The organism is Polaribacter sp. IC073 (genome assembly GCF_007997075.1).
In the GTDB taxonomy this organism is placed as follows: Bacteria; Bacteroidota; Bacteroidia; order Flavobacteriales; family Flavobacteriaceae; genus Polaribacter.
Map to the genome: position 1 here is coordinate 57,672 of NZ_VORS01000007.1, position 57,671 is coordinate 115,342.

At 31.1% G+C, this 57,671-nt stretch carries 49 protein-coding genes (2 of these 49 cut by a window edge); 35 read left to right on the top strand and 14 right to left on the bottom strand.

All coding sequences use genetic code 11. The features are described 5' to 3' along the window. A protein-coding gene (locus ES045_RS11220) for a helix-turn-helix domain-containing protein (protein ID WP_223267237.1) crosses the window boundary here: on the bottom strand, positions 1-577 show its 5' portion. The gene continues 221 nt to the left of window position 1, outside the view; the window shows 577 of its 798 coding nt (coding positions 1-577); its start codon is at positions 575-577; its stop codon lies beyond the left edge, outside the window. Between the two features lie 225 nt (positions 578-802). Here ES045_RS11220 and ES045_RS11225 point away from each other — a divergent pair, with 225 nt between their 5' ends. The 8 genes from ES045_RS11225 (at position 803) to ES045_RS16670 (ending at position 6,734) form a co-directional block, all read left to right on the top strand. Beyond that, positions 803-1,384 (top strand): non-canonical purine NTP diphosphatase, encoded by a 582-nt coding sequence (locus ES045_RS11225; RefSeq protein WP_147116571.1) that lies wholly within the window; start codon positions 803-805, stop codon positions 1,382-1,384. Positions 1,385-1,433: 49 nt separating this feature from the next. Beyond that, positions 1,434-2,462, top strand: a complete 1,029-nt coding sequence (locus tag ES045_RS11230; RefSeq protein ID WP_147116381.1) for a FecCD family ABC transporter permease — start codon at positions 1,434-1,436, stop codon at positions 2,460-2,462. Positions 2,463-2,622: 160 nt separating this feature from the next. Then, complete coding sequence (locus ES045_RS11235; RefSeq protein ID WP_317131312.1) at positions 2,623-3,327, top strand: ABC transporter ATP-binding protein; 705 nt, start codon at positions 2,623-2,625, stop codon at positions 3,325-3,327. 82 nt (positions 3,328-3,409) lie between these two features. Next, a complete protein-coding gene (locus ES045_RS11240) occupies positions 3,410-4,462 on the top strand; it encodes a M28 family metallopeptidase (protein WP_147116383.1) in 1,053 nt (350 codons plus the stop codon). A 255-nt stretch (positions 4,463-4,717) separates the two neighbouring features. Continuing rightward, positions 4,718-5,056, top strand: coding sequence for a DoxX family protein (locus ES045_RS11245; RefSeq protein ID WP_147116384.1), 339 nt, complete (start codon positions 4,718-4,720; stop codon positions 5,054-5,056). Positions 5,057-5,143: 87 nt separating this feature from the next. Beyond that, on the top strand, positions 5,144-5,401 hold the full coding sequence (locus tag ES045_RS11250) for a hypothetical protein (RefSeq protein ID WP_223267238.1): 258 nt from the start codon (positions 5,144-5,146) through the stop codon (positions 5,399-5,401). 487 nt (positions 5,402-5,888) lie between these two features. Then, a complete protein-coding gene (locus ES045_RS16665) occupies positions 5,889-6,266 on the top strand; it encodes a hypothetical protein (RefSeq protein WP_223267239.1) in 378 nt (125 codons plus the stop codon). A 21-nt stretch (positions 6,267-6,287) separates the two neighbouring features. Continuing rightward, positions 6,288-6,734: a hypothetical protein gene (locus tag ES045_RS16670; protein WP_223267240.1), complete on the top strand. Its 447-nt coding sequence runs from the start codon at positions 6,288-6,290 to the stop codon at positions 6,732-6,734. Between the two features lie 191 nt (positions 6,735-6,925). Here ES045_RS16670 and msrA read toward each other — a convergent pair whose 3' ends face one another. Continuing rightward, positions 6,926-7,591 carry a peptide-methionine (S)-S-oxide reductase MsrA gene (msrA, locus tag ES045_RS11260; RefSeq protein ID WP_147116386.1) on the bottom strand — a complete coding sequence of 222 codons (666 nt, stop codon included), beginning with the start codon at positions 7,589-7,591 and terminating at the stop codon, positions 6,926-6,928. 312 nt (positions 7,592-7,903) lie between these two features. Here msrA and dnaX point away from each other — a divergent pair, with 312 nt between their 5' ends. Further along, complete coding sequence (gene dnaX / locus ES045_RS11265) at positions 7,904-9,610, top strand: DNA polymerase III subunit gamma/tau (protein ID WP_147116387.1); 1,707 nt, start codon at positions 7,904-7,906, stop codon at positions 9,608-9,610. 77 nt (positions 9,611-9,687) lie between these two features. Next, positions 9,688-11,337: a MutS-related protein gene (locus tag ES045_RS11270; protein WP_147116388.1), complete on the top strand. Its 1,650-nt coding sequence runs from the start codon at positions 9,688-9,690 to the stop codon at positions 11,335-11,337. A gap of 248 nt (positions 11,338-11,585) precedes the next feature. On the opposite strand, the gene ES045_RS11275 is transcribed toward ES045_RS11270, so the two are convergent. After that, entirely contained in the window at positions 11,586-13,436 is a 1,851-nt protein-coding gene (locus tag ES045_RS11275) for a cation:proton antiporter (protein ID WP_147116389.1), read from the bottom strand. Positions 13,437-13,579: 143 nt separating this feature from the next. Here ES045_RS11275 and ES045_RS11280 point away from each other — a divergent pair, with 143 nt between their 5' ends. From ES045_RS11280 to ES045_RS11295, 4 genes are all read left to right on the top strand, one after another. Then, on the top strand, positions 13,580-14,413 hold the full coding sequence (locus ES045_RS11280) for a universal stress protein (RefSeq protein WP_147116390.1): 834 nt from the start codon (positions 13,580-13,582) through the stop codon (positions 14,411-14,413). Continuing rightward, positions 14,414-16,612 (top strand): SulP family inorganic anion transporter, encoded by a 2,199-nt coding sequence (locus tag ES045_RS11285; RefSeq protein WP_147116391.1) that lies wholly within the window; start codon positions 14,414-14,416, stop codon positions 16,610-16,612. After that, positions 16,606-17,187: a tRNA-(ms[2]io[6]A)-hydroxylase gene (locus tag ES045_RS11290; RefSeq protein WP_147116392.1), complete on the top strand. Its 582-nt coding sequence runs from the start codon at positions 16,606-16,608 to the stop codon at positions 17,185-17,187. The genes ES045_RS11285 and ES045_RS11290 overlap by 7 nt, the downstream gene beginning before the upstream one ends. Before the next feature lie 80 nt (positions 17,188-17,267). After that, positions 17,268-17,699: a DUF4268 domain-containing protein gene (locus ES045_RS11295; RefSeq protein ID WP_147116393.1), complete on the top strand. Its 432-nt coding sequence runs from the start codon at positions 17,268-17,270 to the stop codon at positions 17,697-17,699. 343 nt (positions 17,700-18,042) lie between these two features. Here ES045_RS11295 and ES045_RS11300 read toward each other — a convergent pair whose 3' ends face one another. Beyond that, complete coding sequence (locus ES045_RS11300) at positions 18,043-18,381, bottom strand: DUF4870 domain-containing protein (protein WP_147116394.1); 339 nt, start codon at positions 18,379-18,381, stop codon at positions 18,043-18,045. A 176-nt stretch (positions 18,382-18,557) separates the two neighbouring features. Between ES045_RS11300 and ES045_RS11305 the strand changes: the two genes are divergently transcribed. From ES045_RS11305 to ES045_RS11325, 5 genes are all read left to right on the top strand, one after another. After that, the gene (locus tag ES045_RS11305; protein ID WP_147116395.1) at positions 18,558-19,058 is read left to right on the top strand and encodes a Dps family protein; all 501 of its coding nucleotides are present in this window, start codon (positions 18,558-18,560) and stop codon (positions 19,056-19,058) included. 52 nt (positions 19,059-19,110) lie between these two features. Beyond that, positions 19,111-19,992 carry a mechanosensitive ion channel family protein gene (locus tag ES045_RS11310; protein WP_147116396.1) on the top strand — a complete coding sequence of 294 codons (882 nt, stop codon included), beginning with the start codon at positions 19,111-19,113 and terminating at the stop codon, positions 19,990-19,992. 92 nt (positions 19,993-20,084) lie between these two features. Beyond that, the gene (mnmE, locus tag ES045_RS11315) at positions 20,085-21,479 is read left to right on the top strand and encodes a tRNA uridine-5-carboxymethylaminomethyl(34) synthesis GTPase MnmE (protein WP_147116397.1); all 1,395 of its coding nucleotides are present in this window, start codon (positions 20,085-20,087) and stop codon (positions 21,477-21,479) included. After that, positions 21,469-21,762 carry a hypothetical protein gene (locus ES045_RS11320; RefSeq protein ID WP_223267241.1) on the top strand — a complete coding sequence of 98 codons (294 nt, stop codon included), beginning with the start codon at positions 21,469-21,471 and terminating at the stop codon, positions 21,760-21,762. Before mnmE ends, ES045_RS11320 begins: the two co-directional genes overlap by 11 nt. A 198-nt stretch (positions 21,763-21,960) precedes the next feature. Beyond that, positions 21,961-23,079, top strand: a complete 1,119-nt coding sequence (locus ES045_RS11325; RefSeq protein ID WP_147116399.1) for a Fic family protein — start codon at positions 21,961-21,963, stop codon at positions 23,077-23,079. 469 nt (positions 23,080-23,548) lie between these two features. Here the strand turns inward: ES045_RS11325 and ES045_RS11330 are convergent, their stop codons facing one another. From ES045_RS11330 to ES045_RS11370, 9 genes are all read right to left on the bottom strand, one after another. Then, positions 23,549-25,198 (bottom strand): alpha-amylase family glycosyl hydrolase, encoded by a 1,650-nt coding sequence (locus ES045_RS11330; RefSeq protein WP_147116400.1) that lies wholly within the window; start codon positions 25,196-25,198, stop codon positions 23,549-23,551. 11 nt (positions 25,199-25,209) lie between these two features. Continuing rightward, positions 25,210-27,087 carry an alpha-amylase family glycosyl hydrolase gene (locus tag ES045_RS11335; protein ID WP_147116401.1) on the bottom strand — a complete coding sequence of 626 codons (1,878 nt, stop codon included), beginning with the start codon at positions 27,085-27,087 and terminating at the stop codon, positions 25,210-25,212. Between the two features lie 9 nt (positions 27,088-27,096). Beyond that, entirely contained in the window at positions 27,097-29,520 is a 2,424-nt protein-coding gene (locus ES045_RS11340; RefSeq protein WP_147116402.1) for a TIM-barrel domain-containing protein, read from the bottom strand. 91 nt (positions 29,521-29,611) lie between these two features. Further along, on the bottom strand, positions 29,612-30,580 hold the full coding sequence (locus tag ES045_RS11345) for an alpha/beta hydrolase (RefSeq protein ID WP_147116403.1): 969 nt from the start codon (positions 30,578-30,580) through the stop codon (positions 29,612-29,614). Between the two features lie 61 nt (positions 30,581-30,641). Beyond that, positions 30,642-32,597 (bottom strand): glycoside hydrolase family 13 protein, encoded by a 1,956-nt coding sequence (locus ES045_RS11350; RefSeq protein ID WP_147116404.1) that lies wholly within the window; start codon positions 32,595-32,597, stop codon positions 30,642-30,644. 10 nt (positions 32,598-32,607) lie between these two features. Next, positions 32,608-34,914 (bottom strand): glycoside hydrolase family 65 protein, encoded by a 2,307-nt coding sequence (locus ES045_RS11355; RefSeq protein WP_147116405.1) that lies wholly within the window; start codon positions 34,912-34,914, stop codon positions 32,608-32,610. Positions 34,915-35,005: 91 nt separating this feature from the next. Next, complete coding sequence (gene pgmB, locus ES045_RS11360) at positions 35,006-35,659, bottom strand: beta-phosphoglucomutase (RefSeq protein ID WP_147116406.1); 654 nt, start codon at positions 35,657-35,659, stop codon at positions 35,006-35,008. Between the two features lie 14 nt (positions 35,660-35,673). Beyond that, complete coding sequence (locus tag ES045_RS11365) at positions 35,674-37,038, bottom strand: MFS transporter (protein ID WP_147116407.1); 1,365 nt, start codon at positions 37,036-37,038, stop codon at positions 35,674-35,676. A 144-nt stretch (positions 37,039-37,182) separates the two neighbouring features. After that, positions 37,183-38,205: a LacI family DNA-binding transcriptional regulator gene (locus ES045_RS11370; RefSeq protein ID WP_147116408.1), complete on the bottom strand. Its 1,023-nt coding sequence runs from the start codon at positions 38,203-38,205 to the stop codon at positions 37,183-37,185. Positions 38,206-38,404: 199 nt separating this feature from the next. Here ES045_RS11370 and ES045_RS11375 point away from each other — a divergent pair, with 199 nt between their 5' ends. The 7 genes from ES045_RS11375 (at position 38,405) to ES045_RS11405 (ending at position 50,909) form a co-directional block, all read left to right on the top strand. After that, positions 38,405-41,323 carry a SusC/RagA family TonB-linked outer membrane protein gene (locus ES045_RS11375; RefSeq protein WP_147116409.1) on the top strand — a complete coding sequence of 973 codons (2,919 nt, stop codon included), beginning with the start codon at positions 38,405-38,407 and terminating at the stop codon, positions 41,321-41,323. 11 nt (positions 41,324-41,334) lie between these two features. Then, positions 41,335-42,948: a RagB/SusD family nutrient uptake outer membrane protein gene (locus ES045_RS11380; protein ID WP_147116410.1), complete on the top strand. Its 1,614-nt coding sequence runs from the start codon at positions 41,335-41,337 to the stop codon at positions 42,946-42,948. A gap of 19 nt (positions 42,949-42,967) precedes the next feature. Further along, complete coding sequence (locus ES045_RS11385) at positions 42,968-44,107, top strand: SusE domain-containing protein (RefSeq protein ID WP_147116411.1); 1,140 nt, start codon at positions 42,968-42,970, stop codon at positions 44,105-44,107. Between the two features lie 28 nt (positions 44,108-44,135). Next, the gene (locus ES045_RS11390; RefSeq protein WP_147116412.1) at positions 44,136-45,812 is read left to right on the top strand and encodes a SusE domain-containing protein; all 1,677 of its coding nucleotides are present in this window, start codon (positions 44,136-44,138) and stop codon (positions 45,810-45,812) included. Positions 45,813-45,875: 63 nt separating this feature from the next. Continuing rightward, positions 45,876-48,650 carry an alpha-amylase family glycosyl hydrolase gene (locus ES045_RS11395; RefSeq protein WP_147116413.1) on the top strand — a complete coding sequence of 925 codons (2,775 nt, stop codon included), beginning with the start codon at positions 45,876-45,878 and terminating at the stop codon, positions 48,648-48,650. A 222-nt stretch (positions 48,651-48,872) separates the two neighbouring features. Next, positions 48,873-50,030 carry an MFS transporter gene (locus ES045_RS11400; RefSeq protein ID WP_147116414.1) on the top strand — a complete coding sequence of 386 codons (1,158 nt, stop codon included), beginning with the start codon at positions 48,873-48,875 and terminating at the stop codon, positions 50,028-50,030. Positions 50,031-50,051: 21 nt separating this feature from the next. After that, positions 50,052-50,909, top strand: coding sequence for an MBL fold metallo-hydrolase (locus tag ES045_RS11405; RefSeq protein WP_147116415.1), 858 nt, complete (start codon positions 50,052-50,054; stop codon positions 50,907-50,909). A 3-nt stretch (positions 50,910-50,912) separates the two neighbouring features. Here ES045_RS11405 and ES045_RS11410 read toward each other — a convergent pair whose 3' ends face one another. After that, positions 50,913-51,893 carry a DUF481 domain-containing protein gene (locus tag ES045_RS11410; protein ID WP_147116416.1) on the bottom strand — a complete coding sequence of 327 codons (981 nt, stop codon included), beginning with the start codon at positions 51,891-51,893 and terminating at the stop codon, positions 50,913-50,915. Positions 51,894-52,098: 205 nt separating this feature from the next. On the opposite strand from ES045_RS11410, the gene ES045_RS11415 reads away from it, so the two are divergent. The 9 genes from ES045_RS11415 to ES045_RS11455 all read left to right on the top strand — a co-directional run. Beyond that, entirely contained in the window at positions 52,099-52,590 is a 492-nt protein-coding gene (locus tag ES045_RS11415; RefSeq protein WP_147116417.1) for a GbsR/MarR family transcriptional regulator, read from the top strand. A 119-nt stretch (positions 52,591-52,709) separates the two neighbouring features. Continuing rightward, positions 52,710-53,522: an META domain-containing protein gene (locus tag ES045_RS11420; RefSeq protein WP_147116418.1), complete on the top strand. Its 813-nt coding sequence runs from the start codon at positions 52,710-52,712 to the stop codon at positions 53,520-53,522. A 171-nt stretch (positions 53,523-53,693) separates the two neighbouring features. Continuing rightward, the gene (locus ES045_RS11425; protein ID WP_147116419.1) at positions 53,694-54,701 is read left to right on the top strand and encodes an NAD-dependent epimerase/dehydratase family protein; all 1,008 of its coding nucleotides are present in this window, start codon (positions 53,694-53,696) and stop codon (positions 54,699-54,701) included. Positions 54,702-54,713: 12 nt separating this feature from the next. After that, positions 54,714-55,130, top strand: a complete 417-nt coding sequence (locus ES045_RS11430; RefSeq protein ID WP_147116420.1) for a DUF2141 domain-containing protein — start codon at positions 54,714-54,716, stop codon at positions 55,128-55,130. Positions 55,131-55,153: 23 nt separating this feature from the next. Next, a complete protein-coding gene (locus ES045_RS11435; protein ID WP_147116421.1) occupies positions 55,154-55,792 on the top strand; it encodes an HdeD family acid-resistance protein in 639 nt (212 codons plus the stop codon). Positions 55,793-55,801: 9 nt separating this feature from the next. Continuing rightward, entirely contained in the window at positions 55,802-56,254 is a 453-nt protein-coding gene (locus ES045_RS11440) for a hypothetical protein (protein WP_147116422.1), read from the top strand. Continuing rightward, positions 56,241-56,687, top strand: coding sequence for a GNAT family N-acetyltransferase (locus ES045_RS11445; RefSeq protein WP_147116423.1), 447 nt, complete (start codon positions 56,241-56,243; stop codon positions 56,685-56,687). Before ES045_RS11440 ends, ES045_RS11445 begins: the two co-directional genes overlap by 14 nt. A gap of 2 nt (positions 56,688-56,689) precedes the next feature. Then, complete coding sequence (locus ES045_RS11450; RefSeq protein ID WP_147116424.1) at positions 56,690-57,256, top strand: hypothetical protein; 567 nt, start codon at positions 56,690-56,692, stop codon at positions 57,254-57,256. Positions 57,257-57,269: 13 nt separating this feature from the next. After that, on the top strand, positions 57,270-57,671 hold the beginning of the coding sequence (locus tag ES045_RS11455; RefSeq protein WP_147116425.1) for an amidohydrolase. 1,314 nt of this gene lie beyond the right edge of the window; only the first 402 of its 1,716 coding nucleotides appear in the window; its start codon is at positions 57,270-57,272; its stop codon lies beyond the right edge, outside the window.

A 57,671-nucleotide genomic window follows, 5' to 3' on the forward strand; every position in this document is an offset into this window, starting at 1 on the left:
TTAGTTTTGAAAGACCAAAAACACCTAAAAAGTCTTCCCAAATATATAATGAAGTTATATCTAAAACAGCAAAAAACAATGTGAAAAGTATAATTAAAAAAGCACTAATTTGTAATAAGTAATTTTGAAACAGACCACCAATAATTACAAAGCCTCTAAAAAATAAAAACAAAGAAACAACTGCTAACAGTTTAATTACAATATAAATACTTTTAAAGGCATTACTTTCTTTCTCAAAACTTAATAAATCTGCACCAACTTCAAAAAAGCCAACTATAAAATAAACAATTCCAAAAATCATAGCAATAGTTAGTTGCTTATAAATATTGTCTTTATTAATTCCTAAAATAGAATCGAATTTTCCTGGAGTATATTTTTTCTCAAACACTTCTTCATAATCAAAACCCAGAACCTCTAAAATTGCTTTTATCGTATGGCTTCTTGGTGAAACATTACCTGCTTCTATTCGTTGAATTGTGCGCACATTTATATTACATTGATCTACCAATTCTTCTTGTGTAAATCCTTTTTGTTTACGAAGTTCTAAAATCTTCTTTCCTAATGCTGGTTGTTTCATTACAAGTATATTTTTAAATTCCATACAATGTTAATGCAGTAAATTAAGTTAACAAATTATTTGAGTTCTTTTTAACCCGACATTTCCACGACAAACCAATGATAACGGTACTTTTGGAGTTTTATAGTTTTTGCAATCTACATACTTTTATTCATTTTTTAGCTGTCCAAATCTTAAAAATTAATGTTTAAAATGATTACATTTGTTCAAAATCAATATGTTTTAATGAAATTAGTCTTCGCCACCAACAATCTCAACAAATTAAAAGAAGTACAAGAAATGTTATCAAGCTCAATAGAAATAGTAAGTTTAAAAGACATTAATTGTTTTGATGAAGTTGATGAAACGGAACCTACTTTAGAAGGAAATGCAAAATTAAAAGCAGACTATATTACCGAAAATTTCGGGTACAATTGTTTTGCAGATGATACTGGTTTAGAGGTAGAAAGTTTAGATGGCAAACCAGGTGTATATTCTGCTCGTTTTGCTGGTGAACCAGCAAATTCTGAACATAATATGCAAAAATTATTAACGGACTTAGAAGATAATAAAAATAGAAAAGCACAATTTAGAACAGCCGTTTGTTTAAATTTAGACAACAAACAATACCTCTTTGAAGGGGTTTGCAAAGGTGACATTTTAAAAGAAAAACAAGGCGAAAAAGGTTTTGGATATGATCCTATATTTAAACCAGCAGGATTTTCTGAATCTTTTGCTGAAATGAAATCCGAAGAAAAAAATAAAATTTCTCATAGAGGAATTGCAATTCAGCAATTGGTTGCATTTTTAAAAGAGAATTATTCATAAAAACTTCAAATCCCACAGGTTTTGAAAACCTCTAAGGTTATTTTACCAAATGGAACAAAATTCATACAAAAAACACTTTATTATTTTAGCAGTATTACTGCTTGTTTTGTTTGTGCTAAACATTAGTTTAGGCTCTGTTTCTATACCTTTTAAAGACATTTTTAATACGTTAATTGGAAATTCTGCATCCAAAGAAAGTTGGCAAACCATTATTTTAAATTTTCGATTGCCAAAAGCAATCACAGCAATTTTAGTAGGCTCTGGTTTATCGGTTGCTGGTTTGTTAATGCAAACTTTATTTAGAAATCCGTTAGCAGGCCCTTTTGTTTTGGGTATTTCTTCTGGCGCAAGTTTGGGCGTTGCCTTGTTAATTTTAGGTTCGTCTCTTTTTGGTGGCTTTTTCTTAGCAAATTCAATTTCTAGTTGGTCTTTGCCAATTGCTTCTAGTTTGGGTGCGTTTTTAGTATTGTCTGCGGTAATAATTGCTGCAAATAGAGTGAAAAATACCATGTCTATTTTAATTATTGGTTTGATGTTTGGTAGTTTAACATCGGCAATAATTAGTGTTTTATCCTATTTTAGTGAAGCTGCACAGATTCAGCAATTTATATTTTGGAGTTTTGGTAGCTTAGGAAACCTTTCTTGGAATGAACTCTCTATATTCATCTTTATTTATTTAATAGGAATGTTGGCAACATTATCTATCATAAAACCTTTAAACAGCTTTCTTTTAGGTGAAAATTATGCCAAAAGTCTAGGAATAAATGTGAAGAAAAGTAGAAACATTATTTTATTAATTACAAGTGTATTAACAGGAGTTATTACTGCTTTTGCAGGTCCTATTGCTTTTGTTGGGTTGGCAGTTCCTCATATTGCTAGAATGCTTTTTTCAACTTCGAATCACAAAACATTAATTCCGGCAGTTGTTGTATTGGGGGCTATTATTATGTTAATTTGTGACGGAATTGCACAGCTACCAACCAGCGAGTTTACACTGCCAATAAACGCAATTACCTCTTTATTTGGTGCGCCAATTGTTATTTGGTTGCTCGTTAGAAAAAAGAAGTTGTTTATTTAAGTTAGTGGTGCATTAAATGATCGTATTGAAGTAAAATAGAAAGCTTTGAATCTAAAATTGAAATAAAATCGAACAGAAAAACAAACATATCGTCTTAAAAACCGAACATCTAACGATTGGTTATCAGCAGAAAAAAAAGGATAAAATTGTTTTATCTGATATTAATTTATCTATAGAAAAAGGAAAGTTAATTAGTGTTTTAGGTAAAAACGGTATCGGGAAATCGACGCTTTTAAGAACGCTTTCTAGGGTACAAAAATCAATTTCTGGTACTATTTATTTTGAAAGTAAAAACCTAAGTGAGTATTCTGAAAATGAACTTTCTAAAAAACTGAGTTTGGTGCTAACAGAACGCTTACCAGAAAGTCAGTTAACGGTTTTCGAATTGATTGCATTAGGAAGACAACCTTACACAAATTGGATAGATACCTTGTCTGAAACCGATTTAGAAAAAGTAAATTGGGCAATTGCCCAAACAGAAATCACCCATTTAAAAGACAACCGGTTTTATGAATTGAGTGACGGCCAATTGCAACGTGTTTTAATTGCTAGAGCTTTAGCGCAAGATACTGCGGTTATTATTTTAGATGAACCAACGGCACATTTAGACATGCATCAAACTATTAATATTTTCTCTTTGCTTCAGAAATTAGTACAACAAACCCAAAAGACCATTATTATTTCTTCCCATGAAATAAATTTGGCACTGCAACTTTCCGATGAAATTATTTTACTCACAGAAAACAACATTCAGTTTGGTACAACAACACAATTAATATCAAAAGACGCATTTGAAAACTTATTTCCCAATAACTTGTTAAAATTTAACAAATCCTTACAACAGTTTGTAATTAACAAGGCTTAATTTTGATGATATGGTAACTTTCGTTACTTTTGAATACTATTTACAACAAATATTTACAACAAACAAAACACTTTTTACATCGATGAAAAAAATTCTTTATGTTGCTAGTGCAGTCGCTTTTATGGCCTGTGGTTCTAGCAAAACGGCGTCTAATGAAGATGCTAACGTAGATCAGGCTGCTAAATACGCAGCATCAATTACTGCTAAAGATTTAGGAAAACACTTATTTATTTATGCTTCAGATGAGTTTGAGGGTAGAAATACTGGTGAGCCAGGACAGAAAAAAGCGGTTGAATATTTAAAAAACTTTTATGTGACCGAAGGAATTGTTTCTCCTTTGGGTGGTGATGATTATTTTCAGGAAGTTCCTGCAGAATGGATTAATAAAAATGTACGTAGCGGAAAATTTAAAGATTCTGAAAATGTAGTTGCTTTTATTAAAGGAAGTGAGAAACCAGATGAAATTGTAGTAATTTCTGCACATTTAGATCATGAAGGGATTAAAGATGGTGAAATTTACAACGGTGCAGATGATGATGGTTCTGGTACAGTTGCAATTTTAGAAATTGCACAAGCTTTTCAAATGGCAGCAAAAGCAGGAAAAGGACCAAAACGTTCTATTTTGTTTTTACACGTAACTGGTGAAGAAAAAGGTTTATTAGGTTCTAAATATTACACAGATGTAGATCCAATATTCCCTTTGGCAAACACTGTTTGTGATTTAAATATCGACATGGTAGGTAGAGTTGATGACAGACATAAGGCAGACCCTAATTATGTTTATTTAATTGGTTCAGACAAATTAAGTACAGAATTACATAATGTATCTGAAGCTGTTAATAAAAAATATACAAACATTAATTTAGACTATAAATATAATGACGAGAATGATCCTAATAGATTCTATTACAGATCTGACCATTATAACTTTGCAAAAAACAATGTGCCAATTATTTTTTACTTTAATGGTACGCATGCAGATTACCACAGACCTTCTGATACACCAGACAAAATTAATTATGAGTTGTTAGAAAACAGAACTCGTTTGGTTTTTCATACCGCTTGGGAAGTTGCAAACATGGATAAAAGAATTGTTGCTGATAAAGCTGAAATTAAAAAAGAAGAAACTAAATAGATGTTTTCTTACACAGTATACCAAAAACCGAGCCTTTGCTCGGTTTTTTTTTGTTTAAAATGGTTGTTTATACTTGATGCCTTTCTCCTTAAAAAAATATATCTTAGCTAACACTTATATAACTCATTCTAATGACAACATATTAGTGTTTAAATTAGCTGTAATTACATAAAAAAAAACCACATAAAAGAAGACCGAAACCCTGTTTAAAATGGGAGAATATTAAAACACGATCAAGTAAAAAAACCTAATAGTATGGAAAATATAGTAAAATTAGCACAGTTGGCTGTAGCAATATCGGTTGCTTATGTATGGATTTTTAGATTTCATAATGTCCTTAAAGAATTTAAACAATTCGGATTAAGTGATTTAACTCGAAATTTAATAGGAGCAACAAAAATATCTTTAGCTACTTTGCTTGTCGTGGGCATTTGGCATTCAGCATTCGTATTTATTCCATCGGTTCTTATGGGGCTGTTAATGATAGGCGCTCAATATTTTCATTTTAAAATAAGCAATTCGTTTATAAAACGTTTACCCTCTCTAATTCTTTTAATTTTATGCGCTTTTATAGCATTCTTATCAATTCAATAATCAAACATGGATATAGATACAATATGCATTTTAATATCAAGTTTATCCTTTTTTGCTTATGTCCTCTCCTACTTCATCTCACCGTCTATGAAAAAAGAATTTAAACGGTTTGGATTAGAAAAAATTGGTTTATTAACAATAATATTACAATTGATTGGAGCTACAGGTTTGATTGTAGGACTTAAATTTAATTCAATTTTAACAATTTCATCTTTAGGCCTTGCACTGCTTATGCTATCTGGTCTTATTGTAAGAATAAAATTGAAAGATAGCCTTTGGATATCTTTGCCAGCTTTATTTTATATGGGATTAAATACTTACATCTTTTGGGAATCAATAAATTAACAGGTCATCTAGAGTTGTAGTTCCGTTAAATTAGGATTATTTGAAAAGTAAACTGATGAAACTAAATTATTAGATTCTAAGCGTTGTGCTCATTTTTTTAACTACCAACTAGCTATTCGTATATATCTAACGGAAAATAATGTGCCAATTATTTTCTGTTTTAACGGTGCACTTGCAGCTTACCACATACCTCTAAATACTCCAAACAAAATTAATTATGGGCTATTAAAAAACAGAATACATTCGGTTTTTTACACAATTCGGGAAGTTGTAAAACCTAGACAAAATAATTGTTGCTGATAAAACTGAAGTTAAAAAGGAGGAAACTAAATAGTTATTTTCTAATATAGTATATAAAAAACCGAGTCTTTGCTCGGTTTTTTTTGGTTCAAAATGGTTGTTTTGCTTTTTGAATCTGTTATTGAAATAATGTAAATTGGCTTCATCCATTCTCTTTTAAAATAAAAATAGTATCACTAATTTCTTTATGAAAAAACTATTAATTATTGGGATCTTATTCCTCTATTCAACAAATATTTCATCACAAATAAACCCAAAATATTCAACCGTTCAGGTAGTTGCATATTGGTCAAAATTAGAAAAGCAATCTTATAATATCTCTTATGAAAAACTGAAAATTAAAAATAACGATACAATTTCTAGAGAAATAATGAAATATGAAGTAGATATAAAAGTTATTGATTCTACGAACAATAGCTACACAAGTGAATGGTTCTATAAGAACTTTACAATTGACACAGATTACGAATTAGTAAAAAAACTAACGGCAATTTCTAAAGACATTTCCGTAACGATCAAAACAGATGAACTTGACACTTTTATTGAAGTTGTTAATTGGGAATAAGTTAGAGACTATTTTAGGAAGGTGGCTAAGAAACTTAGTACAGAACTTAAAGACATTCCTAATTCTAAAAAAATAATTGAAGATATTATGGAAATTTATTCCACTAAAGAATCTGTAGAAGCAAATGCAATTAAAGATGCTCTTCAGTTCTACTCTTTTCATGGTGTAAAATATAAACTTGGAGAAGAATTAGAAGGGAAATTAAAAGTAGCTAATAATTTCGGAGGAAAACCATTTGAAACTGATGTAAGTTTCAGTCTAGATGAAATAAATTTAGAAGATGGTAATTCGGTAATTAGAATGAAACAAAATGTAAACTCTGAACAATTGACCAATGAAACTTATAATTACTTGAAAAAAATAGGAACTTTTGGATCAAATATTCCTAAACGAAAAGATTTTCCTTCATTAACTAATGAAACTTGGACAGCATCTAGGGTTCATGGAGAAACTGGTTGGATTATTTAAAGTATTGAAACAAAGGAGGTAAAGGCTAAAGAATTAACAAAAATTGAAGAAAGAATAATAGAAATAAAGTAGCTTTAAATCACTTAAATTTTAGAACACAAATCTGTGATAATTAGTTATTACAAAAAACTTTAAGACAAAAAAAAAGCAACTTCTTCAAGTTGCTTTTTTAATAACTAAATATGTAGTATTTAATGATTTCCTTTCTTCAATAATTCTGGAAACTTCTTTTTAAATTTATTTAATCTTGGTACAGAGACCGCTTTTACATAACTTTGGTTCGGATTTCTTCTTTCAAAATCTTGGTGGTACTCTTCTGCTTTGTAAAACTTCGTGAACTCGGTAACTTCTGTAGCAATTTTACGTTTGTACTCTTCTGCACTTAATTTCTTAATTGCATTTTCTATAATATTTTTTTCATTTGCTGTTTTGTAAAAAGCAATAGACCTGTATTGCGACCCGTAATCTGGATGTTGTCCGTTTTTAGTTGTTGGGTTATGAGAACCGAAAAACACGGTCACTAAAGTCTCAAAACTTATCTTTTTAGGATTGTAATACACAGCAACTGCTTCTGCATGTCCTGTTTTTCCTGTTCCTATTTTTTCATAAGTAGGATTTAATGTTTTTCCGCCAGCGTAACCAGAAACAGCTTCCTCTACTCCTTCTACACTCTCAAAAACAGCTTCTACACACCAAAAACATCCGCTTGCGAAATACGCTACCTGAGTATCTTTTTGCGGAATAAATGCTGCTTTTACAACCGCTTCTTTTTTGCTTTCTTCGGTATTGGAAAAACCAAAACAGGAAACCAATAAGATTGAAAAACTAACTATTAAAATCGATTTTATAATTTTCATACTGCTCTTTTTAATATTTATAATAAAAAATTGTACCAAAAATAAATTTATAACTTTTGATACAATTTTCCGAACTTTTAATTCAAAATAAATAAAATTCTGAATTACTTGATTGGTCGTAAAATTATGCTTCTTTTTACAGATGTTTACAACTTTAGCATTTTGTTAAGAAACCTGTTTGTATAAAACGCAATAGATGGTTATTTTTGTTAAATAATTTAACAAGAAAATTCTTGTCTACTTGAACTTGCAGAAAGGTTTATTTTTCGATTGCGCTCAAACAGACATTTAATCTTATTTAATCTATTATAAATGGAGCATTTTATAGTATCGGCACGTAAATACCGTCCAAAAAACTTTGAGGATGTTGTTGGGCAACAAGCCATAACAAATACGTTAGAAAATGCTATAAAAAACAATCATCTAGCGCAAGCTTTATTGTTTACGGGTCCTCGTGGAGTTGGTAAAACTTCTTGTGCTAGAATTCTGGCCAAGAGAATTAATCAGCAAGATGCAGAAAATGCAGAAGAAGAAGATTTTGCTTTCAATATTTTTGAACTAGATGCTGCTTCTAACAATTCTGTAGATGACATTCGAAGTTTAACAGACCAAGTTCGCATTCCGCCACAAACTGGTAAATACAAAGTATATATTATAGATGAGGTGCACATGTTGTCTCAAGCAGCATTTAATGCGTTTTTAAAAACGTTAGAAGAACCGCCTGCACATGCTATTTTTATTTTAGCAACTACAGAGAAACATAAGATTATTCCTACTATTTTATCTCGTTGTCAGATATTCGATTTTAAGAGAATTGGTGTTTTAGATGCAAAAAACTATCTAAAAATAATTAGCGAGAAAGAAGGAATTACAGCAGATGATGACGCTTTGCACATTATTGCTCAAAAAGCAGATGGCGCAATGCGAGACGCTTTGTCTATTTTTGATAGAGTTGTGAGTTTTTCCGGTAAAAACTTAACCAGAGAAGCCGTTACAGAAAACTTAAACGTGTTAGATTATGATACGTATTTCGGAATGACAGATTTGTTGTTAGACAATAAAATACCAGACGTTTTAAATGCTTTTAATGTTGTTTTAGGAAAAGGGTTTGAAGGGCATCATTTTATTAATGGTTTGGCAAGTCATTTTAGAGATTTATTGGTTGCCAAAGACAAAGCTACTTTAGAGCTGTTAGAAGTTGGCGACAATGCAAAAAAGAAGTATTTAGTGCAAGCTACCAAAGCAAGCATTCCTTTTTTAATGCAATCGATACAAAAAGCAAATGAATGCGATTTGAATTATAGAGCTTCAAAAAATCAGCGATTGCTGGTGGAATTAAGTTTAATGCAGATTGCCTCTATCACTTTTGATGGAGAAAAAAAAAAACCAGCTAACTACATAATTCCAGCCACTTTTTTTCAAGCACTTTCACCTGCAAAAAAGAAAACTACAGAAGTAATAGCTCCGAAGACCGAAACTGCAAAAGCACCCGTTGCTCCTGTTGTTACAGCACCAAAACCTGAAACGCCAAAACCTGTTTTAAAAAATATGGGGCGTTTGAATAAACAACCCAGTAAATATTCTTTAAAAGGTTTTAATCAGCAGAAAGATGTAAAAAAGACAGTTGTTCAAGAAAATTTTGACCAGCACCCGAAAGACATTTTTAAAGAGGAAAGATTGCAAGAACTTTGGAAAGAATATGTAGGTATTTTAATCTCGAAAGGAGAAAGAAGTATGGCTTCTATTATTGGTACAGACATTCCTAAACTAAACCAAGGCTTTCAAATTTCATTTACAGTTCCTAATAAATTAATGCAAGATCAATTTCACAAAGGGCGCCCTAAATTATTGGTTTTTTTAAGAGAAAAATTAAATAATTATGGTATTGTTATAACGGTAACCTTAAATGAAGCTGTAGAAAAGAAGTTTGCCTACACACCAGACGAGAAATATAATAAACTGAAAGAGAAGAATCCGTTTTTAGAAAAATTGCGTCAGACTTTTGAATTAGATTTGTAACAAAATATTGTTTTTCGCTACTTATGAGTATCTTAAATAATAGTACACATGTTATTATGTAGATTTTAATTTCAATTATGAACTATTTCTTAGGAATCTCATTTATTTTAATTCTATGGTTTTTAATCAGTAATTACCTGTACAAAAAACGGTTGCTAAAATTAAACGCAAAACTATACAGTAATTGGGGACAACCAAAAAAGAAAGAATACTATAATTTCTTTGTGATTGGTAAATATTTTGAAAATAACGCACACAAGGAAAATGCCTATCATATTTTATCAGAAAAAAGTAAAATTGATCTTGATATCGATGAAATCTTCAAATTTATAGACAGAACCTCCTCTAAAATTGGTCAGCAATATTTATATTTTAAGTTAAGAACAATCGGTTCTATTAATGATTTATTAAAGTTTGATGAACTGACTTTATTGTTTCAAAAAAACAAAGAATTAAGTATTTCTTACCAGTTAGAATTATCGAAACTAAACACTTCTAACTCCTATTACCTAGAAGAGCTTATCAATGGTAAACAAGTTCACAAACCAAAGAATTTATGGGTTGTGCAATTGTTAACTATTTGTTCCATTTTATCTATAGCGCTATCCTTCCTTTCTCCGATTTTCATTCTTCTTATAGTACCCATTTTTGCAGTAAATTCTGTTTTTCACTATAAAAATAAAGGAAATGTACATTATTATCTTCAGGGCGTTAATCAATTATCTAAAAGTCTTAAAGTAGCAAAAAAATTATCTAAACATTTAGCAATAAAAAAACATTTTAACGATTTTTCATTTATAGAAAAAATAAGTACAATCTTGTTAAAATCTAAATTTATTGGTTTTGAAAAAAGGATTAATAATGATGCACTTTTTTTTATTTGGCTTTTTGTAGAGCTTATTAAAATACTTTTTAATGTAGAATATTTAGTTTTTTATAGCTTTTTAGAAACCATTACTAAAGAGAAAAAAAGTATCGAAAATATGTTTATTTTTATAGGTAAAATTGATGCTGCAATCTCAACGGCTTCTTTAAAATCTGGAAACTTAAAAAATTGCACACCTAAGTTTAATAAAGAAAATGAGTTGAAATTTAGCGAAATATTTCACCCCTTAATAGAAAAATGCGTTACTAATACTGTAAATCTATCAGACAAAAGTATGCTTTTAACGGGGTCTAATATGTCTGGAAAAAGTACTTTTATAAGAACCGTTGCTGTAAACAGTATTTTAGCGCAAACCTTACATATTTGTTTCGCAGATGCATATACTGCTCCTTTTTACAAAATATATTCTTCCATAAGAATTACAGACGATTTGATAGAGAACAAAAGCTACTATCTGCAAGAAGTATTAACTATAAAAGAGTTAATTGATGCCTCTATAGATGAAAACCCTTGTTTATTTGTTTTAGATGAAATTTTTAAGGGAACAAATACAATAGAGAGAATTTCTGGCGGAAAAGCCATCTTATCCTATTTAAATCAGAAAAAAAATACTGTTTTAGTTTCTACACATGATATAGAGCTGACAGAATTATTAGAAAAAGAGGCGTATAAATTGTATCATTTTAGCGAAGATATAGAAAATAACAACCTCTTTTTTGATCATAAAATTAAAACGGGCAAATTAAAAACTAGAAACGCCATTAAAATTCTAGATTTATATGAGTATCCAAAAGAAATTATTAAAGAAGCCAAAGAAATAGAAGAATCTTACTTTTCTTAAATTACCGATTTCTCTTATAATTGATATAAATCTAAATCCTCTTTAGCCTCATCCATCTTTTAAAATACTATTATTAAGTAAACTCCGCATCACCTTTTTAATAGACAAAGTAATCGATTTTTATTCCTTGAAAATGCCTCTAAAACGTAACTTTATACGGTTCCTGTATCAATTTTAACTCTGTAATTGATGAAATAATGTATGGCTTCACTTGAATATATAGCATCCACATGAAATGAACAAGTACCTTATTCTTCTATAGTTTTATTACTTTCTTTGTTCTCCTCTAAAGGTTTTCCTAAATAAACCAGCGTGCAATTTTCTTGCGGTTCATCTAACTTTTCAAACTCAGGTATTAGATAAATATTTTCATCTTTTTTAATAAATAATGGAACAGATCTTGATTCTTTAAAAAGTTTAGAAATTAAGGTATTGTACGCATCATTGGTTTCAATTTCTACCTCGTAAATTTTAGGATTGTCTCTAAAAGCTTCACTTAAATTAATATAGTCATCTTTTGGTGTCAAATACTTTCTTTTATTATCGTCTGACTTGTTCTTTATCTCTTTAGAAGTTGCCAACCTATAAGCACCATGCTCGCCAAAAGTTTTCTCAAAATTATTAATAGCATATTGATTTACAGCTTCACTTCCTGTCATCGCTAAAAGATATCCAACATCATTCAATTCTATATTATCCGTTAAATCCTCATCGTAAATATTAATTGTATAGGCTTCTAGCCCCATATTATTGGCTTCTAAAATAAAGTTTTTATTCGAGTCGATTAAAACCACTCTTTTATTATTTTCCTTTAAATAGTGTGCAATTAACCTAGCCGGACTTGATGCTCCAATAATTAAAATTGAATTTGACCTTTTTAAGAAAACACCCACCATTTTAGCAAACATTCTTGCTGTTGTTGCATTTAACAAAACGGTTCCTAAAACAATCATAAAAACCAATGGTGTAATGTACTCTGCACCTTCCACGCCTTGTTTTAACAACTTGCTACCAAATAAAGAAGCAATACCCGCAGCTACAATTCCTCTTGGACCAACCCAACTTATAAACAGTTTTTCGTTTAATTTTAATTTGGAATTGTATGTACTTGCAAATACCGCCAAAGGTCTAATTACAAAAACTACAATTGCAAATAAAATAGCAGTTTTCCATGTATACAATAGCATTAGATCTTCAATATTGATGTTTGCAGCTAATAAAATAAATAGAATTGAAATTAATAATACACTTAAAGATTCTTTAAAATATAGTAATTCTTTCAGGTTTTTTAATTTTCCGTTACCTAAAACCATTCCCATTACCACTACTGCTAAAAGACCAGATTCATGTGCAAACATTTCCGACAATACAAATACTAATAATACAAAAGATAAAGAAACTACGTTTAATAAGTAATGTGGAATCAATTTTTTGTTAACAGCATATGCTAAACCATGTGCAAATGTGAATCCGAAAGTAGTTCCGAATAAAATAATTTTTCCAAATTCCATTAAAGCCGTTTTTGTAAAACCACTTCCACCACCAACACTAATAAATTCAAAAACCAATACAGCAACCAGTGCTCCTATAGGATCTATTAAAATCCCTTCCCATTTTAAAACGGTAGAAATGTCTTTTTTAAGCGGAATATTTCTTAAAATTGGTGTGATTACCGTTGGACCTGTTACAATAATTAAACCGGCAAAAAGAAACGAAAGATCCCAACCTAAATCAAATATATAGTGCGCTAAAATTCCAGATCCAAAGAAAGTTATCGCAGAACCTAAAGTTATCAACTTTGTAATTACAGGACCTACGTTTTTAATTTCGCTTCTTTTAAGTGTTAAACCTCCTTCAAAAAGAATAATACTAATTGCTAAAGAAACAAAATAATACAAACTTTCTCCTGGAAACAAGCCCTTTGTACCATTCCAAATTGGTTCTATCCATTTAGAACCGTCTTCACTTAAGTATGCTGCAGCTATAGGACCAACCAGTAAACCAATTAAAATTAAAGGTAAAATTGCTGGAATTTTAAATTTCCAAGCAACCCATTGTGCCAATATCCCTAAAATGATAATTCCTGCTAATTCAACCATTGCTTGTCTTTTAATTAAAAAAAAGTAAATCTAAGAATGTTTCATCAACTGGAAAATAAATTTTATAGTTTTTTTCAATAGTATAAAATTTGTTGTATTGTTTTATTATATTGTGCAGATAACTCAAATTTTAAACCGACTTCTTGCAAAAAATTCATAAAATATTAATTGGTATTGCATTTTCCCCCAACTTAAAACCTAATTTATTTGAAGCCTTTAGAATTGCCAACTTATTTAATGCAGAATTAATTGGGGTTCATGTTGGTGAAAAAACCACAAAAAAAGAAACTGATTTAAATAAAATTATTTCCGAAGCAGACACCTTAAATAAACCGCTAAAAACAATCTGGCAACAAGGAGAGCCTGTTGCTGTAATTTTAGAAACTGCGGCCCTTCAAAACATAGATTTATTAATTCTAGGTGCCTTACAAAAAGAGAATTTATTAAAATATTATGTAGGTTCTATTGCTAGAAAAATTACAAGAAAAGCTCCTTGCTCTATTTTATTAATGATTAAACCATCTGTTGAGAAAAAACAATGCAATCACATAGTTGTTAACGGACTAAAAGACGATAGAACAGAAGAAACTATTAGAACTTCTATCCATTTCTCTAAACATTTACTATGCAAAAAAATGACAATTGTTGAAGAAATTAATCAGAGTGAATTGCAAGTAAGAATTAACGATGATAAGAGTTTAAGAAAAGCTACTATTGCAAAAGAAAGATTAAAAAACAGAGAAGACCAACGTGTAAATACTATTTTAAAAGATATTAGTTGCGCAGATATTTCTATAAAAACACAAAGTATTTTTGGTACAAGAGGATATTCTATTGGTCATTATGCAAAAATAAAAAGAGCCGATTTATTAGTAATGAATGCCCCAACCAAGGTCAATATTTTAGATCGAATTTTTCCGCATGATATTGAATACATTCTTTCTGAATTGCCAACAGATGTTTTAATCGTAAAATAAATGAACAAAAAAAATACTTTTAAAACATTTTTAAGTGAAATTCCGCAAAACCTTTTTTCTGGGTTTGTAGTTTCTTTAATTGCACTTCCTTTAGGCTTAGGATTGGCTTTAGCATCTGGTGCACCACCCATTTCTGGAATTATTGCTGCAATTGTTGGTGGTCTTGTGGTTTCTTTAATTGGTGGTTCTAATGTAACAATTACAGGCCCTGGAAACGGTTTGGTAGTTGTAATCCTTTCTGCCATTACCATTTTAGGAAACGGAGACATGTATCAAGGCTATTTATTTACACTTGCGGCTATTGTTATTTCTGGTATTTTATTGATAATTTTAGGATTTTTAAGAATGGGAGCTTTGGGAGACTTCTTTCCTTCTTCTGCTATTCAAGGAATGTTGGCCGCCATCGGAATTGGAATTTTCGCCAAACAAATTCACGTAATGTTTGGCAACTTAGACGCCAAGGGAAGCATTATAGAACTACTTATGCAAGTTCCTAAAGGAATATTCAATTTTATAAATTCTGCAGGTACAAGCTCATTTTACGCAGGTTTAATAGGTATTATCAGCTTATTGATTATGATTTTTTACAGTAAAATTAGAAATAGATATTTTCAATTAATTCCTGCTCCTATGTGGATTGTGGTGTTAAGCGTTGGTTTGTATTATTATTTCGACCTATTTACCACTGCTAAATATCCTATAGACAATAGTTTATTAATTAATTTGCCCAATGATGTTTTAGCTAATTTTGCATTTCCAGATTTTGGAAAAGTCTACCAATCTGAGTTTATAAGCGCAGTAATCTCAATTACATTAATTGCTAGTATCGAGAGTTTACTAAGCATAAAGGCAGTAGATAAATTAGATCCCTTAAAGAGACGTTCTAACGTAAATAAAGACATTAGAGCTTTGGGTTTGGCAACTGTAATTAGTGGTTTTTTAGGAGGCTTAAATGTAGTTACCGTAATTGCAAGAAGCTCTGTAAATGTAAATAATAAGGGAAGTAATAAGTCTTCAAATTTCTTTCACGCATTGTTTTTGGTCGCTTTTATTTTACTTTTCGCTACTGAACTGCGTAAGATTCCGCTTGCTGCTTTGGCTGCTATTTTAGTGTTTACTGGCTACAAATTAGCGTCTCCAGAGAACATAAAGAAGGTGTTTAGTATTGGCTCTGAACAGTTAATAATATTCACAGTAACACTTTTAATAACAATAGCTACAAGTCTGATTACAGGAATATTATCTGGTATCATTATCACATTCGCAATTCATATAATCATCAATAAAAGTGTCCTTTTATTTATGAAAAATATTTTAAAACCAAATGTCTTAATGTTTACCGAAGATGGTAAATATTACGTAAGTGTAAAAAACTTTTCTAGCTTTTTAAATTTCACAAAACTAAAATCTAAGTTAGATCAAATTCCAGAAACAGAAGAGGCCATTGTAGATTTTTCTTTGTGTGATTTTGTAGATCATTCTGTGATGGAAAACATGAACAACTACTCTGAAACTTTCGAAAGAAAAGGTGGCCATTTTGAGGTGATTGGTTTAGACGATTCTAAATCTGGTAGCGAGCATCCTTTTGCGCTTCGTAAAATATTACCAAAACAAAAAGTTCCTAAAGAAGGCGTTTTAACTAAAAGGCAAAAATCTATTCAGAAAATTAGCGAAGAAATGCAGTATTCTTATGATGCTTTTCCTGATGTAGTAATTGAAGAACTAGCCGGTTTTGGATATTTTAAAACACGAAAAATTGATAAAGTATCAAATGTTTTATCGAAAAACAATTGTACTATTTTTGATGTTCAGTTTTCTGAAGGAGAAATGATTGCGAAACAAGTGATAAAAGCGACCATGTATCACATTCTTACCACAAAAAAGCTTCCGAAGTTTACCTTAGACCAAGAAGGTGTTTTTGAGTATATTTTACATTTTGCTGGTTATAAAGACATTGACATTTCTGCGCATCCAGATTTTAGCAAACGTTTTTATTTATCAGGAAAAAATGAAGAAAAAATTAGAGCCTTTTTTACAGATGAACTAATTTTGTTTTTAGAAAGCAATAAACAGTATCACATAGAAGCTACAAATACTGGTCTTTTAATTCTTAGTAATGAAAGATTGGCAAGCGTAAAAGAAATTAAAGCACTCGCCTATTTTGGCGCTAGTTTGCAAAAAATTATAGAAAAATGTTAGGATTACAATTTGAAACAGCAACTTCTTGGGCAGATATTGCCAAAGTAAATTTAGAGCAAATATTAACAGATCACGCTTTTTTAGAGCAAAAAGCAGCATCTAATGCCGTGTCTATTATTATTAATTATTCTGAAGAAACAGAACTCGTAAAAGAAATGAGCAACATTGCTATTGAAGAAATGCAACACTTTAAGATGGTGCATTTATTAATGGTAAAACGAGGAATGGTTTTAGGACGCGAACAGAAAAATGATTATGCAATTAGACTTCAGAAGTTTTTTAACAAAACAAAAGACAGAACGAATGCTTTGGTACAGCGTTTGTTAATTGCTGCCTTAATTGAAGCCAGAAGTTGCGAGCGTTTTAAAGTTTTCTCTGAAAATATGGAAGATGAAGAATTGTCTAAATTTTATCAGAATTTGATGGTTTCTGAAGCAAACCACTACACAACTTTCTTAAGTTTTGCTCGAAAATACCAAGATAGAGCCATTGTTGATGAAAAGTGGAACGCTTTATTAGCTTTTGAAGCTGAAATGATGCGTGAACGCGGTAATGTTGCTAAGATACATGGCTAGAATTAGTGCTTAATTATCATTAAGAAACACCATAAACAATAATGATAATTGACAAAAAAAGTAATTGATAATTGATTTAGATGTTTAGCAAAGAAGAAGCTGCTGTATTAAGAAAAGAATTTTGGACAAGCTTTGGAAAGTCTTTTCCGAGGAAATGGTTGTTGTACAACACAGAGGTAAAAGGGTTCTCTTTTAAATTTGTTGCTGGTAGAAAAAATGCTGCCGTGTGTTTAGATATCGAAAATCCGGATGAGTTGGTAAACCTACTTTACTTCGACCAAATGTTGTCTTTAAAAGTTTTGTTAGAAACAGAAATTCCTGAAGTAATTTTTGATGCAGTATATGAACTAGAAAGCGGAAAAAAAATTCATAGAATTTACGTTCCGTTTGATGGTAAATTTAGTATTCACAATAAAAATACTTGGCGGGATTGTTTTGAGTTCTTTATGGAAACAATGCCAAAATTTGAAGATTTTTACCATGAATATGAAGATGTAATTAAGAACATATAGTTTTTATTGTACGGAGTTCACAGATGATTGTAACCTTGAAATACTGTTGCGCAGAGATGCAAAGAGAAACTCAGAGATTCACAGAGTTTCACAGAGTTTCACAGAGTTTTATGTATTAACGACTTACGAGTAAACATGTTGAAGTTATCTGTTTCTGAAATAAAACACTACCTTCTTGAAAATTATATTTGATAATAACTATATTTAATTTTAGAACTCTAAAAACGCATTAACAAGCCTGCGTTAAGGATTGAAGCATTTGTTTGAGCTCTTTTGCGAAGTATGAGCCAAAAGCGAGTGCGGAAAGCCTGACCTGAAAGGGAACGCCCAAATGAACAGCCTCTTACTGTAAGAATTTTATACTTAAAGGATATTTAGGTTCTTGATTATTACTTACTCTGATAGCATTAATAATTGGAAAAATAAGGTAGAATATACCAATTATAATAAAACCTACAATGCCTAAACCAAACAGAAAAATTAGCGGAATACACAACAAAAGATAAATAAACATAGAAATTCTAAAGTTTAGAATCGCTTTTCCGTGTGCGTCCATTCCATAAATTTCATCTTTTTTTGTGAGCCATAAAACTAATGGCACGATGAAGCCACCAATACCGGTTATGAAATCTAATAACTGACTTAAATGGGTAATTACCAGTAATTGTTTATCTTCTTTCATTTTTATATAAGGTTTTAGTTGCGTGCTTATTGGACGCTATTTTACTCGTTTTGTTACAAAAACCAAAATACTAACAATATTTTAAATCTTCATTTGAGTTAAGAAGGAAACTGTTTGAGCAAAGGAAAAACTAAGTTTGATTGTAACTTTGTAATGAATTTAAAACACATAACAGCATGAATTACTTAAATATAGACAAAGACAAAGTACTACCAGTTGTAACAGAATTAAATGTTTTGTTGGCAGATTACCATGTGTATTATCAGAAATTAAGAAATTTTCATTGGAATGTTTTAGGTAAGAATTTCTTTGATTTACATAACAGGTTTGAAGAAATGTATGATGATACAAAGGTTAAAATTGATGAGATTGCAGAACGAATTATAACACTAAAATACCATCCTATTAGTAAACTATCTGATTATATTGAAGTTTCTAGAATTAAAGAATCTAGCCCATTATTAACAGATGTACAAATGGTTGCTACTATTATAGAAGATCACAAAACGCTAATTGAACAATTAAGTAAAGTAACTGACAGAGCAGAGAAAGCTAAAGATGAAGGTACAATAGATTTGATTGGCGCTTATATTAGAGCGTTAGAAAAATCTACTTGGATGTTGTGTGCATGGTCTAAAGATACTAAAGATGAATTAAATACTAGTTTTGTTGAATAATTTATGCTTTCTTTAATCGTTTTTAGAATATTAAATTAACACAAAATAAAACATGAATAAAGTAGTTAGTAAATTACAAGACTGGAAAGATATCTTCATACAAAACATTCCCAACATTGCCATTGCATTAGTGGTGTTATTTATTGCCTATTTTGCTTCTAGAGCAATGAATTCTATTGTGAATAAAACGATAGGGAGAAAAATAAGTCAGAAATCTGTTAGAGATTTAGTATCTAGAGTTGCATCTGCTATTACTATTTTAGTAGGTTTGTATTTAGCAATGACCGTATTAAAATTTGACGACACGTTAAAAACAATTGTATCTGCCGCTGGTGTATCTGGTATTGTTGTTGGTTTAGCGTTACAAGGAACATTATCGAACACAATTTCTGGTGTTGTTTTATCTTTTAGAAAAAACTTAAATATTGGTAATTGGATAGAAACAAATGGTTTTTCTGGTGAAGTAATAGACATTAATTTAAATTACTTTGTTATTAAAGAATTTGACAATAATATGGTGGTAATTCCTAACAAAACTATTTTAGAAAGTCCGTTTAAGAATTATTCTTTAACTACAAAAATGAGAATTGCTATAGAGTGTGGTGTAGAATATGGTGCGGATTTAGAAATGGTTGAAAAACTAACTATAGAAACAATTCGAAACAATTTTAACCAAGACGATATTGGTAAAAAAGTGGAGTTTTATTACACCGAATTTGCAGATAGTTCTATTAATTTTCTTTGTAGATTTTGGGTTGATTCTGAAAATGCCTTAGAAAAACTAAAAGCAAAAAGTAAAGCTATTATAGAAATTAAGAAAGCATTTGACAAAGAGAATATTAATATTCCATTCCCGATGAGAACTTTAGAGTTTTCAGACAACCAACGATTGAATATTAAAGAAGTTACCAATAGTGAGGGTTCTGTAAATTAACCTTTATAATTCCCCCGACTATTGCTCGGAAAGCTCAACACTTTTGTGTTGGGCTTTCTGTTTTTGTATAAAATCTTATGTATTTTTGCAACATGATTCAAAACGATACTATTATTGCTTTAGCGACTCCTTCTGGTGTTGGCGCAATTTCTGTAATTAGACTTTCTGGTGAAAATGCTATTTCTTTGGTGGATGCCAATTTTAAATCTATCAAAAAAAATAAAACCTTAAAAAACCAGAAAACCCATACCATTCATTTAGGTCATATTATAGAGCACAACATTCTTTTAGATGAAGTTCTGGTGTCTGTTTTTAAGAATCCGAATTCTTATACAGGAGAAAATGTTATTGAAATTTCTTGTCATGGTTCTAGTTTTATTCAGCAAGAAATTATTCAGTTATTTCTACAAAAAGGATGCAGAATGGCAGATAATGGTGAATTTACTATGCGTGCTTTTTTAAACGGAAAGATGGATTTGAGTCAGGCGGAAGCGGTTGCAGACGTAATTGCCTCTAATTCTGCTGCGAGTCATCAAATGGCCATTCAGCAAATGCGTGGAGGAATTGCAAATGAATTGAAAGAATTACGTGCGCAATTATTAGATTTTGCTGCTTTAATTGAATTAGAGTTAGATTTTTCTGGTGAAGACGTAGAGTTTGCCGATAGAACAAAATTTAAAGAATTAGTGGCGAAAATCACTTTTGTTTTAAAACGATTAATAGATTCTTTTTCTTTTGGAAATGCCATGAAAAATGGAATTCCGGTTGCTATTATTGGGGAACCAAATGTTGGGAAATCAACCTTATTAAACACTCTTTTAAATGAAGAAAAAGCCATTGTTTCTGATATTGCAGGAACCACAAGAGATGCCATTGAAGATGAAATTATTATTGATGGTGTTGCTTTTCGATTTATAGATACTGCAGGAATTAGAGAAACGGAAGATGTTATAGAAAGTATTGGTATTAAAAAAGCCTACGAAAAAGCAGACAACGCACAGTTGATTATTTTCTTAATTGATTCTAATAAATTTTCTCATTCTAGTGCAGATTTTTTGCAAGAGATTCAAACGATAAAAACTCGTTTTCCTACGAAACGATTATTAGTAGTCGCTAATAAAGTTGATACTTTATCTTGTCATGATACTTCTATCTTAGAGTCTGAAATTGATGATTTGATACTATTATCAGCAAAAAGCAAAGCAGGAATTGATGCTTTAAAAACGGAATTAACTTCGCTTGTTAATATTGGTGCTTTGAGTAATAATGAAACGATTGTGACCAATTCACGTCATTTTGAAGCTTTAAATAATGCGTTAATGGCAATTACCTCTGTTCAACAAGGAATCGATTTAGAAATTACTACCGATTTATTTTCTATAGATATTCGTGAATGTTTGCGTCATTTAGGTAATATTACCGGAGAGTATGATGTTGACAAAGATATTTTGGGTCATATTTTCGGGAACTTTTGTATTGGGAAATAATAAAGGACGCCAAAGGAAGCTATTGAAAATACTATTTGGCATAAACAACAAGAAGAAAAATGCAAAAGAATTACAAAGGTTGAAAGATGAAGAACTATCTAAATTTGAATCTCTTTTCCTTACAGCAACTAGATGGCATAAATCTCAATATATTAGGAATTATATTCAAGAATTTGAAGCTTTTATCATCAAATCAAACAATTTAAATACTAAGGAAAAAGAATGGATAGATTGGGCTAAAGAAAAAGCTGATTGGTATGACCCATTTATTGAAAAAAAATAGGCCTTTTAGAAGATATTAATAGAGATACTTTAAAAGAAAAAAGTCGCTATAGATATTAAACCACAGCTAAAAAATATACTAATTTTTCTGACTTATATATTAAAACCTAATAACTCAAAATAAAATTTGGGCGATAAAAACAAAATTATAGCTCAAATTATCATTATATTTGAGCTATAAAAACCCTATTTATAGCTCATGGTATATAAAAATTGGAATTGGCTACACAAAGAATGGCCTAATTTTACTTATAAAAAAGAGACTCTTGAACAATTAGAAATGCAATTTTCTAAAAACTCAGGGCTCGTATTGGGTGCCATAAAACATATAGAAGGGGTCTCTAAAGATGATTTATTAGTAGAAATACTTAGTGAAGAAGCTATAAAAACTTCAGAAATTGAAGGAGAAATTTTGAACAGAGAAAGTGTGCAATCTTCCATTAAAAAAAATCTTGGTTTTGCTACGGACAAAAGAAAAATAGCACCTGCAGAACTTGGCATTTCTAAAATGATGGTCGATTTGTATCATAACTTCAATAAACCATTAAGTCATGATCTACTATTTGATTGGCATAAAATGTTAACCAATGGTAGAAGAGATTTAGCAAATATTGGTAGCTATAGAACACACACAGATCCAATGCAAGTTATTTCTGGAAGATTGGATAGACCTATTATCCATTTTGAAGCCCCTCCATCGGACAAGGTACCTATTGAAATGGAACAATTTATTCTATGGTTCAATAAAGTTCATCATCCAAATAATACAAATATATTACCACTTGCAAAAGCTAGCATTACGCATTTATATTTTGTCTGTATCCACCCTTTTGAAGATGGAAATGGAAGAATTGCTAGAGCATTAGCTGAAAAATCTATTGCCATCAGTTCTAAACAGCCTACATTAAGTTCATTATCGCATACCATAGAAGGTAATAGAAAAATGTATTACACATCACTTGAAATCAACAATACAACATTAGAAATTACAAACTGGTTACAATACTTTAGTGAAACTATTTTAAATGCTCAAGAAAATACTTTAAAACGTGTAGATTTTATTGTAGAAAAAGCTAAGTTTTTTGAACGATATAAAAATCAATTAAACGAACGACAACATAAAGTGCTGTTAAGAATCTTTGAAGCTGGGCATACTGGTTTTATAGGCGGATTAAGTGCCGAAAAATACACCAAAATTGCTAAAATATCTGCTTCTACGGCTACAAGAGATTTAAAAGATATGGTGGATAAAGGAGTTTTAACAAAAACAGGAACTTTAAAAAGCAGTCGTTATGAATTGAATATAAAAACCATTTAATTTCATATTTGCTTTCCTTTAGTTGATTTCTCATTATCTGACAATTCTCAACAAATACGACAGCGGCATTATTTATTCAAATAAGATATCTTATTATGAATCTTTAAATTCAGTTATGTAATATGACTGTCAAAGGGTTGCATTCTAAATATAAAAAAATCCTATATCCATAATTCGGAAATAATTTAGAAAAGAAACAGACAGAATATTACACTCAAATGAAAAACATTCTTCTAGTTTGAGATCAGGTGTGGTTTTTAATCCAAGAGATTTTAATGAGAGTTGATTTAAAACAAGTTTCGGATACGTTATTTGTTACATGAACTCCTGCACCAACCGTATTAAAACATCAAAACCAATAAAAAATACTTTTAAAATGGAGAAATATACACCATTAATAAAAAATTGAAGAACCAAAGTGTTAAGAAAGCAGATAATCCTGTTTTAATGCTGATAAAAATATAACAAATTATACTTTCTCTAATAAGACAATCTTAAATTCTGAATTTACACTTACTTTTCCGTCTTTCACTGCTACAACTTGAGAAGAATAAAAATCACTCAACTTGTCACCATTATTAAAAATTGAAGAAACATCAAGCGTCTTCTCTCCTGCTGGTAATTTAATTCCAATAACTACTTTATCTTCATTTCTAACTCTTGAAAAAATCAATCCGTTTTCATCTGAGATTAAAGCATGTCTTCCTGCGCCTACTGCCATGTGATTTGCTCTAAACTGACCTAATTTCTGCCAGTGAGCTAAAATCTTCTGAGTTTCTTCTTTAGTCTGAATTTCATCCCAATTCATAAAAGAACGCAACGTTGCATCACCAACAGTTCCTTCGATTGTTAAGTTTCTTGCAGATTCGTCTCCATAATAAACCTGAGCAGTTCCGGGTGTTAAAAACAACATGGTCGCTGTTTTGTATGACATTTTTCTTTCTTTATCAAAAGGTTGTCCGTCATCATGAGACGTCATATAATTTAAAATTCCGTAATTTTTTAATTCAGTATTTAAAATTGAATCATATTTGTAAAAAACAGCTTTTTCTTCCATTTGCTTCACATTCCATTTTAGTTCAAAATTGATCAAACTATTGAATGCTTTGTCAAAATAATTGACTTTTTTATCCCCAAAACTATAAGCTTTTCCGTTAGAGATCGCATAATTATACACCTCTCCAACCAAATAGAAACTATTATTATCTAACACTTTATCCACGTTATTTTTCTTGTAGGTTGCAAAAGCAACATCACATTCAGCTTTAAATTCTTGCCAAACAAATTCTTCTGTATGTTTTACAGTATCCACTCTATAACCATCAATTCCGAATTCTGTAATATAATCTGTAAGCCATTTCATAATATAAAAACGAGGCGCTCTAGGGTGTCCTGTTCGTTCAAAAAAGGCCTCTAATTCTTTCAATTCTTGCGCATAACGTCCTTCTGCTTTCCACTTTGCAACCAATTGAGGAGGCAATGCGACCGCTTCGTTACTTTCCGTTTTAATATCTGGTAAATTTTTTACCAACGTACACGTAATCGTATTTTCGTAATTGTCATGAGAACACTCCGGACCAGTTCTTACCCAATCACTTGGCCAAACAGGGTCTTTATCTGTTACAGGACCTGTATGATTGATGACTGCATCTAATAAAATACGAATTCCGTTTTTATGAGCAATTGTAACCAATTCTTTCAAATCTTCTTTTGTTCCAAAGTTAGGGTCAATACTAGTCCAATCTTTTGTCCAATAGCCATGATATCCATAAGAAACACCTGTTCCTTCATCTGTTTCTCCATGAACTTGCTCTACAACAGGCGTCATCCAAATGGCATTAATTCCCAATTTTGTAAAATATCCTTCTTTAATTTTTTGAGTAACCCCTTTGATATCTCCTCCTTCAAAACCACGTAATTCTCCCGTTTCTTTGGTTCTCTCAAAATTGATATCATTCGAAGTATCGCCATTATTAAAACGATCTGTTAACAAGAAATAGATATTTGCTCCTTCCCAAACAAACTCTTTTGCTTCCATTTTTGCTTCTTTTTTGGTTGATGTCTTTTCTTGACAACAAATTAAGCTTATTAAACTGATGATAAATATGATATTTTTCATAATAGTACTTTTTACTTCTTAACTTTTAAAATGAACGACTCTAAAGGTTGTAACTCAACTCTAAGTTTTGCTTGACCATTTTTAACATTTAACACGGTTGTATATTCTTTGTATAATTGATCTTCTAAATGATATTCACCATCTTTAAAATTCCATTTTTTTATAATTTCTGAAGGTATTTTTAATTGAAAATCATATATTTCTTTATCATCAAAATTAGATATAATTATTAATTTTTCATTTTCTGAATAGCGAACAAAAGATAAAACTTTAGCATTATAATGCTCTGTATTTTTTCTATTATATCGATGAATATCTTCATATCCCCCCATTAAAGCATCACTTTTAATCGTAAAATTTAACAAGCGTTTGTAAAAATCTCTTAATTCTAATTCTTCTTTGGTCGATTTTCCGCCATCAAAATTTTTATTGTTTACCCAACGTTGCAAAGCAGGAACTCCCACATAATCGAAAATTGAAGTTCTAGACGGCGTTCCAAAACCTGCGTTTTCAGAACCATCCTCACCAAACTCTTGTCCGAAATAAACCATCGTTGGCGCTGTAGAGATTGTGGTAGAAACAACCATTGCAGGTTTTCCTTTTAAAGCATTTCCGGCAAATTCCGGACTTGCAATTCTTTGCTCATCATGATTCTCTAAAAAATGCAACATATGGTGCTCAATATCTTTTAAATCTTTTTGAATTGGCGGAATGTTATCTGTCAAACCCTTTCCTTGCATTACATTTTTAATCGTATCATACAACTGAACTTTATCATACAAATAATCCATTTTTCCTTTTTTGATATACGCTCTATACATTTTAGGATTGTACACCTCAGCCAATAAAAAAGCAGCTGGATTTTCCATTTTTATGGACGAATTCATAAAACTCCAAAATTCCACAGGCACCATTTCTGCCATGTCATATCTAAAACCATCTACTCCTTTTTCGATCCAATACAACGCAATATCTCTAAATTTAATCCAAGAATTTGGCACTATTTTATCTTGCCAAAAAGCAAAATGTTTTTTATAATCTTCATTTTCAAAACCTACAGGTAATTCATCAAAGTCCTTTTTTCCTTCAGGAGAAACCCCATAATTCACTTTTACAGTTTCATACCAATCATAAAAACCTGGCTTTGGAGAACGTGAACCATTTCCAGTCCATTTAGACGGATTCTCATTAAATTTACCATCAGATAAAGGATTCTTTTCTCCTCCTAAAGGCAAATAATCATTTAAAAAATCTGGAACTTGAAAAGCTTTATTAGGTGTATAATAAAAATTATTATTTACAGCATACACAACAGAAGTATTATCATCTGTACCAAAATCTTTAGTTCCTTCCGGATTTGTTAAACTTTGGTAATTTCTTGCAACGTGATTTGGCACAATATCAATAAGTACTTTCAAATGGTTTTTATGAGAACGTTCTATTAAAGCCTCAAACTCTTCTAATCTCTTTTCAACATTTACTGCCAAATCCGGATTCACATTGTAATAATCTTTAACCGCATACGGCGATCCTGCTCTCCCCTTTACAACATCAGGATCATCATTTGAAATACCAAATTCGGTATAATCACGAATTACATCATGATGCGGAACACCTGTGTACCAAATATGAGTAACTCCTAAACCTTTAATTTCAGTTAATGCTTTGTCTGTAAAATCGTTAAATTTACCAACACCATTTTCTTCAATAGTTCCCCAAGGCTTATTTGTGGTATTTGTATTCCCAAACAAACGTGTAAACACCTGATAAACAACTATTTTTTTCTTTGACGTTGAAATCTCCATTTTATTTTTTGATGTTTTTTCTGCTGAACAACCAATTAATATTGATAAAATTAAAACAGGTAAAATGCGGTATACTTTTCTCATAATTGGTCTTTATTTTAATGATACTTTCACTGTTATTTTATCTTTTACATTCCATTTAAAGGGAATTCTAAGTATCTTTTTCTCTGATAAAATGCGTTTTCTTTTCCCATCAACCTTTACCTTTTCAGGATTCCAATTCATGTTGTGAATTACCAGAGTAATCTCTTTATTTTCTGCCTTCCAATGCTTTCCAAATTTAGCTTCAAAATCAATTTTTAAGAAACGTTTTGTAATTTCAGCTTCAAATGCTAGTATTTCAGACTTCCCTTTTTCGAAAGCTTGCGAAAGTAACCCGTTATCATTATACATTTTTCGTCTACTTTCCTTTGTAGAAGCATCAAAATAATAATGAATTTCTAAATGATTACCATCATAATTATCTGTTGTTTGCACCAATTTTGTCATCGGAATAAAAGAACCACCTCTTACATAAGTAGGTATTGAATTTTCTTTAACTTGTATTATTTTCGTTTGTCCCCCTTCAACTTTTTCGTCCGTATAAAAATTAAACCAATTCCCCGTTTTGGGAAAATAAATTGCTTTCGTTTTTACTGAATCTTTTAAAATTGGCGTGATCAAAAAATCTTTCCCCCAAAAATAGGTCGTTGAATTACTCATTAATTTATCGTTATCTTCTTCAAAGAAAATAGGACGCATTAATGGCGTTCCTTTTTGATTGTTTTCGAATGCTAAATTGTAATTATAAGGCAATAATTTATAGCGTAATTCTATCGATTTTTTTGCTTGTTTTTTTGCTTTTTCACTTCTATAAACAGGCTCGCTTGGTACATCTTCTTGTGCATGAGGTCTAAATATTGGTTGAAAAACACCATACTGCAACCAACGTGTGTATAAATTATCATCTAAATTAGCGCCTGCAAATCCGCCTAAATCAGAGTGCATATACCCCAAACCTTGCATGCCCATTTGTAAGGCAATTTCTGGTTGTGATTGCAAACCGCCCCAAGTTCTATTAACGTCTCCAGACCAAGGTATCATACCGAATCTTTGCGAACCCGCTGCACCAGCACGCATTAAGATAAAAGGCCTTTCATTTGAAAATTCTTTTGTATATCCTTCAAAAATTAAGCGCGCCCAATCGTGCCCATATATATTATGGATTTCATCTGCTTTTTTATTCTTAAAATTCACCCAAGAAGGCAACACTTCTGGCTCTCCTAAATCTCCCCAAAGTCCTTTTGCCCCAAGATTAATTAGTCCTTTATAAATATTCCAAAACCACTCCTTTCCTGTTGTTTTGTAAATATCTACAATACCTGTATTTCCGAAATAGAAATCATATTTTGCAGCGTTTCCAATAGAATCTGTCGCTAAAACTTCTTTCTCTACTGCTTCGTTCCATTTTTTAGAATTCGAGACTATAAAAGGCTCAGTAATTAAAACGGTTTTAACTCCTTTGTCTTTTAAACGCCCAATCATTCCTTTCATATCAGGAAAAGAATCTTTGTCAACTTCTAAATTCCCCATCGTTCCTTTCACCGTTTTACCAAACCAATACAAATCTAAAATAATAGCATCTACAGGAATTTCTTCCTCCTGAAACTTTGCAATTGTAGCTTCCGTTTCTTTCTGAGAATGATACCCAAATCTGCTGGAAAAATTACCGAAAGTCCATCTAGGTGGCAAAGGTTGCTTTCCTGTTAAGTCTGTATAATTATTTACCAAATCTAACCAAGAATCACCAACAATAACTTGATACGTTTTACGACCAGAAATAGTTTCATAGGTTAAAGAGTTATCCTTTTTACTATCTAAATCTAGATATCCTATTGGGGCATTGTCAAAATGAAGCATGTATTTTTTGGAAGAAATTACAATTGGTAAAGTAAAATTCATCAATTCTGCATGTGCTTCGTAACCATATTGTGCTCTGTTATATAAAGCTAAACGATTTCCTCTTCTATTCATTCCTAAAGCCCTTGCTCCTGCCCCGTACAAAACCTCATCTGATGTTAAATTGAATGCTATTTTCTCTGTTTCTTCAGTTACAATATTTCCTTTAACGAGTTCTAAAGGAATATGCTTAGACTTAAAATACCCTTGTTTTTCTGAAGTAATTTCTGCTCCTTTATAGAAGTAAGAGATTTTAAAAGGTTTTTTTTGAATTTTTACTACTATTCCTTTTGAAGTATAATCTACAGAATTCAATGTTTCATTAAATTTAATATCTATTGCATTTGGTTCTAAAACTACCGCGTGAGAATTCACGTTAAACGTTTCTCCATTCGGAATGAAAGACGTTTCTATAATTTTAGAATTGTAGAATTTAATTTGATAAGCGCCATCATTTACTTCAATATTTAAGACCTCATTACTTTGTAAAGAAGCATTTTTAAAAATTCTATTTGAATTTTGTGCAAAGGATAACGTTGAAATGAAAAGGAATAAAAATAATATTTTGGTATTCTTCATATTAAGTATTAAAGTGTTCTCGATACAATTCTAATAAAAAACCAGTGTCATTCGAACTGATAGACGGTTATAAAAAGGATTCGGTTTTAACTTATTTTTTCAATAAAAAAGTTAATGGAAAGTCTAATCTTTTTTGCCAAGACAATTCTGAATGATCTGTTCCTTCAAAAAATAAATTTTGAAAATTTGAAGCATTATATCCTCCTTTTTTAAAGATTGAATCTACTTTTGGCGCATACTTTGGATAAAAAGCATCCAAGGTTTTATTCCCATAATCAAAATACATTTTGTGTGATTCCGCAGCTGGTAAATTCGCCTCTAAATAGCTAAAAATTGCTGCTGGTAAAGGGTTTTCTTCTTTTGGTGTTCCGCCAACCCAGTGGGTAGAAAAGCAAGCTGCTCCTGCAAAAATTGTTGGGTATTCTGCTACTGCATACATAGACATTAAACCGCCCATTGAGGAACCTGCAACAAAAGTATTTTCTTTATTTGAATGCACAGAATAGGTATTATCTATGTATGGTTTTAACTCTTCAACCATGAATTTCAAATACTCATCTCCTTTTAAATCAGTACTAAAACTGTTCTTTTTTGCTTCTGAATAAATTGCATCTTTATCTTCTTTTGACAGGAAATCCATGGCTTTTTCTGGAAATAAATCTTGCCAACGAATTTTAGGTATATTATGAATTGCAACTACAATAAAGTCTCTTGTAATGCCTTCTTTCATTAATTTTGAAGCTACTTCGTCAATCATCCATTCTTGTTTATTCCACGTTGTAGTTGCATCAAATAAATTCTGACCATCATGCATGTATAAAACTGCATATTTTTTTTCTGACGAATAATTTTCTGGCAACCATACATCTACTGGTCTTGGCACAATGTTTTTAGATGGAAAAGAGGCTACCCTTATTAATTTTCCGCTCGCTAAAACTGCTTTTTCTAAGACGGTTGCTGTTATATTAGCATAACTGTTCTCTTTTGGTTTTACTTCTTGTTTTTGTGTTTTACAAGAAATTATTAGAAGTATTAGAAATAAAAATAGTAGCTTTTTCATGTTTGGTGTTTTTATTCCTCACAGGTTTTAAAAATATGTGAGATTTTTTCTTTTATCTAAATTACTTTTTTGTGGTTAATAGAATACTTCCTTTTTCCGATAAATGCATTTGATTTCCCCAAACAAACTCTTCTCTAGTAATTATATTTTTCAACGTTTTTCCCTGCAATTCCATTTCCGAATAGTGCTTTAAATCGATGGTTATTGGTTTATCATTTTTATTAATGATATTTACAACAATTTCATCTTCTAAAACTCTAAATAGAAAGTAGGTTCCTTTAAATGGTGCAAAATGAACTGTTTTACCTTCATGAATTGCTTTCGAGTTTTTACGATAATTTAAAACCTTTTTCAGATAAGATTGCATGTTTCTTTGCTTTGCACTTAAACCTTCACCTATAAAAGCATTCGTTTTATCATCTTTAAATCCTCCGGGGAAATCTGTACGAATTAAACCATGATCTCCAGGGTTCTTAAAATCTTCCATCAAAACCTCTGTTCCGTAATAAATTTGCGGAATTCTAGGCAATGTTAAATATAAAGACAACGCCATTTTTGTTTTCTCGATATCTCCTTTTAGTTGCGTATAAATTCGGCTCATATCATGATTGTCTGCAAAAATCAACATATCTTTTGGTGTTGCATAATGAAAATCATTTGCCAAACCTTCGTATATTTTTACCAAACCTGTATCCCAAGTTTCTTCCTCATTTAAAGCGTTTACAACATTTTGTTGCATTGCAAAATCCATCGTAGACTTTAAATTAGACTCATAACCGTCTTTATTATTTGCTCCTTTTTGCCAGTAACCAATTAATAACGGATTGTAACTCCATTCTTCTCCTACTATAGAAAAATTAGGATATTCATTCATAATGGAACCTGCCCAATTACTCATAAAGTCTTTATCAGGATATGGATAGGTATCTTGCCGAATTCCGCTTAACCCAATGGTTTCAATCCACCAAATACTATTCTGAATAATGTATTTTGCCATAAAAGGGTTTTTCTGATTCAAGTCTGGCATTGTAGACACAAACCAACCATCTGACATTCCTTTTTTATCTGCTTTAGAAGCATAGATATCTTGATTCGAAGTTCTTCTATGATTTGAAGTGATTAAATCGCCTTTATTCTCGAAATTCTCTTGATGATTTACCCAGTCTTTAAAAGGCAAATCTTTCATCCACCAATGTTCGCTACCACAATGATTGGCAACTTGATCCATAATTAACTTCAATCCTTTTTCTCTTGATACATCCGCCAATTCTCTATAATCGGCTAAGGTTCCAAAACGAGGATCTATTTCATACAAATCTGTAATTGCATACCCATGATAGGATTGTTTTGGCATGTCGTTTGTTAATAAAGGGCTAGACCAAATTGCAGTAAAACCCATTTCATCTATATACGCTAAATGATTTGTAATTCCCTTAATATCGCCACCATGTCTGGCATAATCATCTGTTCTATTAATGGTGTTTTCTTTTAAAAAGTGAACAGAAGTTCCCTTTTCATTCTTTTTTGTAATTCTATTATCAACATCATTTGAAGTATCTGCATTTGCAAAACGATCTGGTGTTATTAAATAAATAGCATCAGAACTATCAAAACCAATGTAATCATTCGCAGATTTTTCTCTTGATTTTAATTCGTAAGTGTGTGCTTTTTTTGTTCCATCATCAAACGTAAAAACGATATCGAATTTACCTGCTTTTGTTGACTTATCAATATTTAAATCTAAAAACAAATAATTTTTACTGTTCGCTTTGTTTACTTTTTTTATAGAAACTCCTGCATAAGAAATGGAAGGTTCTGAGTTTCCTATATTTTCTTCCTTTACCAATAATTGTAGCGAAGTGTCTTTAAAACTAATCCACCAATTTGGCGGTTCTACTCTTTCTATAGAAGTATTTGAAATTGAAACCTCAGAAACATTTTTTTTGGTTGCTGTATTGCTACAAGAAATAAAAAAGAAAATTGATGATAAATAAAAAATGTTTCTGATATGTTTCATAATACCTGTTTTAAACAGTTAATAAATTATTCGGAGAGACTGTAACAGCTTCACCGTTTACTAAAATATTGATTTCTTGTTTTCCCTCTAACTCAAAATGAGTTTCGTTTTGAGAAACATTTACAGTAATCACTTGATGTCTAAAATTTACTTTAAATGAATACGACATCCATCCTTTAGGAATTTTTGGCGAAAAAGAAAGGGTGTTATTCTGCACTCTCATTCCTCCAAAACCTTCTACAATACTCATCCAAGTTCCTGCCATAGAAGTGGTATGTAAACCTTCTTCGACTTCGTGATTGTAATCATCTAAATCTAAACGAGAAGTTCTTAGATAGAATTCATACGCTTGATCCATCCTACCCAACTTTGCTGCTTGAATACTGTGTACACAAGGAGAAAGAGAACTTTCGTGCACTGTAAAAGGTTCATAGAAATCGAAATGACGTTCTAATTCTTCCGTAGAAAAATCACTTTCAAACATATAGAAACCTTGTAACGTATCTGCTTGTTTTATATAGGGTGAACGTAAAATTCTATCCCAACTCCATTTTTGATTGATAGGTCTTTGACTCAACTCTAAATCTGCAACGGTAATTAATTCTTTGTCTAAGAAACCATCTTGCTGTAAGAAAACATTGTGCTTTTCTGAATATGGAAAATACATAGTGTCTGCAACTTTCTTCCAACCCATTAATTCTTCATCAGAGAAATTTACTTTTCCTTTAATTCTGTTATATTCTGAAGCATGCTCTTTTTTTACAATTTCAATATTTTCTAATGCATAATTTATACACCATTTTGCAATATAATTTGTATAAAAATTATTGTTGATGTTGTTTTCATATTCATTCGGACCAGTTACGCCCAAAATCATGAATTTATTTTTATTTGTTGAAAAAGTTGCTCTTTGATGCCAAAAACGTGCAATCGCAATTAAAACTTCCAATCCTTTTTCTGGAATGTAAGAATAATCATCTGTAAAACGATAATAGTTAAAAATAGCAAAAGCAATGGCTCCGTTTCTATGAATTTCTTCAAATGTAATTTCCCATTCATTATGGCATTCTTCCCCATTCATAGTCACCATTGGATATAATGCTGCTCCATTTTTAAAACCAAGTTTCTCCGCATTTTCAATCGCTTTCCCTAAATGATTGTACCGATATTCTAACAACGTTCTTGCAACCGACTGGTCTTTGGTAGCCATGTAAAAAGGAATACAATAGGCTTCTGTATCCCAATAGGTACTTCCTCCGTATTTTTCTCCTGTAAAACCTTTAGGGCCAATATTCAAAGAAGCATCAGTTCCTAAATACGTCTGATTTAGTTGAAAAATATTAAAACGAATTCCTTGTTGTGCTTTTACATCACCTTCTATGGTAATGTCTGACATGCTCCAGATTTGTGCCCAAGATTGCTTTTGCATTGCTAATAATGCATCAAAACCAAGACGAACAGCTTTGTCTAAAACTTCTTTTGCAGCAGCAACTAATTCACTTTTATCATGATTTCTATCCACTACATAACCTCCAAATTTATGAATTGTGTAGGTTTGATTTTGTTTAATTTCTTGCTGATAGCTGCAAGATGTGTAATTTGAAGTTTGCTCATTATTACAATCTGTAACAACTGCTTCATTATTTATAAACAAACGAGATTCCATAAAGGTACACGTGTAAAAGTGTGTTTTCATGGTTCTTGCTTCAATATAAGATTGCTTATTATTTTGAGAAACTTCTAAAACATCCCAAAATTGGTCATCCCAATTGGTATCTTCATTCGTAATTCCTGCATCTATATAAGGAATATAGGTGATTTTTGCATCCGAATTTAAAGGCGTTACACTATAACTAATCGCCCCAACCTCATCTAACTCTAAACTTAAAAAACGCTTGGCCTCCACTTTAATTTCGATTCCGTTTTGTAAAAAAGCTTCAAAACTTCGAGACAACCAACCTTCTTTCATGTTGAGTTCTCTTTTAAATTTAGAAACCTCTTTACAAGTATGTAAATCTAGTTTTTCATCATTTATTAAAACGTTAATTCCTATCCAATTAGGTGCATTTAAAACTTTTGCAAAATACTCTGGATATCCGTTTTTCCACCATCCAACACGTGTTTTATCAGGATAATAAACACCTGCAATATAATTTCCTTGAAAAGTTTTTCCTGTATATTGTTCTTCAAAATTAGCACGTTGTCCCATAGCACCGTTACCAATGCTAAACAAACTTTCTGAAGATTTTACCTTTTGAGCATCAAACCCCACTTCTAGGATAGACCATTCATTGGGTTGTATATAATCTTGATTCATTTTTTTATTTTTTGAGAGAAAAGAATAGAGAGAAAAGAATATTGAAGTTTTTAAACTGTCTCTTGTCTTGTTTCTATCTTCTCGTTTCTTATTACCCTTCTATTAACTTTTGTATAAAATTATTACTGATTTCTGTAAAATCTGTAAAATTAAATTGCGCTTCAGAAAGCACATTTTCATCTCCAATACCTATGCTAATCATGTTTGCTGTATTTGCAGCTTCTACACCTGCAACTGCATCTTCAAAAACAACACAATCTTCTGCTTTAACATTTAATTCTTTCGCTGCCAACAGAAAAACTTCTGGGTCTGGTTTTGCTTTTGTCACATTATTCCCGTCTACGATCGCATCGAAATAGTGTATTAAATTCACTTTTTCTAAAATTGGTCGTGCATTTTTACTTGCTGACCCTAGAGCAATTGGAATGTTATTTGCTTTCAAAAATTGTAATATTCTAGGAACATCTGGCAGAATTTCTGATGCATCCATATTTTCTATGTACGCTAAATAGTCTACATTTTTTTCGACCATCCAAGTATCAAATTCTTCTTGTGTTGCCTCTCTATTTCCTATTTCTAACAAAATTTCTAAACAACGTTTTCTACTAACGCCTTTAAACAATTCGTTCTGTTCTTTGGTAAAATCGAAACCTAATTGGTTTGCAAGTTTTTTCCATGCTAAATAATGATATTTGGCAGTATCAACGATGACACCGTCCAAATCGAATATAAATCCTTTTGTCATTCTAAATTTTAATTTTATTCTTGGTAACTAATTGCATTTTTATTGGTAATAAGTAAATTACATAAGCCTGCAATTATTAAACTAATTCCTGCAACTGTCATGGCATGAATAGCTTCTTCACCTAATAAACTCGATACATAATTGATTCCTCCTAGTGCAGCAATAATTTGCGGAATTACAATAAACATATTAAAAATCCCCATAATTACACCCATTTTCTTTGGATCTACGGAACTCGATAACATCGCATAAGGCATTGATAAAATACTACCCCAGGCAAAACCTATCAATACAAAACAGTATTTTAAGTTTTCTGGCGAAGCATAACTCATCAATAAAAACCCGATACCTCCAACAATTAAAGAAAACATGTGTACGTATTTTCTGTTGATGTTTCTTTTTGAAGTATATAAGGTTAGTAGTAAGGCAAATACCATTGAAGATAAACCATAGATTCCCATGGCAGAACCAACTGAATTAGAAGATTCTTGAAATTTAGTATTGGCAATTTTAAAAGCTTCTGCTTGTACAGTATCTGCCATATTAAAAGCAGTTTCTATTGGTGCAGGACTATGAAAAACATGTTCTGTTAAAGCAGGGTTTGCCAAAGACCACATGGTAAAAAAAGCAAACCAAGAGAAAAATTGAATCACGCCCAATTTCTTCATGGTCATTGGCATACTACCAATATTTTCTAGAATATCTGGAATGAAGTTGTTCTTCTTTGCTTTCTCTTGTTCGAACTCTTCCATGTCTTCTGGCGGATATTCATCCGTAGTAAAAACGGTATACAAAATACTTGCTAGAAAGACAAAGGCTCCAATTGCAAAGGCCACCTTTACAGACATTGAAACAACACCAGCTTCTCCTGTATTACTAATACCAAACTGAGAAACCATCCAAGGTAAATTACTTGCAACCCAAGTTCCGATTCCTATAATAAGTGTTTGAACAACAAAACCATAAGATCTTTGAGATTCTGGTAATTTATCTGCTACTAAAGCTCTAAACGGCTCCATAGATATATTTATAGAGGCATCTAAGATCCATAAAAAACCAGCGGCAACCCATAAAGCAGGAGAATGCGGAACAAAAAATAATGCTAAAGAGCTTAAAATCGCTCCTACTAAAAAGTAAGGTCTTCTTCTACCCCATTTTACACTCCAAGTTCTATCACTCATATAGCCAATAATTGGTTGTACAAGTAAACCTGTTAAGGGTGCAGCTATCCAAAGCAAAGGAATTTCGTCTTTCCCTGCCCCTAGATCTTGAAAAATTCTTGACATAAATCCACCTTGTAGGGCGAATCCAAATTGTATACCTAGAAATCCGAAACTCATGTTCCAAATTTGCCAGAAGCTTAACTTACGCTTTTCCATTATCGAATATTATAAATGAATATTACGACAAGTGCTTAGACTTATCAATTAATAAATTTTGTGGAATGTAATTTATTGATAAATCTTAATATGGTAACAAATATATGTTTTTTTTACATAGTTGATAAAAAAACACGCTAAAATCTACGACGACGGTTTCGTAGATTCTCGTAACTTTAAGTCGCTAGAAATCACAATCTTTTTGGGTTTGTAAACTTCAGATTCATTTTCTATTCTTTCTATTAAAACCTCAACAGCTTGTTTTCCCATAGTAAAGCCGTGTTGTGCAATTGTAGTGATTGATGGCGATGAATATTCTGAGATTAACCCATCAGTAAAACCTATGATTGAGATCTCTTCAGGTATTTTCAAACCTTTCTCTTTTGCTATTCTCATTGAGTTTGCTGCATAAATTTCATTCACTGCAAAAACGGCATCAATGTCTTGTTCGAAGACTTTTTCTATTTGTTTTTTAATGTCTTTTTTTTCATCAATCTCCATAATTAAACTTTTGTCTGTTTTAATATATTCTTCAATTAATGCTTTCTCATACCCTTGCCTTCTTAAAGCGCCAACATTCACATGATTTGGAGTTGTAATTAAAGCAATTCTTTTTCTACCATTTTCTAACAAATGCTTTGTGGCCTTGTAACCAGCGCCAACATCATCTACAACTACTTTGTCGCACATAATTTCATCTACAACTCTATCAAATAAAACAAAAGGAATTTCTTCTGAAACCAATTCTTTAATATGATTAAAGTCTTTATTTTTAAGTGTTTCACTAGCTACAGACATAATAATTCCGTCTACACTTCCGTTCGATAAAACCTTTAATGTTTCTACTTCTTTCTTATAAGATTCATTTGAGAAACAAACCATTATGTTGTATCCTTTTTTATTAGCTCCTTCTTCTATTCCCATAATTACTGTTGAGAAAAAATGATGCACTATTTTAGGTAGAATAACTCCGATCACTTTTGTTCTTTGGTTGCGTAACTGAAGCGCTAAATGGTTTGGTTTGTAGTTATAGAGGTCTGCATAGGCCTGAATCTTTTTTTTAGTTTCAACACTAATTTCATGACTATCCTTTAGAGCCTTAGAAACCGTTGAAGTAGAAACACCTAATTCTTTGGCGATTGTTTTTATGGTAATTTTTTGCTTCATATTTTATTAAAAGACAAATATTAAAGTTAATTTTTATCAATATGATGATTTTTAAATAAAAAAGTTGTCAACACGAAACCGATTTCGTAGTTTTTATCATATTGGAAATGTATCCCTTATATATATATTTACAAAGTGGAATGTAAATTTATTGTTAAGTCCAAATCCAAATTTACAGTTATTATTTAACAAATTATACATGAAAAAATTTAAATTATTCTTAATAGGAATTCTTTTAACCTCATCATTTACAATGTTTGCACAACAAACAGTAAAAGGGGTTGTAAAAGAAAAAACAACAGGCGAACCTTTACCTGGTGTTAGTGTAGTGGTTAAAGGCACAACAAGAGGAGCTGAAACCGACTTTAATGGAAACTTCTCTATTGATAAAGTAAAAACAGCAGATATTCTTGTATTTAGATACTTAGGGTATGCAGATAAAGAAATTGTAATTGGTACTAACTATAACTTAACCGTTTCGTTAGACCAATCTACAGAACAACTAAATGAAATAGTTATAGTAGGTTACGGTACAACAACCGTAAAAGATGCAACAGGCTCTGTTGAATCTATTACGGCAAAAGATTTTACAAAAGGAAATATCGTAACACCCGAAAACTTATTAAGCGGAAGAGTTTCTGGTGTTAATGTTACTACAAGTGGTGCGCCAGGTTCTGGGTCTCAAATTACAATTCGTGGTGGCTCTTCTATTGGAGCTTCTAACAACCCATTAATTATTATTGATGGTTTACCTATTGAAGAAAACGGAGTTGCAGGATCTAGAGGTGTATTGGCTAGTATTAACCCAAGTGATATCGAATCTTTTTCGGTTTTAAAAGATGCTTCTGCAACGGCTATTTACGGTTCTAGAGCTTCTAACGGTGTTATTATTATAACGACTAAGAAGGGTAGAAAAGAATATACTTTAGATTTAGACATGCAATATACTTTTGGTGAAGTATTAGACAGAGTAAATGTTTTTTCTGCCGATGAATTTAGAAATTTAATTACGCAAAGAAGACCTAGTGATGTTGGTTTATTAGGAAGTGCCAACACCAACTGGCAAGATCAAATTTTACGTTCTACAGTATCTTCTTTGTACAACTTAACTGCTAAAGGAGAAATATTTGGTGCAATACCAACAAGGTTATCTTTAGGTTTTGCAAATCAAGAAGGAGCGGTTTTGACTTCTCAATTTGATAGAAAAACAATTTCTCTTTCTATGAACCCGTCTTTATTTCAAGATCATTTGAAAATAAATTTAAACTACAACAGGGCTTTTGAAGACAGTCGTTTTGGTGATTCTGGACAAATTGGTGCAGCATTGCGTTATGACCCTACGCAACCCGTATACGATGCTAGTTCTCCTTTTGCTGGGTATTTTCAGCACAGAAATGGAAATGTAGTTTCTAACGGAACACAAAACCCAGTAGCCTCTTTATTGTTAGCAAATAACACTGGTTTCAACTTTAGACAATACGGAAATTTAAACTTCGATTATCAGTTTCATTTTTTACCAGAATTAAGAGCCGTTGTAAATATTGGCTTTGATAAAACAAAAGGTTCTACAGAAAATTTAAATAGATTTCAAATAGGTAATGCAGATTTAATAAAGCAATTTGCTGGTTCAGAATCTAGCGGAACTCAAGAAAGATCTAACGAATTATTTGATAGTTACTTTAATTATGTAAAAGTATTAGAAGATCTTAAATTAGATTTAACAGCTGGTTATTCTTACCAACGCTTTAAAAATTTTGGAGGTAATACAGGGAACATAAGAGATGCAGATTCATTTGCAACAACATTTGCAGACCCTGATGTGGTAAATATTGGTTTCTTTGGTAGAGCTAAATTCTCATATCTTAAAAAGTATTTGTTAACGCTTAACTTTAGAAGAGATGGTACTTCTCGTTTTAGTGAAAACAATAGATGGGGTAACTTTGGTGGGGCTGCAGTTGCTTGGAATATTAGTGATGAAGATTTCTTAAAAAATTCTAAAATAGTTTCTAACCTAAAATTAAGAGCTAGTTACGGTTTAACTGGGCAACAAAATCTACCTGGGGTTAATGACTTGTATTTAGATAGATATCGTTTTGGTAATGAAAACTCTAGATACTTATTTGGCAACAACGCAGTACAGTCAACAATTCCTTCGGTTGTAAACCCAGATTTAAAATGGGAACAAACAACTACTATTGAGTTTGGTGTAGACTATGGTTTATTTGACGATAGGTTTAGCGGTTCTGTAAGTGCTTTTAGAAAAATATCTGATGATTTATTATTTAATGCTGCTTTAGCCGATGGAACAAACTTTGGAAACAGCGCAATTCAGAATATTGGACAACTACAAATTAACGGTTTAGAATTTACCTTAAATGGAGATATTCTTAAAAGTGAAGACTATAATTGGAACTTTACCTTTAATGCTACTTATTTAGACAGAGAAATCACAGAACTTGCAAACAATCAAGATGTAAGAACTGGTGGAACTTCTGGTGGTACAGGAAATACAATTCAACTATTAAGAGAAGGTTTTGCGCCTAATTCTTTTCATGTATACAAACAATTATACAACGCAGCTGGTGAACCAATTGAAGGTGGTTATGCAGATTTAAATGGTGATAATATTATAAATGATGATGATCGTTATTTAAAGGAAAATCCGAATGCAGATATTACTTTAGGTTTCCAATCTAGCTTTAATTACAAAGATTTCGATTTGGCTTTTAACTTAAGAGCAAGTCTTGGTAATTATGTTTATAACAATGTAAACTCTTCTAGAGCTCAATACGAGTTATTACAAGATAATGCTGTTTTAGGAAACATACCAACTGCTGTTTTAAATACAAACTTCTTAAGAACTTCAGATGTTATTAATTCTGATATCTATATAGAAAATGCTTCTTATTTAAGAATGGACAATGTTACATTAGGATACACCTTTAACAACCCTATTAAGAAATTTTCTTACAGTAATATAAGAATATGGGCGGGTGTTCAAAACGTATTTACTTGGACAAACTACTCTGGTTTAGATCCAGAAGTATTTAACGGGATTGATAATTTAATTTATCCAAGATCTAGAAACTTCTTAGTTGGAGCTAATATTAAATTTTAATATAAAACAAGATGAAAAAATATATAAAAACAATCAAAAATCTATTCGTTGTTGTTTTGTTAACATCAATAGTTACTTCTTGTACAAAAGATTTAGACATTGTACCAGAAGATGATCAAACTGTTTTAAGTGATGCACTGTTTGAAGATGAAAATGCTTATTTAGACGTTTTAGCAGGAGCTTACGCTAACCTATCTTTAACAGGAGTTGATGGACCAGGAAGTTCAAATATTCAAGGATTAGATGCAGGTACTAGTCAATATGGTAGAACATTACTGTACCTACAAACACTTTCTGCAGATCAAATGATTTGGTCTTATGAAAATGATCCTGGTACTAGAGAAATACAACGTAATATTTGGACGGCTCAAAACCCAGTTATATTAGGAATGTTTAGTAGAGCGATGGTTTCAGTAGCATTTGCAAACAATTTTTTACGTGAAACAACTACAGAAAAATTAGATGCAAGAAATGTAACAACTGCTACAAGAGCAGAAATTGTAACATTTAGAGCAGAGGCAAGATTATTAAGAGCTTTATCTTACTATCATATTATGGATTTATATGGGAAAGCACCTATGGTTTTAGAAACAGACCCAATTGCTGGTTTCAATCCCCCACAAGTTGGAAGAGCGGAATTATTTACTTTCATAGAAAGCGAATTATTAGCAATTGAAGGAGATTTAATGGCTCCGAAAACCAATCAACACGGTAGAGCAGACAAAGCTGTTTCTTGGATGATTTTAGCAAAAATGTACTTAAATGCAGAAGTTTATATTGGCGAAGCTAAATACACTGAAGCTATCGATAACTGTAAAAAAATTATTGGAGGTGGTTATTCATTAGCAACCAATTATGCACATCTATTTATGGCAGACAACAATACAAATTCTGCAAATAACGAAATCATATTTCCTTTAATTTCAGATGGTTTAATTACACAAAGTTACGGCCCAACAACTGTTATGATAAATGGTGAAATTGGCAGTTTAGAAGCTAACGGTGAAGCTTTAGGTGTTGGTGCTGCTGGCTGGGGAGGCGCTATAAGAGTTAGAAAACAATTTGCTCAATTATTTGATGGCGGCATCTATTCTGGAGATTCTAGAAATACAATCATTTCTGGAACCAGAGATATTAATATTACAGATATTTCTGATAAAGACCAAGGGTATATCATCGAGAAATATTCGAATGCAACCTCAACAGGTACATTTGGTGCTGATCAAACTTTTGTAGATACAGATTTTCCTTTATTTAGATTGGGAGATGTATATTTAATGTATGCTGAAGCACATTTAAGAGGTGGTTCTGGTGGTTCTAATGCAGACATGGAAACTTATATTAATAGCTTAAGAACTAGAGCGAACAATCCTCAAGATAACTTCACTGCTGCAGACATCACTTTAGATTTTATTATTGATGAAAGAGCAAGAGAGTTACATTGGGAAGCTCATAGAAGACAAGATTTAATTCGTTACAATCTATTTACAGGAGGTAATTATAATTGGGCTTGGAAAGGAAATGGTAGCAACGGTATTTCTTTGCCTGCACACATGAAATTGTACCCAATACCCTCTGCAAGTTTAGCTTCTAACCCTAATTTAACTCAAAATGTTGGTTATTAATTTAAAAAATAAATTACAAATGATGAAAAACATAAAAAGATTTTCAGCAGTTAGTATCATTGGACTAGTACTTTTATGCTTCCAATCTTGCAATGACACTTCTGATACATTCACAATATCAGAACCAATAGCCCCTGTTTTAGCAGAATTAAATTTTGCGAAATTAGAACTAGACGCTGTAAATACTTCAAACCCAGCTTTAACATTAAACTGGGATGAAGCAAATTACGGTATTCAAGCTGCTGTAAATTATGCCATTCAATTTTCTAAAGATGATACTTTTACAGCCCCTATAACTGCTTCAACTATTACAGGTCAAACTTCGGTTACGTTATCTATTAGTGAAGTAAATGCAGCTGCTGGTAACGCAGGAGTAAATCCTTTTAATTGGTCAGACATTTATATCAGAATTGTTGCTTCTTTAGGAACACAAAATAATACAACTGCTGCCTCTAACACCATTCAATTTAGTGTGTACCCTTACTTTAATTACACTTTTAAAGATTATTATATCATTGGGAATGCAACAGCCCCTGGTTGGGATAATTTTGAAACAGGAAATAACCCCGCTTTATTTAGAGACGAAACAGATAGTAATACTTTTTACTATACAGGTTATTTTGAAAAAGCTACTGCAGATGATGGTGAAGGTCGTTTTAAAGTAATTGAAAATAAAGGATCTTGGTCAGACCAATGGGGAACAACATACCCAGACAACGAAGACCCAATAGAAACGGAAGGTGACATCGCTGGGAATCCAGGAACACAAGAAGCAGATCCAGGAAGATTTGGTGTAAATGCTGCCGGTTTTTATACATTTAAAATAAACTTTGCTTCTAAAAAGTTTTCTATTAAAACTTTTGATACCGCTGGTATTACAAGTCCAACATCATTAGAAATACAAGGATCTAGTACTGCAAATGTGGCAATGACTCCTTTAGCTTTTGATGGTCATATTTGGTTTGCTACTGCAATCCATTTAACACCAGGTAACCTAGAGTTTGTAACAGATACTAGTGCTAATTGGGGAAGTTCAACTTCTTTTACTGGTGTGGCAACCGATGGCGGTGGTGCAATTCCAGTAATTGTAGAAGATGATTATGATGTTTGGTTTAATGACTTAACAGGTCGTTATATCTTAATCCCTTTAAATTTATAATATCAGTTTAACTTATAATAGATAAAATATGAAAATTTATTTAAAAAGAGTAAGCTTCTTATTCTTGTCACTAATACTATTATTTGGTGCTTGTGATACCGAAGAAAGCTTAACAATAACTAGTCCAGATCCTGAATTTAAATTAATTGCACCAGGAATTAGTAATGTGTTTTTAAACTTTGCTTTACCAGACAATCCTGCATTTACAATTACTTGGATTGATGAAATTAATGCATCTGCAACCTACGCCGTAGAAATGTCTGTAGAAGATACTTTTGCTGCTCCTATTCAATTAGGAAACACAGATAAAAAGAACTTTACAATGACAGTTGGAGAGTTGAACCAAAAATTAGACAATGCTTCAGTAAAATCTTATTCAGCTACAGCTATTTATGTAAGGTTAAATACAGGAAGTTCAATTTCTAATGTTGTTTTATTTCAAGTGTCTAAATTTGCTGTAAAACCTCCTGTAATTACAAGTCCAGATACTTCTTTCTCACAAGTATTGTCTGATGTTAATCCAGATGATACTGCGTTAACAATCTCTTGGAATGACCCTGAAATTGGAGCAACAAGTAGCGTTAGTATAACTTACGAAGTAGAGATGGCCGTTGAAGGAACCGATTTTGCTTCTCCAACAAATATTGGAACAGCTACCACTACTACATTTGAAATTTCTCATGATAATTTAAATGACTTGGTAATTGCTAGTGGAGCAAAAGCAACTATTGCTTCAAACTTAGATTTTAGAATCAAAGCAATTGCGAAATCTGCATCGGGTGATTTAACTAGAACTTCAGATCCTATTACAATTTCATTAACCGCATTTAAAGCAGCAATACCAGATAATTTATTCATGGTAGGTGCTCATAATGGATGGAATAATGCAGATGCAACGCAACAGTTTTTTAATGACGGTAATGGTGTATTTGCAAAAGTACAAGCTTTTACTGCTGGAGAAGAATTTAAAATGATTCCTACTTCTGGTGCTTGGGATGGAGATTATGGTGAAGACAAAAATAATCCTGGTAAAATAGTACAAGATGATGAACAAAACATCAAAATAGCTACTACAGGGAATTATGTTGTAATAGTAGATTTTAATACCTTAAGTTTTAAGTTACAAAACATAGACACTATGTTTATGGTTGGTGCTCATAATGGTTGGAATAATGCTGACGAAACTCAACAATTCTTTACATCAGGAAATGGAGTGTTTATAAAAGTGCAAACGTTTACTCAAGGTGAAGAGTTTAAAATCTTACCTAATTCTGGTTCTTGGGACGGAGATTGGGGTGAGAATAAAACAACTCCTAATAGATTAGAGCAAGATGATGAGCAAAACATCAAAATAGATGCTACTGGTACTTTTATGGTTTCATTAGATTTTAACACATTGTCTTTTAACCTTACAGAAGTTCCTACAGATTTACATTTGGTTGGTTCTCCTAATGGTTGGGACAATACAACAGCACCTGCTTTTACAAAAATCTCTGAAGGTTTATTTGAACTAACTCTAACTTTAACAGCTTCTGATGAATTTAAATTTTTACCTGTGCAAGGTTCTTGGGACAATGACTGGGGAGAAAGCAAAGTATATTCTAGAATGCTAACTAGAGATAATGAAAACAATGTAAAATCTCCAGGAGATGGTACTTATAAAATTACGGTAGATTATAATAAAGGAACTATAACTATTCAGTAATCTTATTAATTTATACAAAGGCTGCCTTTCTTAGGTGGCCTTTGTTTTTTAAAAATATCTTTTATGAAAAAAATTACTTTTCTATTATTACTCATAACCTCTTTCGGATTTAGTCAAGTTACTATTACTCCAAGTTCTTTTGAAGTAACACAATCAATTACTATAAGTTTAGATGCCAACAGTACAGCTACAGATTGTAACGGGCTAAATAATCCTACAAAAGTATACCTGCATTCTGGTGTTGGAACTGACACAAATGCTTTTGGCACCAGTGTAGTTGGTAATTGGGGACAAGACGATGGCATTGGGGAAATGATATTAAATACATCTAATAATCGTTGGGAAATTACTTTAATACCAAAGACATATTATTCTTTAACAGACGCACAAGCTACTAATGTTACAAAAATAGGGTTGGTTTTTAGAAACGCTGCTGGCTCAAAAGAAATGAAAGGGAATGGTTGTGCCGATTTTATATTTAATGTTGGTTCTTTTCAATTAACATTAAACACTCCCTCTACGACAACAACAGTTTTAAACTCAGGTGAAACAGTATCAATAAGCGCTTCAACATCACTAACAGCAAATTTTACTTTAATCGCAAATGGAACTGTTATTGACCAAAAAACAAATATTACAACATATAGCTTCTCTCCTACTGTTACAGAAAACACAAATTATACTTTAGAAGCTACAAATAACGGAGAAACTAAAAGCACAACATTTAATGCAATTGTAAGACCCACGGTTACTCAAGCTTCAATTCCTTCAGGAATGAAAGATGGAATTAACTTAAATCCGTCAGATAACACAAAAGCCACTTTGGTATTTTATGCACCCGGAAAAGATTTTATTCATCTTATTGGAAGCTTTAATAATTGGGAAATAAATGACACCTATCTACTAAAAAAAGACCCAGTTGAAAATCGTTTTTGGATAGAACTTACTGGTTTAACAGCACAAACAGATTACGCTTATCAGTATATTATTAATGCAGATTTAAGAGTTGCAGACCCATACTCTACTATTATTCTAACAGAATCTAATGATCAGTATATAGATGCTACAACATACCCGAATTTACCAAGTTATCCCTCTGGAAAAACAAACCACGCAGTAACTTTATTAAGAACTGGTGATGCAGCTTATAATTGGCAAACAACAAATTTTCAAAAACCAGCAAAAACAGACTTGGTTATTTATGAGCTTTTAATTAGAGATTTTGATGCGCTACATAGTTATGATGCTGTAAAAGCAAGGTTAGATTATTTAGAAGAGTTAGGTATAAATGCCATAGAGTTAATGCCAGTAATGGAATTTGATGGGAATGAATCTTGGGGGTATAATCCTTCGTTTCACATGGCTTTAGATAAGTATTACGGCAATGCTACCTCTTTTAAACAGTTTATTGATGAGTGCCATAGAAGAGGAATTGCTGTTATTTTAGACGTTGCTTTTAATCATGCAAGTGGCCAAAATCCATATTATAGAATGTGGAATTCAGACAATGGTGGTTACGGAGGTCAAGCAAGTGCAGATAGTCCGTTTTTTAATCAAACAGCAACGCATTCTTACAGTGTTTTTAATGATTACAATCACTCTAAACAAGCTGTAAAAGACTATGTAAAAAGGGTTTCTCAATATTGGATTGAGGAATATAAAATTGACGGATTTAGATGGGATTTAACAAAAGGCTTCACACAAAATTGTGCTTCAGGAGAAGCTTGTACAAATGCATATCAGCAAGATAGAGTTGATATTTTAAAAGCATACGCAGACAATCAATGGGCAATCGACCCTAATTTCTATATTATTTTCGAACATTTAGGTAGTAATAATGAAGAAACTCAATGGGTAAATTATAGATTGAATGAAGGAAAAGGAATTATGGTTTGGGGAAACCACAATCATCAATACAACCAAGCAACAATGGGCTTTGGCAGCGATGCAGATTTTTCTTGGATTTCTTATAAAAACAGAGGTTGGTCTGTTCCTGCAAATGTTAGCTACATGCAAAGTCATGATGAAGAGCGATTGATGTATAAAAACCTTCAATTCGGTAACTCTAATGGAACCTACAGCGTAAAAAACATAGATACGGCTTTAGAAAGAATGGAATTAGCAGGCGCTTTTTACTTTACTGTTCCTGGTCCTAAAATGATTTGGCAATTTGACGAATTAGGGTATGATATTTCTATAGATCAAAATGGTAGAATTGGTAACAAACCTATTTTATGGAACTATTTAGCAGATGAAAAGAGAAGAAAAGTAAAAGAAACTTGGGCTAAATTGATTCAACTAAAACTACAGTATGATATTTTTGAAACATCAGATTTCACTATGGATGTTGGGAACTCAAACGGGTTAAATAAAATTCATTTGACTCATACTTCTTCATCAGAAATACAATATGTAACCATTATTGGTAATTTTGGACTCACAACTCAGAATATAATTCCTAGCTTTCAGGAAACAGGAACTTGGTATGATCTATTAGAAAATAATGCCGAAATAATTGTCAATAATACAAATTCATTTATTAATCTAGCACCAGGAGAATTTAAAGTGTATGGTAATAACGCAGCAACACTTTCTACTGATGTTCTTTTTAATACAATCGATAAAATAGTTACCTACCCTAATCCGACAGAAAATTCATTTAAAATAAATAAGGAAACTAACCATTTAAAAATATTTGATATTACTGGTAAAAAAGTAAAAGAATTTAAAGGTAATTTCAATAAATCTGCTACTTTCTCTATAAAAAATTTACAAAAAGGGGTTTATTTTATAAAACTAGAGGGATTAAATCACGCGCTAAAAATAATGAAAATCTAGATTTTTTTTTATCAGCATTTAAAAATAGGTAACAAAAAAAACGTTGCCTATTTTTTTTGGTTAATACATACCGTTTCGCCTGTATATAAAATACTAAATCATGTAAAAAAGAACTATTTTCACTTCTTTTAAAATTAGTTTTTAAAGTAGAAGGTTAAATTATTTTTATCTTCTTAAGACATTATCTACTTTTGGCAATTCAACTTAAAAAGGACGTTAAAAATGAAACAACCATTATCTAATTCAGTATTGTATTTAATGAGTATTACTGCTGGTTTAGTTGTCGCAAATTTATATTACAGTCAACCGCTTTTACACCTTATTTCTGTTGAATTTAACGTCTCTGAATCTGCGGTTAGTAATGTTGCTTTATTTACACAGTTAGGATATGCACTAGGTTTATTATTTATTATTCCTTTAGGAGACAAAATATCTAATCATAAAATATTAAAATATGATTTTCTATTAATGATTACTGCCTTAATTGCCACAGCTTTTTCAAACTCCTTATTCCTATTAATTCTTAGTAGTTTTTTTGTTGGTTTTACTTCTGCTATTCCCCAACTATTTGTACCAATGGCTGCTCAATTAAGCGATGCTAAGAATAGAGGTCGTGCAATTGGCGTTGTAATGAGTGGTTTATTAATTGGAATTTTAGGTAGTAGAATTATTAGTGGTTTTGTTGGTGAAATTTATGGTTGGCGTGTTATGTATTTTTCCGCATCAGCAATTATGTTTTTTTTATTTTTGATTCTAATGCTAAAATTACCTAAACTATCTCCTAACTATAAAGGAAGTTACGCTAGCTTAATGCAATCTCTTTGGTACTACTTCAAAAAAGAACCTTCACTAAGATTGGCTACTTTAAGAGGTGCTTTGGCTTTTGCCGGTTTAAGCGCTTTTTGGACAACCCTAGTTTTTTTAATGGAAGAAAACTTTAACTACGGAAGTAGTGTCACTGGTGCTTTTGGCTTATTTGGTATTGTTGGAGCTTTGGGAGCAACCATTGTTGGAAAACTAAATAACACAGTTGGTAAGAATAAGATTATTGCTTTTTCCGCCATTTTATTAGTCATTTCTTGGATTATATTTCTAGTGTCTGAAAACTCTTTAATAGGTATCGCAATTGGTGTTGTTTTGGTAGATTTAGGTTTACAAGCCCTACATGTAACCAATCAAAATATCATTTTCTCTAGAAATGAAGAAGCTAGAAATAGAGTAAATACTATTTATATGGTTGGTTTTTTTATTGGTGGTGCACTCGGCACAACTTTAGGTGCAATGATGTGGCAGCATTTTAAATGGACTGGTGTTTCTACTTTGGGAATAATCTTGTCACTATTAATATTTATTGTTCATCAATTCTCTAAAAAGTTATAAATTAGTAGAAAACTAGAGAAAATGGAGAAAGCAGTTTGGAATGTAAAACTATATGGCGGAAGAGGTTCTACTCCGGTTTGTGAATCAGATTTTCAAAAATATGGAGGGAATACAACCTGTATTTACATTGATTTATTAATTAATAATCACAGTAAATTGATGGTTATTTTTGATGCAGGTACAGGAATAAGACAGCTTGCAAATGATATTGAAACAGGTAGTATACCAAAAGCAGATTTTATCCTATTAATTTTTACGCATCTCCATTGGGACCATATTCAAGGCTTTCCTTTTTTCTCACCTTTGTATAATCCAAATCAGAAAATTGGAGTTGTATATCCGAAGAAAAATCTTAAAATTAAGGATGTTGAAGATCTTTTTGCGCTACAAATGCAAAAGGAGTTTTTTCCCGTTCAATTAGAAAATATGGGCTCCGATTTACAATTTATAAACTATAAAGATGCAGAAGCTTTATTAAGTGAAGATGGTTTGGTTACCTTCAGTTTTAGAGAACACAATCACCCAGGTGGTGCTTTTAGTTATAAATTAGAAGCTGGTGGAAAATCTATTGTTATATCTACAGACTTAGAACATGGCAAAGAGATTGACAAAGATGTTGTTGATTTCTGTAAAAATGCAGACTTATTAATTCATGATGCACAATACACGGATGAAGAACTAGCACTTTATGAAGGTTGGGGACATAGTAGTTTTAACCAAGCAATAGAAACTGCAGCATTAGCAAACGTTAAAAACCTTGTACTCACACATCATGATCCTTCACACGATGACACCTTTTTATCTGCTATTGAAAAAGAATGTAAAAGTAAATTTAAAAACTCACAACTCGCAAAAGAAGGAATGGAGTTTAATATTTAGTATTTACAGCTCCCAACCAAAAGAGGTTTGAAAAACATAATCATACTTATTATTTAAATTTACAGAATTATTGTCATAATTTACAGTAAACCCTAATTTTATAAAAAAATCTAACGGCAAATCATATTTTACATCTACATTTCCGTCAAAACGAAAACGCCCAGATTCTGAAATTCCTGGATATGTAATAATTTTTGTCAAAAGACTTAAATCATCAACATTATAGAGGTTTAATTCGGAACCAATAAAGCCCTCTAAACTATTTTGAGTCTTGGCATCATTCAAAGTAAAACGTTCATTATTATAAGAAATACCTGCTTGTAAACCCCAATATAACTTATTTGTTCTAGCTAAATATTTTCCGATTCCTAATTTAGAAACAGTTCTTAACTTAATATCTTGCTCGGTGTTAGACAACCAATTTATTTCTACCAATGGAAACCAATCGTGTTTTAAAAAATAGTGATAAGACAAAGCAGCATCTGTTCTTTCAATAGGTGCTGTGTTATTTTGATTCGATGAAATTCCGTTATAACTTGTCTGAATAGACCAGTTTTTAGATTCGTATAAGAAATTACTTCTCAAACTAAATTGTCTAAAATTATTAGATTTAGTAAAGTTAAAACCTAAAGCAACAGACGCCGAAACTCTATCCCAGAACTTCGTTTTATATGTTTTAAAATGAACAATGTCTTTTAAAGTTAAGCTAGCAATAGTATCATTTATAACATAAACAAATACCTTATTACTAGTTAATACTCGAAACTCACCTTCATAACGGTCACCTTTATCTGTAGAAATTATAAATTTAGTTTTAGAGTATAATTGTTTTATCTCTTTCCATTTTATAGAAAAATCACTATCACTATATCCCGTTTTTATTTTTAAAATGCCTTTATTCATTCCTTTAATTTCGCCAATAATCATGTCGTTATTATTAGCTACAATGGTATCATTTTGAGCAGCAAGCCAAAAAGAGTTCATTACTATGAATAGTAATAAAAAAGTACTTTTCTTTATCAAAAAATAATCTATTAAAAATTAGTTTACAAATATACAAACTATACAAAAGTATGCGAATATGAAAACCACTTTTTAGAATCTAAATATTTTTAAGAGAACTTTAATACAGATTAGTTCGTTTAATTACGAACTAAGTGTATTTTTACATTCTAAATATATATATTAAATGTCTAAGTCTAAAAATAAAGAGTTATTAGAACTAATAGAAAAATTAGGATTTGATATAGAAGAGCGTCTACGCCTATCTCCCCTAGCGTCTAGAATTTATGCTTTATTAATTCTATCCTCTTATGATGGTGTAACTTTCGAAGAAGTAAAAGAAACCATAAAAGCCAGTAAAAGTTCTATATCTGTAAATATAAATGTATTAATACAACTTGGGTATATTACTTTTATAACAAAACCTGGAGATAGAAAAAGATATTTTAAGATTGCAAAATACTCTTCGATACTCTCTTTAGAAATCTATCTACAAAGTATAGATAATGAAATGAAAATAGTTAATAGAATTAATAAATTCAATCAAGAATACCATCCAGAAAAATATATTAATGAAAAATCTCTCGGTAATATATTTCAAAACTACTTAGAACAAAAAGAGCAATTAGTTAAAGAAACCATTCTTAAGATGTCTAACTTTAGAAAGTTAGACAAATAATACTTATATTTTATGAGTATATTGATATCTTAGAACTTTAACAATACTTTAAATATTACTAGTTCGTTATGTTGTGAACTAAACATATATTTGCGGTACTATTAATTAAAAAACTATTTATGAAAACTAAAATATTTTTATTCTCATTATTAGCAACAACAATAATGAGTTGTAATTTAGGTAAGAAAACAACTACAGAAACAAATAGCAAAAATTCATCAGAAAAAATGTCAATAGAAAACACAAAATGGATTCTAAATTCATTTGAAGGTGAAAATATACAGGCTAACGGACAAGCTATTTATTTCTCCTTAGATTCAAAAACAAACCGTATTAGTGGAAACTCGGGGTGTAATACTTTTATGGGGACTTATAAGTTAGAAGAGAATAACAGCATTTCTTTTACTAAACTAGCGTTAACTAGAATGATGTGCCCAGATATAGCAATTAACGAATCTAAGGTTATAAGTATTTTTGAATTAGCTGATAATTTTACTATAACAAATGGCGAATTAGCACTAAATAAAGCAAAAATGGCACCCTTAGCAACATTTAAAAAAGCAATAACTTCTAACAACCAAATTGTTGAGAAATACTGGAAATTAAAAACATTAGAAGGTAAGGATATTAAAATGGCAGACAATCAAGAGCGTGAAATTTTCTTTACTTTAAAGACAGATGAAAATAGAGTAACTGGTTTTGCAGGTTGTAATGCTATTTCTGGAGATTATACATTAGAAGACGGTAATAGAATCCGTTTTAAAAACATGGCAACCACTTTAATGGCGTGTCCGGATGTTGATGTGAATGAAAGTGACTTTTTAAAGATTTTTGAATTGACAGATAATTATACAATTAATAATGATGTTTTATCATTAAACGCAGGTAGAAGAGCTCCTTTAGCTGTTTTTGAAGCTGTTTACATGCAATAATATCAATTGAGAAAGAAGAATTAGAACTACTAAACGCATATAGGAAATCATATTATTGGTTGATTGTGGTTGGTTAATACCATTTAAGTGATTTCTGTTTGGTAGTTCTTTTTAATACAAATTATTTCTAAAATAGGAAAGACTAGTAACTCTCTAGAAAAAAGTCCTCTTATGTTAAAGACAAAAATTTTAATTACTGGTGCTTCTGGTACCGTTGGCTTTGAAGTCTTAAAACAATTATCTAAAAAAGAATCTTATCATCTTACTATTTTTGATAAGAAAACAAAACTTTCTCTTGAAAAGTTAAAACCTTTTGAATCTAAAATCGATTTAATTTATGGTGATATTTCAAAGAATATAGACTTAGAACAAATAAAAGGGATAGATGTAGTAATTCATTTGGCTGCAATTATTCCGCCATTGGCAGACGAATTACAAGAGTTGGCTTATAATGTAAATGTTTTAGGCACTCAAAATTTAATTAGACAATTAGAATTACACTCACCAAATGCTTTTTTAATGTATAGTTCTAGCATTTCTGTTTACGGAGATCGTATTAAAAAACCTTATATAAAAGTAACAGATAAATTACAACCAAGTGATGGTGATGCTTATGGAGAAACAAAAATAACCGCAGAAAAATGTGTTTCAGAAAGTAATTTAGATTGGTCTATCTTTAGACTTGCAGCTATTATGGGCAATCATAAAATGTCTAAATTAATGTTTCATCAACCTTTAAATACGGCTTTAGAAATAGCAACTCCAAAAGATACTGCAAGAGCATTTGTAAACGGTATTGAAAAACAAAAACAATTATCTAAACAGGTATTTAATTTGGGTGGTGGTGAATCTTGTAGAATTAGTTACCAACATTTTTTAGAGCGTTCATTTGCAATTTTTGGGTTGGGAAAATTAAACTTTCCTAAACATAGTTTTGCTGATAAAAATTTTCATTGTGGTTATTATGCTGACGGAGATAACTTAGAAAACATCGTGCATTTTAGACAAGATAATTTAGAAGATTATTTTAAAATGGAAGCAAAAAAAGTAACATTCATCAAGAAATTTGCTGCATCCGTTCTTAAAAAACCAATTAAATGGTTTCTATTAAAAAAATCTGAACCGTATGAAGCCTATAAAAATAAAAATGTGAAACAGATGAAGCATTACTTTAATTAATAATACAAAATAATGAATAGTATTTTTTTATACATCGCACTTTTAACAACAATGTTCTCTTCTAATAATCCGCAGTTAACGCTTCATATTTCCAATATTGAAAAGATGGAAGGCAAGATAAGAATTGGTGTATTTAATAAAAAGGAAGGCTTTTTAAAAGAAGGAAAATCATTTAAAGCTTACTTAATAGAAGTTGATGAAAATTCAGAAACTATCATAATTAGAGATTTACCAAAAGGAGCATATGCTATTTCTTTGTATCATGATGTAAATTCCGACAATGTGTGCAATCGTAATTTCTTTGGCATTCCAAAAGAAAAGTATGGTTTTTCAAATAATATCAAACCAAAATTATCAGCACCAAAATACAAAGACTGTAAATTTTTACTTAAAAGTGATACCATTTTAGATATAACATTATTAAACTAAGATTAACTTAAAACAAATTAATTATGGACTCAGCATTTCTAAAAACAATTAAAAACACTATTAAACATTGGTATATTCCTTTACTAGTGGGAATTTTCTTTATTATTGTTAGTATTGTTTCTTTTACAGCACCCCTAAATTCTTTGCTTACATTATCTATTTTATTTGCACTATCATTTTTGTTTGGTGGTCTTTCAGAGATAATTTTTTCTATAGCAAACAAACATCAATTAGAAAATTGGGGGTGGTCTTTGGCATTCGGAATTATTACTTTCTTAGCTGGTTTTTCATTAGTAATTCATCCCGCTTTATCTATTAGCATTCTAGCTTTTTACATCGGTTTTACAGTATTGCTTAGATCTATAGCTGCTATTAGTTTTGCATTAGACATTAAAAGTTACGGTAATAAAAATTATGGTACTTTACTAGTATTCGGTATTTTAGGTGCATTATTTTCATTTATATTAATATGGAATCCTGTGTTTGCAGGCATGAGTGTTGTTATTCTTATTGCTATTAGTTTTCTATTTGCTGGCTTGTTTAGCATCTTTTTAGCTTTTCAATTAAGAAAATTACACAAATCTTCTAAGACTATTTCTACCAAGTTAAAAGCAAGATATGATGATATATTAGAAGAGATTCATAATGAATGGAACGATTGATATATAAAAATGAGGAAGGACAAACTTATAAAAGGTGCCATAACGAATGGGGTTATTAACGGAATTATAAATGTCGGAATTCAATATTTTTTATTAAAAGAGAGTGCTCCTATTGCTATTTCTGTAGACTCAATAACAAATACAGCACATACCGTTTTAGGTGAAGCCGTTTTTCTAGCAATTACATTGGCTTTAATAACTACAATAATTGGCTATTTTACTATTAAAGAAGAAAAAGTACCTTTCTTCCCTACCGCATTTTGGTTGACTATTAAACATGGTTTTTTTACTTTTGGTGTGGTAACTTCTTTGGCTGTTTTATGGCAAAAATATTTTGGTACTGTTGAAGTTTCATTAATAACAGCTTTATTTATTATAGGAGCAATTGCCAGTATCGTTGCTGGTGTTGTAAATTATTTAACCTTAAAAAGTAGTTTAAAATTAAGCCATGGCAACAATTAATAAAGTAGTTTTAAAAGATTTAAACGATATTTTAAAAATAGAAAAACATGTATTTAAAACAGACAGTTATCCGCCTTTTGTAATTAGACAATTATTTGACATTTCTGGCAATTATTTTATTGCTGCCAAAGAAGATGGTGAAATTTTAGGATACGCAATTGGCGGTATTAAAACAGCAGATAATCAAGGTTGGATTTTATCTCTGGGTGTGCATGAAAATGCGAGAGGAAAAGGACTTGGAAAACAATTAACAAAAAAATTAATTGAGATTTTAAAAGAACAACATACAACACAAATCTCCTTAACCGTATACCCTACAAATGCTTCTGCAATTAAAATATATAAAGACTTGGGCTTTGTAGGCAATGAAATTTTAGACAATTATTTCTTGGATCATGAAAAACGAATTGTAATGACATTAAATACTAATTAATCATGAAAAAACATATAATACTATTGCTTCTAATTTTTATAGGTTTATTGATAAATGCTTGTAAAAAAAATAAAGCAGATACTAGAGAAGAATTTACGACTCCTTTTTCAAAACAAAATACGGATGATGAAATGTCCAAAAAAATTAAAACTTTCTTAACTACCAAATTTTTAACAGCAGCAGATGTAAGGGCTATTGATAATAATCAAAGAAAATTTCAATTCTATAAAGTAGATTTGAATAATGATGGAAAAGAAGAAATTTTTATAAAATTGATGACCTCTTATTTTTGTGGATCTGACGGATGCACACTTTTACTTTTAGATAATAATCTTAATCTAATCAATAGATTTAGTCCTACTCAAACATTTTATATAGATGAAAACATTGAGAATGATTGGAATATTTTAATAACAAAAACCGAAGGGAATTGGAGAAAACTAGTCTATAAAAGTGGTGCTTACCCATCAAACCCGACTTTGGTAGAGAAAATAAATGAAAAGCAGCGTAAAAACGGACAAATAATATTTGATAAAAAGAATAACAAAGCAAAAACATACACCTTTTAAAAACCAACCAAATATGAAAAGAATACTAACCTTGTTATTCGTTACATCTATTTTACTTGGCTGTAAAAACACAGACAAATCGGTTAACCAAACAGGACAACTGTTTTTTAATGGAGACATTATTACCATGGAATCTGAAAATGCAATTTATGCAGAAGCTGTAGTAGAAAATAATGGTAAAATTATTTTTGTTGGAAGTAAAAAAGAGGCTGAATCTCAATTTTCAAAAGCTAAAAAAATTGATTTACAAGGAAAAACATTGTTGCCAGGGTTTATAGATACTCACAGTCATTTTGGGATGGTTTCTAATACGATGGGACAAGTAGATTTAAATCCAGAACCTGTTGGAACTGTAAAAAATATTGATGATATTTTAACGCTTTTAAAAAAATGTAAAGAAGAGAATAACATTGCA

Bases quoted from the DNA above. Each gene is read 5' to 3' on its own strand.
- ES045_RS11225 (WP_147116571.1), top strand. From the start codon at position 803: ATGAAATTAGTCTTCGCCACCAACAATCTCAACAAATTAAAAGAAGTA.
- ES045_RS11230 (WP_147116381.1), top strand. From the start codon at position 1,434: ATGGAACAAAATTCATACAAAAAACACTTTATTATTTTAGCAGTATTA.
- ES045_RS11240 (WP_147116383.1), top strand. From the start codon at position 3,410: ATGAAAAAAATTCTTTATGTTGCTAGTGCAGTCGCTTTTATGGCCTGT.
- ES045_RS11245 (WP_147116384.1), top strand. From the start codon at position 4,718: ATGGAAAATATAGTAAAATTAGCACAGTTGGCTGTAGCAATATCGGTT.
- ES045_RS11250 (WP_223267238.1), top strand. From the start codon at position 5,144: ATGAAAAAAGAATTTAAACGGTTTGGATTAGAAAAAATTGGTTTATTA.
- ES045_RS16665 (WP_223267239.1), top strand. From the start codon at position 5,889: ATGAAAAAACTATTAATTATTGGGATCTTATTCCTCTATTCAACAAAT.
- msrA (WP_147116386.1), bottom strand. From the start codon at position 7,591: ATGAAAATTATAAAATCGATTTTAATAGTTAGTTTTTCAATCTTATTG.
- dnaX (WP_147116387.1), top strand. From the start codon at position 7,904: ATGGAGCATTTTATAGTATCGGCACGTAAATACCGTCCAAAAAACTTT.
- ES045_RS11270 (WP_147116388.1), top strand. From the start codon at position 9,688: ATGAACTATTTCTTAGGAATCTCATTTATTTTAATTCTATGGTTTTTA.
- ES045_RS11275 (WP_147116389.1), bottom strand. From the start codon at position 13,436: ATGGTTGAATTAGCAGGAATTATCATTTTAGGGATATTGGCACAATGG.
- ES045_RS11285 (WP_147116391.1), top strand. From the start codon at position 14,414: ATGAACAAAAAAAATACTTTTAAAACATTTTTAAGTGAAATTCCGCAA.
- ES045_RS11290 (WP_147116392.1), top strand. From the start codon at position 16,606: ATGTTAGGATTACAATTTGAAACAGCAACTTCTTGGGCAGATATTGCC.
- ES045_RS11295 (WP_147116393.1), top strand. From the start codon at position 17,268: ATGTTTAGCAAAGAAGAAGCTGCTGTATTAAGAAAAGAATTTTGGACA.
- ES045_RS11300 (WP_147116394.1), bottom strand. From the start codon at position 18,381: ATGAAAGAAGATAAACAATTACTGGTAATTACCCATTTAAGTCAGTTA.
- ES045_RS11305 (WP_147116395.1), top strand. From the start codon at position 18,558: ATGAATTACTTAAATATAGACAAAGACAAAGTACTACCAGTTGTAACA.
- ES045_RS11310 (WP_147116396.1), top strand. From the start codon at position 19,111: ATGAATAAAGTAGTTAGTAAATTACAAGACTGGAAAGATATCTTCATA.
- mnmE (WP_147116397.1), top strand. From the start codon at position 20,085: ATGATTCAAAACGATACTATTATTGCTTTAGCGACTCCTTCTGGTGTT.
- ES045_RS11325 (WP_147116399.1), top strand. From the start codon at position 21,961: ATGGTATATAAAAATTGGAATTGGCTACACAAAGAATGGCCTAATTTT.
- ES045_RS11330 (WP_147116400.1), bottom strand. From the start codon at position 25,198: ATGAAAAATATCATATTTATCATCAGTTTAATAAGCTTAATTTGTTGT.
- ES045_RS11335 (WP_147116401.1), bottom strand. From the start codon at position 27,087: ATGAGAAAAGTATACCGCATTTTACCTGTTTTAATTTTATCAATATTA.
- ES045_RS11340 (WP_147116402.1), bottom strand. From the start codon at position 29,520: ATGAAGAATACCAAAATATTATTTTTATTCCTTTTCATTTCAACGTTA.
- ES045_RS11345 (WP_147116403.1), bottom strand. From the start codon at position 30,580: ATGAAAAAGCTACTATTTTTATTTCTAATACTTCTAATAATTTCTTGT.
- ES045_RS11350 (WP_147116404.1), bottom strand. From the start codon at position 32,597: ATGAAACATATCAGAAACATTTTTTATTTATCATCAATTTTCTTTTTT.
- ES045_RS11355 (WP_147116405.1), bottom strand. From the start codon at position 34,914: ATGAATCAAGATTATATACAACCCAATGAATGGTCTATCCTAGAAGTG.
- pgmB (WP_147116406.1), bottom strand. From the start codon at position 35,659: ATGACAAAAGGATTTATATTCGATTTGGACGGTGTCATCGTTGATACT.
- ES045_RS11365 (WP_147116407.1), bottom strand. From the start codon at position 37,038: ATGGAAAAGCGTAAGTTAAGCTTCTGGCAAATTTGGAACATGAGTTTC.
- ES045_RS11370 (WP_147116408.1), bottom strand. From the start codon at position 38,205: ATGAAGCAAAAAATTACCATAAAAACAATCGCCAAAGAATTAGGTGTT.
- ES045_RS11375 (WP_147116409.1), top strand. From the start codon at position 38,405: ATGAAAAAATTTAAATTATTCTTAATAGGAATTCTTTTAACCTCATCA.
- ES045_RS11380 (WP_147116410.1), top strand. From the start codon at position 41,335: ATGAAAAAATATATAAAAACAATCAAAAATCTATTCGTTGTTGTTTTG.
- ES045_RS11385 (WP_147116411.1), top strand. From the start codon at position 42,968: ATGATGAAAAACATAAAAAGATTTTCAGCAGTTAGTATCATTGGACTA.
- ES045_RS11390 (WP_147116412.1), top strand. From the start codon at position 44,136: ATGAAAATTTATTTAAAAAGAGTAAGCTTCTTATTCTTGTCACTAATA.
- ES045_RS11395 (WP_147116413.1), top strand. From the start codon at position 45,876: ATGAAAAAAATTACTTTTCTATTATTACTCATAACCTCTTTCGGATTT.
- ES045_RS11400 (WP_147116414.1), top strand. From the start codon at position 48,873: ATGAAACAACCATTATCTAATTCAGTATTGTATTTAATGAGTATTACT.
- ES045_RS11405 (WP_147116415.1), top strand. From the start codon at position 50,052: ATGGAGAAAGCAGTTTGGAATGTAAAACTATATGGCGGAAGAGGTTCT.
- ES045_RS11410 (WP_147116416.1), bottom strand. From the start codon at position 51,893: ATGAACTCTTTTTGGCTTGCTGCTCAAAATGATACCATTGTAGCTAAT.
- ES045_RS11415 (WP_147116417.1), top strand. From the start codon at position 52,099: ATGTCTAAGTCTAAAAATAAAGAGTTATTAGAACTAATAGAAAAATTA.
- ES045_RS11420 (WP_147116418.1), top strand. From the start codon at position 52,710: ATGAAAACTAAAATATTTTTATTCTCATTATTAGCAACAACAATAATG.
- ES045_RS11425 (WP_147116419.1), top strand. From the start codon at position 53,694: ATGTTAAAGACAAAAATTTTAATTACTGGTGCTTCTGGTACCGTTGGC.
- ES045_RS11430 (WP_147116420.1), top strand. From the start codon at position 54,714: ATGAATAGTATTTTTTTATACATCGCACTTTTAACAACAATGTTCTCT.
- ES045_RS11435 (WP_147116421.1), top strand. From the start codon at position 55,154: ATGGACTCAGCATTTCTAAAAACAATTAAAAACACTATTAAACATTGG.
- ES045_RS11440 (WP_147116422.1), top strand. From the start codon at position 55,802: ATGAGGAAGGACAAACTTATAAAAGGTGCCATAACGAATGGGGTTATT.
- ES045_RS11445 (WP_147116423.1), top strand. From the start codon at position 56,241: ATGGCAACAATTAATAAAGTAGTTTTAAAAGATTTAAACGATATTTTA.
- ES045_RS11450 (WP_147116424.1), top strand. From the start codon at position 56,690: ATGAAAAAACATATAATACTATTGCTTCTAATTTTTATAGGTTTATTG.